We start from the raw sequence: 57,671 nt of genomic DNA on the forward strand, positions 1-57,671 counted from the left end.
TCCTCCAGCCTGGGTCGGAACATATCGTTTTGCGGTTCTGAAAGCTTCTTCTTCGGTTTCATAAATCAACGATTCTGCAACTATTTGGGCCGTGAAGGGCAAAAAAAGCGGGTTTTCCATAATCGAACCGCATTATAAACCACTATAAATCATACGGTTACGTATTTTTCAGGGGCGACTAATTAATCTTTGTTATCTTTCTCAAGAGGCCCACTGCGTTTTATCTGGAAGGCTCTTATCCCTCCATAGACGAACTAATTTGACAGCCGCTCTTTGAGACCATTTTCCACTACTGTCTAATGGGCATTCCTGTATTACAGAAACAGTCTCATCTTCTTTATTCAACCGTATCAGGCCTACTTCTGTATCGCGTCCAAACGTGTACTCTACGAACTCGTCTGTATCTTTAACTTTATCCATTTCAATATAAAAGGCCATTTTTTTGTCACCTACTAATTGTCTAATGGGCTTCCCTAGGCTATTGATCAAAACAAAGTTGAAATTCTTTTCATTAATTTAGATAGATCTTTAGAGGTTCCAGTACTGGATATAACGTAATATTCACCGGTCTCTTTATAATTTTCGATCGCAGAATGAATTTCACCTTTCAACACCTCAGACAATGAAGATAAAACATCCTTCACTTCTTCATCCCCATACATCTCTGAGCTATGCATAATTGAGAAAGCTACTTCGGAATCCTCAAGATCGAGTTTATTTCCTAGTTCAACATATTTTTCAGCTTTCTCTTTAAAGCTAAGATCCATAATTAAAGCCCTCTATCTTGGCGCAATTGCCAAACCGCTTGATCTCCAATATCTACAGCTTCCCAGTGCAAATTCCCCGGAGTGGAGTCGTTAATTAAGCCTCGGTATTCTCGTGCCGACATGGAAACTCTTTTTGCAAATATATCTCTTAAAGCTTCAATTTCATGAGTTTCATGATGAAGTACTGCAACAATTGCTTCATCACTATCTCTAATCGAGTTTCTTACAAAAACGTTTATGTTTCCGTCTTTATCGGTCAGTGCCCCTCTAAAAGTCAATTGTTGATCTAGGTTTTGAGTTCGGACATGACCATAGCTCGCAAAAGAATCGCCATATTGACTAAACTGAAGATCATAATCCACATCATCTATAAATCTAATATTCACGTCGTCAGCAATGTAAACACCGTAATCCTCTGCCAATTTTAAAGCATCATCAACTGATCGTGCTCCCGCCGCATTAGGTGCCCACTTTGTTCGATGCCTAAATGCAGCCCCTTTAATCAAATTACTGTCTGTAACAACCCCCGCATCTGGCATCGTATCAGCTAAATCTTTAGCCTTACCAACCTTAGGAAGCTTGGTAACCACCCCTGCGCCAACACCTGCAATCAGGTTTGCTCCAACTTCCGCCTCATTCAATTCGAATATTGGATCAATTTTGTAAGGTGCGGAGTTCCGAAACCCCTCGGTATCAGTACCTAATACAGAATCCGACAACAAAGAGTAACCATCGGCGACCGTTTTTGCACCGTCCGTGGCGAGATTGAAAGCTTCTGGCCCGAAGTTGGCTACGCCTTTAGCAATACCGCTTATGCTTTCTTCAGGGTTATGCACAAGGGCATCAACACTTTGCCCTATACCGTGACCGAGATCCGCAAGTGCCCCCATTGTTTTGCTTCCAAGATATTTCGGGAAGCCTAACACTCCACCTTCTTCAACAGCACTGTCGGCCATACCTTCCCAATAATCTTGCGCCGAGGTTTGCGCAGCTTTGAGTGCTTGGGTGTTGGGGGATTTATTAACAAAGCTTGTCGATTCCGTTATGGCTTTCGGCTTCTCCACCACCTTAGCCGTTTCTAGTGGCATCGGGTACTGATCTTCCAGCAAAGCCTTCACCTCGGCAAAATAGGCTTGCTCTTGGCGAATATTCTCTTTTCTGGGCTGGCCCAACAGATGTCGAACCTTAAATTCTAAGGCCGAAGGGAGAAAGTGACGCACAGTGCCTTTGGAGTCGGCTGCATAATGCTGAGTCACACTCAATAAAATGGTGATTCTGCCTTCTTCAATGTCGTTAGCACTTACAACAGGGAACTCTATCGAGTGCGTTCTGTACTGTTCGTGTAAATGAGAAGAAGCAAAATCGCGATGATCGGAGACACCATAGCGTTGACGCAGTGTTTGATGGGGTGCATGATGTAGGGCACATCACGCGCAACGAGCTGTGAGGTACGTTTGATTCTTAGCATCACTCTTTCCTTGAGTTAACGCTCTGAATATTATTGCTAATTGAAAACCCTGACAAGTGGATTAAAGCGCTCAATTAAAAAAGGCTCATCTGTTTGGAATGAGCCCTTTCGTATATCACGTGTTAGCCGTTGCCCCTTACCTCATCCAACGTCCACTCTTTCAATAACTCGCCGTTACGGAAAACAGGTGTTAATTGATTGGGTTGATCGCCAAGCTCATCCAGTGTGATGGTTTGGTAGCCTTGCTCGGTTTTGATCAAGGCTAAGCGGCCGCGTTTAGAGCGTTTGCCTGGGTCGGTAATGGGGTCTTTGTACACATCTTTCCATTCACCGTTGATGCAGATGGCGGAGGCTTTCATCGCAAACTTCTGCGTATCGCGGTTTACCTTTTGCAACAACTCCGCTCCCATCCCGAAGGCGATGTTATCGGCGCTGATCTTACGGGCTTTTAATGCTTCTAAGATCGCTTCGATGCTGCTGGCGCTGATGCCATCCCCTTGGATTAAGCGCACGCAGCTTGGCAACATGCGGTAGCCTTTTTGGTTGCGTGTCTCGCCAAATTTGGCCATTAAGCGCTCGATCGCTTCGCACACGACGGTGACAGGGTCTCCGGAATCAGGTCGGATCACCAAGGTGCCGCCCATGGATTCCACTTGGGCTTTCAATTGATCGCCCCATAGGTTATCGATGGCGTTCCACAAATCGTAAGAATCACTCACCACGGCGACCAAACCGCCTGGTTTACCGAACTGGGTCAACATGTTGGCGTAGGCATCCAACTCCCCTTCGCGTCCCCAGCTGGTGATGGTGCTGTGCTCGGCTGCAGGGATGGAGAAGCCCGCCATATCGGCATTGTAGTAACGTCGTGCGGCGACAATGGCCGATAACGTATCGGTGCCCATAAAGCTGACTAAGTGCGCTAAGCCACCGATGGCTGCGGACTCTTCGGAGCTTGCGCCGCGCGCGCCAAAGTCGTGCAGTTTAAACGCCAAGCCTTCGGTGTTGTCGGCGGTTTCCGCTAAGTAGCGCTCGATGATGTTGCGGCATTCGCGCGATACGGTGGCAACGGTCGTTGGATACCAGATGGCACGCAGTAAGGCGGTTTCGATGTAGCTGGTTAACCACGCGCATTGTGGGTCGGTGTTGCGAACCTGCAGCATCACATTACCGGTTGGGATGATCTGTCCCTCTTTGACCGCTTCAATCTCGATCGGTAAGTAGCCTTGGTAGGCGGTTAAGATGTAATCCCAGCCGGCTTTGTTGAACGGCACACCGTGTGCGGTGCAGATCAACTCGGCCTCGTCGATGTCGGCTTGGCTGATGGGGGTTGTTAAATACGCTTTGATGAACGCCTGCAAACCAAAGAACAGGGTTTCAGGGTAGCGACCACCGCGGGATTCGATGTAGCTAGAGATGTATTGTGTGCCCGCAGGGTACTGAGCAAAGTGAGAGGCCTTGTACGAATCGGTGTTTAATATCAGGTTTTTCATGACGGAGCTCCTCCAGTCTTAGTGAAGATGTCGGTCTATCCAACATCGGTATCAATCCTTGTAAGGGGTGAATCCCACCGCCTTGTTGGATATATAGTGGCGTAATGCCACTATATTGGTCAAGCGTTTTTTTACTTCTGTTTTAACGCTCGATACTGGGCGGCGTTACGCCGCGCCAATTAAGTCTTGGATGATGAAATAGTGGTCTTCGAACAGATCCTCGGGGCGCAACTCCCCAAGGGGTACCCAGCGGGCTTGTTTTGCATCATCGCCGCCGCGCACTTTTGGAAGCGCACTGTTGGGTTCAAGCTCTAGGTAAAACGCATGGGTGATGGTGCGGCCACGCGCGGAGCGATGTGGATCGTCATAGACTCTCTGGCGTTTGATCGAGCCTTTGAGCACGGGCGCTGGGACTTTTAGCCGCGTCTCTTCTCGCAATTCGCGAAGGCAGGCATCCACTAGGCGCTCGTTTTGATCGACAAACCCGCCAGGCAGCGCCCAGAGCCCTTTGCCCGGGTTGGCGCGGCGCTCGACCAACAAAGCATGACCGGATTGCACTACTAGGGCATCCACCGTCACAAAGGTTGGAGCATACGGGGCGGCCGACCATGCGCTTTGGTAGCGCTGCACAAAGGCGATCTCCTCCTTGATGCTCGTAAATGCGCTGTGCTCACTGGCAAACTCGGCTAACCACGCCGCACTGCCTTTCGGTAGCTCAAAGCGCTCAACCCATTCGGCTAGTACTGCTTCGGGCGACTCGCTGAAATAGCGCTCTCGAAGCGGTGTCGCGCTGATGCTTTGGTGGTTTTCTACACGGATGCTCGACCAGTGTGGGAAAAGGCTCAAATAAAAACCTGTGTGGTCTTTCTGGTGACCGATCAGGGCGATGCGCACCGGTTTGTGCGGTGTGGTGTAGTGTGCGGTCACAACGCCCGATACGGTGGTCTGGACATTACGCACCCACAGCTCATCGTTGTAGGGTACATCCATTAACGGCATGCAGATTAAGCGGGTGTTCTCTTCGTCGGTTAAACACGCGCGTACCATCGCTTCGCGCTCGGTGTGTGTCCATGGATTGCGCGGGTTACGGGCTTGATAGGCGGAACCGATCAAAAGGATCAAGCGATCCGCTTGTGCTAAGCCCTCTTTCACCACGGTTAAGTGACCTGAGTGAAACGGCTGAAAACGGCCGATAAAAACGGCAAAATCAAAGTGTGACATACAGCAAGCTCCTTGCTGGTGGATGATTTCCGCCGGTCTTTCCAGCGGTTCTCTCTTGGATGAGATTGGTTTATTATTGGCGAAACGCCACTAATGTTCAATAGCTGCTTGATGTTCAAGAGGTACCCTGTGACCAACCGTCATTCTGATCTGACCGAAGCCGAGTATTTGGCCCAGTACGACATCCACCGCTACCCTGCCCCGCTTTCCACCGTGGATGTGGCGATCTTCACCTGGAAGGAGGATCAACTGCAGGTGCTGTTGGTGGAGCGCGAGCATCACCCCTACAAAGGCCAGCTCGCACTACCGGGTGGGTTTATCGAGTTAGAACACGATGCGGATGTGACCCAGTCGGCCCTGCGCACCTTAACGCAGAAAACCGGTGTCGAAACCCCGACTCTGGAACAAGTGCAAAGCGTTGGCTCTTTGGATCGAGACCCACGCGGCTGGTCTTTAACGGTTCTGTACATGGCGCTACTGCCGTTGTCGCTTTGTGATGCCCACGTACAAGCGGATTTGGGGGCGCGATGGTTACCTGTGAGCGCGTTAGATCAGCATCGCTTGGCGTTTGATCATGCCCAGTTGATCCATGCCGCGAAAGCGCGCTTGACCTCCAAAACGGCGTATACCGCTCTGCCGATCTTTCTTCTGAATGCGCCTTTTACGCTGACGCAGCTTCAACAGGTGTTCGAAGGCTTATTAGGCCAAGCGCTTGAGAAAAAATCTTTCCGCCGCCGAATGTTCAACGCGGAGCTGCTCAAAGAGGTCGGGGAAGGCGTCCCTGAAGGTGGTCGAGGACGCCCGGCGGCCCTTTACGAGCCTTGTGAGCGGACACTGGCGCACCAGTTTGTCCGCGTGTTTGGGGATTGATGATCAATGATTAGCGCTCATCGGAGTTTTTGTAACGGTCCAGCCAGTGGGCATACGGTGCTGGCAGCACCCACGATGGGCTCTCCACATTGAGGGCTTTGGCCGCGGTGTAAGCCCAGTGTGGGTTGGCCAAGAAATTACGCCCTACCATCACTAAATCCAGCTGGCCTTTCTCAACCGTGGTGTTCGCAAGCTCAGGCGTGTCGATGTTCCATGCAGAAGCCACCGCAATATTGGCTTTATTGCGCACTCGCTCGGCAATGGGCGCAAGGAAAGCTGGCCCCCAAGGGATTTTCGCTGTTGGTGTGTTAAACCCGATGCTGACGCTGACCAGATCCACACCCATCTCTTTAAAGGTTTTGGTAACATCGATGGATTCAGACAGCATGGTTTCATCGTTGCCATCAAACTCGATCATGCCAAAGCGAATGGTCAGTGGTTTTTCAGCTGGCCATGTTTCACGCACCGCTGCCAAGGTTTCGATCATAAAGCGACTGCGGTTGGTCGCATCCCCGCCGTATTGATCAGTACGCTGATTGGCATGCGTTGAATAAAAGCTTTGTGCCAGATAACCATGAGCAAAGTGCAGCTCTAGGTAATCGTAGCCCGCTTCATCAGCGCGACGCGCCGCTTGTGCAAAGTCGTTTTTAACGCGCTCAATGTCACTCTGCTCCATCGCTTTGGGGACGCGCGGCAGGTTTTCGCCAAACGCCAAAGCCGATGGGCCAATCGGCTGCCACGCATTTGGCTCCTCTTCTGGAATATGATCATCCCCTTCCCATGGTCGGTTTGCGCTCGCTTTACGACCGGCATGCGCAATCTGAATCCCCGCAACCGCGCCGTGTGCTTTAATGCGGTTGGCGACATCACGATGGCCTTGGATATGATCATCGCTCCAAAGACCTAAACACGCCGGACTGATACGCCCTTCTGGGGAAACGCCCGTGGCTTCAACAATGATTAACCCTGCACCGCCTTGGCTAAGTGCACCGTAGTGGTCAAGGTGCCAATCGTTCACAAAGCCGTCGGTTGCGCTGTATTGGCACATCGGCGGTACCGCAATGCGGTTCTTAAAGGTGGTGTTTTTCAGGGTAAAGGGGGTAAATAAAGCAGGCATGGTGGCTTCCTTATCAAATCGAATAACGCCACTGTACGGCTTGTTTTTTCTAATGAAAAATTATTAAATTTTCTTAATTTGATAATATTTTGTTTGGTTATGATCAATCCTATTTGGCTTCGCACCTTCAAAACCTTGCTCGATACGGGGCACTTTACTCGCACCGCCGAGGTACTCAACATGACCCAGCCAGGTGTCAGTCAGCACATCAAAAAGCTGGAAGAGGCGTGCGGCTACCCGTTGATTAAGCGCTTTAAAAAGCACTTTGAGCCCACCCCGCAAGGTGAGCAGGTGTACCGCTATGCGATCAATCGACTTACCGAAGAGGAAACCCTATTGGATCAGCTTGGGCACGATGACCCTTGCCGTGGCGAAGTTCGCATGGCCTGCTCTGGTGCCTTAGCATTGACCTTATACCCTCAGCTTTTAGGCTTGCAGCAAGCGCACTCCGGGCTGTCGATCTCGCTTGAGGCCGCTCCCCATCGCAGTATTCAGCAAGCGGTGCTCAAAGGAGAGGTGGATTTGGGAATCGTGACCGAAAAACCGGTCTCGATGCAGTTCGATGTCCGAGAGATCGGCCGCGAGCCTTTGGCGTTAGTCGTGCCCGCCTCGTTTGAATCGAGCGATGATTGGTCGGGGGATTTAGTGCGCTTAGGCTTGGTGGATCACCCCGATTTTGAGCATCTGTTTAGCTTGTATCTGGCTCATTTTGAGACGGAACGCTTAGCCAGTTTTGATCTGGCCGACATCCCCGTGCGGGGTTACATTAATCAGGTACATCAAATCCTACTGCCCATCGCCGACGGGGTTGGCTTTACGGTTTTACCCAAGCGCTGCATTGACCACAGCCCAGTGAAAGATCGCCTTCGCATCTTGCCTACCTTTGAGGCGATCTGCGAGCCCATGTACCTGATCACCAAACGCCACAAGCCCCTTGCTGCGCGCTATGCGCCTGTTTTAGAGGCGCTTGAGGGCTGGTTGGAGTGTAGGTCTGAGGTTGTGTTGTGAGGTTTAGGGAGATGCTTTGCTGAAGGCAAAGCCAGCTGATTTCAATAAAGGATTTACGATCTCGAACTCTATAGACAGTGTGTACCTTCATCCGGAAAAGGCTTTAGATCAAGAAAACGCTTACACATGCTTGGTTTGGGGAATGCAGAAAGGAATATACACCGGCAAAAAACTTGAAGATTATATTTCATCAGGAAAAGCTGACTATAAAAATGCACGTCGTATTATCAATGGAACAGATCATGCAAAAACCATCGCGGATTATGCTGAGAACTTTGAAATAATGCTATTAGCTTCTGCTGCCTAGTATTTGGAAACAAAAATGAAATATTTTACCTTTCTATATTTTTTGGGTGCTGCTGTTTTTATAACGGGCTGTTCTTCAATAAACGCTGATGACAACGTAATTCATTCATCTAACCTTGAAACCTCATCTCTTGATGTTCTTACCGACTACGATCGGGATCTATGGGCTGGGCCAGAGGGTTGGAGTGATGAGCAGTGGCAGTGGAAAAAGCGTTTGAAGTGGGATAAATCGTGCGATTATGTAGGAGAGGTTGAGGTTCACCCTCTTTCGAATGGCAGTGAGCTGGTACAGGTCATGTGTACGCCGGGGGCGTATCAACCGGTCTATTATTTATTCATATACGAACCGCAATCCACTCAGTCGACCCAATTGCTTTTGGGTGATGAGCGAAACACGGATGACCCTAAGATCATCAATGGTGTTGTATCCTTCGATGACGCACCAGATCGGTTGACGATTACGTCACTGTCCAGAGGTACAGGTGATTGTGGCGTGTATCGTACCTATCACATAGAAAACAATGCTCCTATCCTTCGAGAACGACGTGTTCAAGAGTGCAGCGAAGCATCCATCCATCATCGATTGGACCCAAAAGATTGGCCTTTAAGCCCATAATAATGTGATCGATTGCTATGTTGCTCAGGGTGAAGCGTAAGGTTTCACCCTGAGTGTCTATCACCCACATACCAACACCGTGTTCTATTTAATTAATGATAATCGTTATGCAAATGATATTGATTATTATTTGGATGGGAGTAAGCTATCTCGCGCATTCGCAGTTTGAATCAACGAGGAAGCTTTACGATGCGTGCCTATACTCCCCTTTCGGTCGTCATTTCCATGGTGATCGCCACTCAGGCTCATGCAGATACCGCAACCACCGCTGAGGCGACTCTTAGCCCGTTGCGTATCGAAGCCAAAACGACCCAACCGACCGAAGCGCAGGACAGCTCGGTGACCACTCTGACGGATCAAACCATTGAACAAAACCTAAGTACGGACCTTGAGTCCTTGCTGCGCTACGAGCCGGGCGTCGGGGTGACCAAAGATGCCCGATTTGGCATTGGCAGTATTAACATTCGCGGCCTAGACGGTGACCGCGTGAAGATGTTGGTGGATGGCGTTGAACAAGCCGATGCTTATGGCCCGACCACCACCTACCTGCGCACGGGCCGTGGCAAGGTGGACCTTGAGTCCCTAGAGGCCGTGAGCATCGTTAAAGGCGGCGATGTGGTCGAAGGCAGTGGCGCACTTGGCGGTGCTGTTGTGATGCAAACAAAGCGCCCAGCGTCCTTTTTGGAACCCGAAGGCGATGACACCTATGTGGCCTTAAAAAGCGGCTATCGCGATGCGTCTGATCAGTTTAGCAATACGCTGACCGTTGCTAATCGAAGCGGCGACCTTGAATCCCTGTTGGTGTACACGCACCGCAAAGGCCAAGAGACGGACACCTACGGTGGCACCGACACCGTTGGCCCTACCCGGGGTGAAGCGGACCCTGGCGAGTTTGATGGCGATAACCTGCTCGGTAAGCTTGAGTACCAGCTGAACGATCACAACCGCATGGGGGTTGTGGGTGAGTATTACACCCGATCTTCCGCGTTTGATCTTAAGTCGGAAAGCACGGATACCGCGACACGCCGTTCCGATGATGAAGATACCCGTAAACGCTTGGGTGTATGGCAGCAGTATGATGGTCAAACGGCGATGAGCGACACGCTTCGTTGGCAACTGGATTACCAAACCAGCAAAACCCAAAACGGTACCTACATTGATACCGATGCCTCCTCCCGATTTGTGGACCGCTTTTATGATGAGAAAAGCCTACAGGCTTCCCTTGATGCTGAGAAACAAGTGGGCGCGCACCGCCTGAAATACGGTGCTGAGCTCAGCCGAGAGTCCCTTGAGAACCTCAACAAAAACACGGTAGATGGCGCCACCACGGCTTCACGTTTCTCCCCTAAAGCCGATGGCACTAAAGTGGGCCTGTATCTGCAAGATGAGTGGGCCGTCGATAACGCGCTAACCCTGCTACCGGCCGTGCGTTTTGATGCCTACCGTTATAACACGGAGTCGGATCAGTACATCGATGCGTGGGGCGGCAATAAAGATCAGGCGCTCACGGCGCAGATCGGGGCTAATTACGCGTTCACCGATGAGATCAGCGCGTTTGGTAAGTACGGCACAGGCTTTAGAGCGCCCGATATGGATGATCTCTACTTCTACTTTGAAAACTCTGGTTACGGCTATGCCTACCGTATTCGACCGAATCCGGAGCTCGACCCCGAGCGCAGCGTTTTCCTAGAAAGCGGTGTGCGTTACGAAGATGCTTATCGTTCGGTTGAGCTGGTGGCTTTTTACAACCGTTACCGCGACTTCATTGAGCAGATCAGTTTAGGGGCGAATGCGACCTACAACTACGGTGAATTCACCAACGTCAATATCGATAAAGTCACGATCAAAGGCCTTGAACTGAAAACGGCATGGGATCTAGGCGCGTTAAGCCCGTACTTTAGCCAAGGCTGGCAAGCACAGCTCTCCGCGGCGTATGCCGATGGCGAAAACACAGGGGATAACGAGCCGCTTAACAGCATTGCACCGATGACGGTGGTGGCCGGTCTAGGTTATCAACACCCATCGGAGCGCTATGGTGGCCAGCTGAACATCACTTTTGCACAAGGCAAGGATAAGTCGGATGTGACCGGCGACAAAACCTGGTTAAGCACACCGGATCATACCTTGGTGGATCTGACGACCTTCTATAAACCCACCAAGAACATCAAAGTGGCGGTTGGGGTGTTTAACCTTCTGGATGAGGAATACTGGGTTTGGAATGACATTCGAGGCCTCTCTAACACCAGTACTAACCTTGCACGATACACGCAGCCAGGCCGAAATTTTGGCTTGGATGTAACGGTCTCCTTCTGATCGGGGCGCTCGTTTGAGCGCCTTCTCTTTTTTAACTGTTTTATAGGAGTCACAGAATGTCTGAACTTCACACAGCCGATCAGAGCGTTAACCAAAGCGCCGCCTTACTGAATGCCTACCTAAGCCTTCGTGAGCAGCAACCTAATGTGCGCGCCAAAGACGCCGCCGACCGTTTAGGCGTTAGCGAAGCGCACCTGTTGAGTGTCCGTCCTGATTTAGTCGCTATTCGTTTAATCGAGCCGTTCTCGGCCATTTTAGAGGCGCTCGAACCACTGGGATCGGTTATGGCACTGACACGCAACCCGCAGGCCGTACATGAGCGCCACGGCGTATACAGCAATGTTAGCGTTAAAGGCCCGATGGGCTTGGTTCTAAACCCGGATATCGATCTTCGTTTATTCATGCATCAGTGGCACAGCGCGTTCGCCGTCGAGGAAGCTGGGCGCTTTAGTTTGCAGTTCTTTAATGCGCACGGCGTGGCGGTCCATAAAATCTATGCAACGGATCAAACCGATATGGCCTTGTGGCCCGTGTTGATCGAACAGTTCCACTGGGCAGATGCGCCCGCTCTAGACATTCAACCTCTACCGGACACACCACCTGCGGTATTACCGGCTGAGTTTGATCGTGCTGCGTTTCAGGCTGAATGGGCGGATCTTCGCGATGTACACCAATACCACGGCCTTCTGAAAAAGCACGGTTTAACCCGTACCCAAGCGTTAGAGCAGATCGGCGATCAATGGGTGACAGAGCTGTGCGCAGACGCTTTAGTGCACGCTTTGACGCTTGCAAGTGAACGTACTCAGCCGGTCATGGTGTTTGTTGGCAACAGTGGTTGCATTCAGATTCACAGCGGCGAGGTGTCTCGTCTTTTGGAGCGAGGCGGCTGGTTCAATGTGCTTGATCCGACCTTTAACCTGCATCTCAAAGTGGGCGAAGTGGATCGCGTCTGGTTGATTAAGCGCCCAAGCGACGATGGCATCATTACCTCCCTTGAAGGGTTCAATGCAAAAGGCGAATCGGTCATCACGCTGTTTGGGCAGCGAAAGCCCGGAGTACCTGAGTTAGACGGATGGCGAGCAATCGCCGCCGAGGTTGCAGAACGTACAAGCGCTCAAGAGGCCGCATCATGAGCCGACACGTTTTATTAGCCGCCCTCCTGTGCGCTGCGGTTCTGCCCTTGCCCGCCTTGGCGGATCGGGTGATCAGTGTGGGTGGGACGGTCACGGAAATTGTCTACCTGTTGGGCGAAGAAGATCAGTTGGTGGCGACCGATACCAGCAGCATCTACCCCAAAGCGACAGATGATCTTCCCAAGGTGGGGTATCAACGCACGCTCTCGGCCGAAGGCGTTTTAAGCCAGCAACCGGAGCGCTTATTGATCACGCGGGCAACAGGCCCCGCCACAGTGGTGGCTCAGTTGCGTGATGCCGGCTTGCCCATTGCGATGATTGAGGCGGATGAGCAAAGCCAAGCGGGCATTGCCGATAAAATCCGTCAAGTGGCGCGTGCATTGAACGTCCCAGAAAAAGGCGATCAGGCGGTTAAAGCAATGGATGAAGCCTTTGCTGCCCTACCCGCACCGCAATGGCATCAAGTGCCGCGCATCTTGTTTGTGATGCAAGCAACGGGTTCCCCCATGGTGGCTGGCGAGGGTACCTCCGCGGATGCGTTGATCCGCATGAGTGGTGCCACCAATGCGGCAGCCGGCATGAAGGGCTACAAAATCTTAACGTCGGAAGCACTGGTGGCGGCCGCCCCCGATGCGATAATGATCACAACCCAAGGCGCTGAGCGAAGCGGCGGTGCTGAGGCGATCTGGACCGTGCCCGGCATGAGCAACACACCTGCCGGTGAGGCGAAACGGGTGATCTCGCTTGATGCATTACTCGCATTAGGCCTTGGGCCGCGCACGCCAGAGGCGATCGCATTGATTCATCAACAGCTTAATCAGTGGGATCAATGACTCGAACGCTCAGACTGACCCGCTCAAGCTTGATCATGACCGCTTTGCTGGTCGTGGCGTGCGTATTGGCGTTAACCCAAGGGGCGTATGTCATCTCGTGGAGTGCCTGCCTTAACGACAGCCTCAGCCGTATCGATCACAACGTGCTGATCAACATACGCTTACCGAGGTTGATTCTGGCGTTGGCGGTGGGCGCGGCGCTCGCCGCAAGCGGCACGGTGCTGCAAGCGCTGTTCCGAAACCCGCTGGCTGACCCGGGGCTGCTTGGGATCTCCGCCGGAGCTTCCGTTGCGGTCGGGGGGATGATCGTCGTGGGTGATCAACTGGTCACCACACTGCCTGCACTGCCAGATTGGGTACTCACCTATGCGAACAGTGTGGCCGCCTTTGTAGGGGCGGTGCTGACCTGTGCGTTTATCTTCCGCTTGGCCAAGCATCAGGGGCAAGTGTCGGTAGTGCATCTGTTGCTGGCGGGCATTGCGATCAATGCGCTGGCGGGGGCGGCGACCGGTTTATTAACCTACGTCAGCACCGACGAGCAGCTGCGCTCACTGACCTTCTGGGCGATGGGCAGTCTAGGTGGTGCGCGTTGGGAACAGGTCGCGGTACTGCTGACCTTGTTGATCCCTGCCCTGATCTACCTATGGCGGCAGGCGCAGATTCTTAACCTCGTGCTCTTGGGCGATGAGGAGATGCGCTATCTGGGCGTGGACGCTGAGCGCGTAAAACGCCGTTTAGTCGCGGCCAGTGCCCTTGCTGTGGGGATCTGCGTGGCCTTTTCCGGGTTGATCGGCTTTATTGGCTTGATGGTGCCCCACCTTGTGCGCTTGATGGTTGGCGCCGACAACCGCTTAGTCTTTCCGCTGTCGATGTTGCTCGGGGCTGCGCTTCTAACCTTTGCGGATACTCTGGCGCGCGTGGTGGTCATCCCCGCGGAGATGCCGGTGGGTTTAATGACCAGTTTATTGGGCGGGCCTTTCTTCCTATGGCTGTTGCTGCGCTCGATGAAAGGAGGTGATGCATGATTGATGTGGATAACGTAACGGTATTAAGCCCGCGTAAAAAAGCGCTTCTCAATGATGTATCCCTCTCGATCAAAGCCGGTGAGCTGGTGATGATTCTAGGCCCTAATGGGGCGGGTAAATCCACCTTGCTAAAGGTCTTGGCGGGGCAGCATCGCCCGCATCATGGCTCTGTCACCTTACATGGGCGTGACCTCTCAGAATGGCCGTTGGTGGAGTTAGCCAAACAGCGCGCGGTCATGACGCAATCCTTGAACATCCCGTTTGCGCTTCGCGTGGCCGAAGTGGTGGAGATGGGGCTCACGCCTTGGGCGTTAGGGCTTCGTCAAAAGGCCTTCATCGTTGATGAGCAGCTTCGGACTGTGGGCATGAGCAGCGATGTGGAGCGCAGCTATCAGACTCTGTCTGGGGGGGAACAACAGCGGGTTCAACTGGCCCGAACCTTGGCCCAGCTGCATGGGGGGGAGTGCGTAAAACGGCAGCTTCTATTGCTTGATGAGCCGATCTCGGCGCTGGACTTGAATCACCAACAGCGCACACTTCGACTCATGCGTCACTGTGCCGAACAAGGGATGGCCGTGGCCTGTGTACTGCACGATGTGAATCAAGCGTGCCTGTATGCGGATCGAATCATCATGATCGAATCCGGATGGGTACGCTTTGATGGAACGCCCGAAGCGCTTAGGCAAACCACGACCCTTGAGTCGATCTACAAAGCCGATTTGATCAGCTCGGCGCACCCTGAAACTCAGCTCCCACAGTGGCAGTTTCGCCGTTAAACGAACAGCCTCCCGAGCGGCCTGTGGTGATTTTTGCAACACGCCGTTCGAGCCTTTTGCTTTGAAGAATCGAACTCTCACCCCATTGTTGGTACTAACCCACTAACGAATCCTTTTTAATGAATTGGGCGGCTACAAAGCGATTGTGCTTTGCTGGCCTTGCAGGATAAGGAGCAACGATGAGCGATTTACACTCTCCCCTTCAGGTGGGCGCACTCACCTTACAAAACCGAATCTTGATGGCACCGTTAACGCGTTGTCGTGCGGATGAGCATCATGTCCCAACGGATTTGATGGTGGAGTATTACGCGCAGCGGGCCTCTTCGGGCTTGATCATCGCCGAGGCGACCATGGCGATGGAGGGCTGCTCAGCCTTCTGGCGTGAACCTGGCATCCACAGTGAAGCGCAGGTGGCGGGCTGGAAGAAGGTAACCGAGGCCGTGCATAAAAAAGGCGGTAAGATTTTCCTGCAAGTCTGGCACGGTGGCCGGGCGTGTCATCCGGCGCTGAACGGAGGTCGTGTACCAGTCGCGCCGAGCGAAATTGCGATCACCAGTGACGATGTACACACCCCAGAGGGTAAGCAGGCCTACACAACCCCACGCGCGCTGAGCGATGCTGAGATTCCAGAGATCATCTCAGGCTTCAAAAAAGCGGCTGAAAACGCCAAACGTGCGGGTTTTGATGGCATCGAAGTGCACGGAGCCAACGGCTATCTGTTGGATGAGTTCCTACGCGATGGTGCGAACAAACGCACAGGGCCCTACGGGGGGCCGATTGAAAACCGCGCTCGACTGCTCCTAGAGGTGATTGAAGCCGTGATCCCTGTCTGGGGGGCTGACCGCGTGGGCGTTCGTCTGTCACCGCTCAACAGCTTTAACAGCATGAAAGACTCGGACCCTGTAGGGCTAATGACCTACGTTTCCAAAGCGCTGGATGCGTATGGACTGGCGTATTTGCACTTGATGCGCAGCGATTTTAAAGGGGAGCAACACGCCGATGTGATCACCCCTGCCCGCACCCACTTTAAAGGCCCATTGATTGTGAACATGGGCTACGATCAAGCGGAAGCGGATCAAGCAATTGTGCACGGTAAGGTGGATGCGGTGGCCTTTGGCGTACCGTTTATTGCTAACCCAGATTTGCCACGTCGCTTTAAAGAGGGGGCACCACTGAATGAAGCGAACCCAGAGACCTTTTATAGCCAAGGGGCTGCAGGGTATGTGGATTATCCGTTCTTAGCGGATTAAGCCCCCTGCTGGCTGACGCGTTGTGTTTGTCGTGTGCAATGAACAAAGCTTGCGATGAACACGGCGGTAAACAGCAGCACAATGGTCGGCGCTGGGGCGCTGTCGATAAAAAAAGACAGATAGACCCCGGCCACCGAACAGACCACAGCAACGGCTGTAGCAATCAGCAGCATGCGCTCTAGCCGGTCGGTCAGCAAAAACGCGATGGCACCAGGGGCGATTAACAACGAGATCGCCAGCACAAGGCCGGTGGCTTTTAGCGCCGTCACCACCGTTAATGTGATCATGCACAGCAATAAGTAATGAAGTAGCTTAGGTCGAAGCCCTACAATGCGGGCATGGGCCGGATCAAAAATAAACACGCGAAAATCCCGCCACTTTAACGCCAAAATCACCACCAAAAGCGCACTGATTACAGCCGTTGAGATCAAATCCGATCGGCCAATCCCCAGCATATCGCCAAACAGAATGTGATCCAGATGCACCTCAGGCTGGATTTTCAGGTACAGCACTAAGCCAAGCGCAAACATCCCGGAAAACACGATGCCCATTAAGGTATCGCGCTTCACCCGCGAGTGTTCTTTGAGAAAACCGATCAAGAGCGCGCAGATTAACCCCGAGGCAAACGCCCCCACCGATAACGGAGCGCCCACGCTGTAAGCGATCACGATGCCGGGAAAGACCGCATGGCTCATGGCATCGCCCATCAGAGCCCAGCCTTTAAGCACCAAAAAGCAGGACAGTAAGGCGGTGGGCAGCGCAATCATGATGGCAATCAGCAGCGCGTACACCATAAACCGAAACTCTAACGGCGCCGTTAGCCACTCCAAGCTCATGAGGCGGCTCCTGTGTGCTTAGGACGTTTGCTGGCCAGCCAGCCATGCTTGGGCGCAAAGAAGAAGGCCAGTAAGAACAACAGGGTTTGTAAGATCACCACAACGCCGCCGGTCGCACCGTCCAAAAAGTAGCTGGCGTACGCCCCAATAAAGCTTGTCAGTGTGCCAATGGCGATGGCGATGATCAGTAATTTGGGGAAGTGGTCGGTCAGCAGGTAGGCGGTGGCCCCAGGGGTGACGACCAAGCAGATCACCAAGAGCGCTCCTACGGTTTGCAACGCTGCGACGGTTGAGGCCGCCAGTAAGGTGAAGAACACCAGTTTGAGTACGGTAGGACGGATGCCGATGGATTGAGCGTGGTTTTCATCAAAAAACAGCACCAGCAAGTCTTTCCATTTAACGGTTAACACCAGCAAGGTGATGACCGAGATGATCACAATTTGGATTCGGTCAGAGGGCGTAACGGCCAAAATATTGCCCAAGACAATGGTTTTGATGCTGATCGAGGTTGGGTTAAGCGAGGCCAAAAACAGCCCTAATGCAAAGAAGCTTGAGAAGATCAGGCCAATAATCACATCCTCTTTGAGTTTGCTGCGTTGATTTAAAAACAACATGCTCGCGGCCGCGAGCCCTCCGGCAAAAAAGGCCCCCAACGAGAACGGTAACCCTAGCCAATACGCGCCGGCCACACCGGGTACGATTGAGTGCGACAGCGCATCGCCCACTAAAGACCAGCCCTTGAGCATCAAATAGCAGGATAAAAACGCACAGACGGCCCCAACTAGGCTTGCGACCCACATGGCGTTGATCATGTATTGGTAGTGAAATGGCTCCAGAAAACTCATCAGCCGTGGGACTCCGAACGCGCTTGGGCTTTGCGGCTGTGTACTTGGCCGTCCTTGATGATCAGTGGTCGTTCATCGTCACTAATCACGCCGATGCCGTTGTGTTGATCATCCCCCAAAATAAAGTGACGCAGCACCCCATCGAAGGCGCGCTCAAGATTGGTTTGGGTAAAGGTATCGCGAGTCGTCCCATACGCCAGTACGGTCCCTTTGATGATCACGGTGCGATCGCAAAACTCAGGGACTGAGCCTAAGTTGTGGGTCGAGACCAACATCAAGTGACCTTCTTGGCGCAGCTCTTTTAATAAGGCGATGATTTGATCTTCGGTTTTGACATCGACACCGGTAAACGGCTCATCCAGCAGAATCACCTTGGCTTCTTGCGCCAGCGCCCGTGCTAAAAACACGCGCTTTTTCTGACCGCCGGACAACTCGCCGATTTGGCGTTTACGAAGGCCATCCATGTTAACTCGCTCAAGGGCGCGAGCGACGGCGTTGTGATCAGAGGCTTTGGGGCGGCGTAAAAAGCCCATGTGGCCGTAGCGGCCCATCATGACGACATCTTCCACCAACACGGGGAAGTCCCAGTCGACCTCTTCGGCTTGCGGTACATAGGCCACCGCGTTGCTTCGAAGGGCTTGGTTAACCGGCATGCCCAAGATACGGATGGAGCCTTCGCTGATCGGTACAAAGCCCATAATCGATTTAAACAATGTGGATTTACCGGAGCCATTTACCCCCACCAAGGCGGCGATGGTACCGGTTGGGAGTTCGAACTTAGCATGACTTAATGCGGTGTGGCCGTTACGGTAGGTCACCGAAATATCGTTCACCGATAAACCGGCCGGTAAAGTTGCACTATTCATTGAGAGCCTCGGAAGACGCTTGGGTTAAGCCTTGCACCACTGTTTCGGTTGTTACACGTAACAGATCCAAATAGGTTGGCACAGGGCCATCGGCCGCGCTTAACGAATCGACATACAACACACCGCCATAAGCGATGCCGGTTTCCCGAGCGACTTGTTGGGCCGGTTTATCGGAGATGGTGCTCTCGCTAAAGATCACCGGAATGCGGTGCTTACGTACCGCGTCTATCACTTTACGCACCTGTTGAGGGGTGCCTTGTTGATCGGCATTCACCGGCCAAAGGTAGAGTTCGGTAAGATTAAAATCCCGAGCCAGATAACTGAACGCACCTTCACTGGAGACTAGGTAGCGTTGATCTTCTGGGACGCTTGTCAGCGCCTCTCGCAGCGGCGCAATCGCAGCCTGTATCTTGGTTTTGTAGGCGTTGGCGTTGGCGGTGTAACCCTCGGCATTAGTGGGGTCGTATTGGATAAACGCCGCCAGGATGTTATCCACATAGATCAGCGCATTATCAGGCGACATCCACGCGTGCGGGTTGGGTTTGCCGTTGTACGGCCCCTCCGAGATGCTGATGGGCGTAATGCCCTTCGTTAAGATCACTTCGGGCACCTGATCCAAGTTTTGGTAAAACTTCTTAAACCACAGTTCAAGATTAAGCCCATTCGCGAGGATCAGGTCCGCATTGTGCGCCCGTAAAATATCGCCAGGGGTCGGTTGGTACTCATGGATTTCGGCGCCAGGCTTGGTGATCGACTCCACATCAGCCAGATCACCGGCCACATTACGAGCCATATCGGCAATAACCGTAAAGGTGGTCACCGCTTTAAAGCGCTCGTCGCTGAACGCCATGCTCGGGGCGAAGGTCATCAACACCCATGCCATGGCACAGGTCAATCGGCGTATTGTAGGAAGCGTGAACATGACCATCGAAGACCCCTTAGCTTTCGTATAAATGAATAAACCAAGGAAAATGATAATCATTATTGATTGGAAAATAAACGGTTTATTACTAAGAACCGTTTACGGGAGCTGCCTTACTTCCCGATGCAGAAGCTTGAGAAAATCCGCCCTAGCAGATCATCCGAGCTGAATTGACCTGTGATTTCGCCCAGGGCTTGCTGCGCTTGGCGAAGGTCTTCGGCTAGGAGCTCTCCTGCGCCGTTGTAGATCAATTGCTGGTGTCCTGTGGTCAACAGGGTGCTGGCTTGCTCAAGCGCCTCTAGGTGGCGTCTGCGGGCCAAGAAACCGCCTTCGGTGGTGGCTTGATAACCCATGCATTGCTTTAAGTGATCGCGCAGCGCATCGATGCCCAAGTCGGCTTTGGCCGATAGGTGCAGTAAAGGGTAACCGTGTGCGTCGGTCATGCCGATGGTTTCGCCGCTCAAGTCCGCCTTGTTACGAATGACCGTGATTTTGGAATCATCATTAAGCTGATCGACAAACTCAGGCCAGATCTGATGCGGGTCATCGGCAGAGGTTTTGGTGCTATCAACCATCAAAAGGACGCGATCCGCTTTTTGGATCTCATCCCATGCGCGTTGAATCCCGATGCGCTCTACTTCGTCCGGCGCATCGCGAAGGCCTGCGGTGTCGATGATGTGCAGTGGCATGCCATCAATATGGATATGCTCGCGCAGAACGTCTCGCGTGGTGCCTTCGATGTCGGTGACAATGGCGGTTTCACGCCCAGCCAGTGCGTTCAGTAGGCTGGATTTACCTGCATTAGGTCGCCCTGCAATTACTACGCTCATCCCTTCGCGGATTAAGCTGCCCTGCTTCGCTTCGCGCTGAACCGCCTTAAGTTGAGCGATGATCACTTCAAGGTCGGATTGCACCTTACCGTCGGCAAGGAAGTCGATCTCCTCCTCGGGGAAGTCGATCGCCGCTTCAACGTAGATGCGAAGCTGAATCAGGGATTCGACAAGCTCGGTGATGCGGCGGGAAAACTCACCTTGCAGTGAGCGCAGCGCACAGCGTGCCGCATGTTGAGAGGAGCTGTCGATCAAATCAGCGATCGCCTCGGCTTGAGCCAGATCGAGCTTGTCATTCAAGAACGCCCGCTCCGAGAACTCACCAGGACGCGCCAAGCGAGCACCTAAGTGCTGCACGCGCTGCAACAGAAAATCCATCACCACCGGGCCACCGTGACCTTGCAACTCTAGCACATCCTCGCCGGTGAAGGAGTTGGGACCCGGGAAGTACAGCGCAATCCCCTCGTCCAACTCGTTGCCGTCGGCGTCCTTAAACGGGCTGTAATGCGCGTAGCGTGCCTTGGGCGTGTAGCCTAAAACGGCTTCGGCAATCAACGCGGCTTTCGGGCCAGAGACGCGAACAATCCCCACGCCACCACGACCTGGGGCGGTGGCTTGAGCTGCGATGGTGTCTTGTGTGTAGCTTGTCATGGTGATCGTTTTCGTTGCGGTTAAACACAAAAGGCTCCCGAAGGAGCCTTTGTTATGGTCGGGAGGTCATCTTAGGATGACTTATCCCCTGCTTCAATCTGTTTGTTGATCACGTATTGCTGTGCGATCGACAAGATGTTGTTCACAACCCAGTACAGGGTCAGACCTGCAGGGAACCACAGGAAGAAGAAGGTGAACAGGATTGGCAGCATCTTCATCACCTTCGCCTGCATTGGGTCTGGCGGTGTTGGGTTCAGCATCTGCTGAATGAACATGCTCGTCCCCATCAGGATTGGCAGGATGAAGTATGGGTCTTTAGCGGACAGGTCACTTAGGTATAAGAACTCAGCGTGACGCAGTTCGACAGACTCGGCCAGTACCCAGTAGAGCGCGATGAAGATTGGCATCTGAACCAAGATTGGCAGACAACCACCCAGTGGGTTGATCTTCTCTTTTTGGTACAGCTGCATCATCGCCTGAGACATCTTCTGACGGTCATCACCGTACAGCTCTTTCAGACGCTGAAGTTCTGGGCCAAATTTACGCATCTTCGCCATGGATTTGAACGCTTTAGCGTTCAGCGGGAACAGTACCGCTTTCACCAGCAGCGTAATACCGATGATCGCAAGACCCCAGTTACCCAAGAAGCTGTGCAAGAATTTCAGGATTTCGTACAGCGGAGAGGCAATCCACCACAACCAGCCAAAGTCGATGGCAAGGTCTAGGTTTGGTGCCACTTGCTCCATCTCTTCGATGTCTTTCGGGCCAGCGAAGAAGCGCGCACCAACGGTTGAGCTCTCGCCCGCAGGTACCGTCAGCTTAGGAGACATAAAGCCGATGATGTAGTTACCGTTCGCTTTACGTGAGCTGTAGGTGTATTCAGCACCCGGCGCTGGGATCCAAGCACTGGCAAAATAGTGCTGGTTCATCGCTACCCAACCGTCTTGTGACGTCTCTTTGAAGTTGCCATCTTCGTCGATGTCATCAAAGGTGTACTTGCGGTAGTTGTTCTCAGTGGTTGAGAACACAGGGCCTAAGTAAGACTGCATACCCATGTCAGGCGAGCCGTTTGGATCGGCGCTGCGGTCACGCTTGATCTGACCAAACAGGTTAGCGGTGTAGTCTGCATCTGTCGGGTTGTTGATCACGTAGTCTACGGCGATGGTGTGAGAACCTTCGCTGAACGTGAAGCGTTTCGTGACTTCAATGCCGGATTCCAGAGTGGTTGTCAGGTTAACCACTAACGAGTCGTCGCCTTCTTTCAGCGTGTACGTATCCGCATCGGCGCTGTAAGTCGCACGGCCTTGCGCATTGTCTGGGCCTTGTGGGCCAGTCAGACCGCTTTGCGCAACGTAGGTGCGATTTTGCGTTTGCTCCATCAGGACAAACGGCTGCTCGCTGTTGAGGCTTGCTTTGTGCTCAGGCAGGGCAACTTCAATGATGTCGCCGCCACGTGTGTCGATCACAACGTCCTGAGTTGGGGTGATGACTTTGATCAGCTTGGCGCTGGCAGGAGCATCGGCCACCGCTTGTGGCTCGTCGGTGCTCGGTACGTCAGCGGTTTCGCTGACCGTAGCTGCGTTAGGCAGATCACCACCGGTGGATTGTTCTTCATAGGCGGAAACCGATGCTACCGGTGCCTGATTTTCAGGTTGGCCGTATTCTTGGTTCCACTTGATGATCAAGACATAGGAGATCAGGGCCAAGGCGCCAATGAGGGTAATTCGCTTAAAATCCATGGTTAAGACCGTCTATCTTGGTTCTTGGATGTTTGAGTTGTTTTGCGAATCAGGCGTTGCCAGCACTTCTTCGACAGTTGTTGAAGCTCTTCATGGCTCAGGTCGCCCAAACCGGGACGCGCCAATACAACCATGTCGATGGCCGGTAAGTTATTCTGATTCAGGCGAAAAGACTCGCGAATGATACGCCGAACTTTGTTTCGTTTCACGGCTCTGCGTACATTTTTTTTGGAGATGACAAACCCGATGCGTGGATGATCGAGATTGTTTGGGCGGGCGAGGATTAAAATCCTCTGGTCGGGTACTTTGACCTGAACGTTATCAAAGACGGATTTGAAATCCCCGGCCGCGAGCAGACGCAGCTGCCGGGGATAGCCGTATTCGGTCATTCAACGATGAACCAGACCTAACGACTGCAAGCCAAATTAGGCAGACAGACGCTTGCGGCCTTTCGCACGACGACGGTTGATCACAGCGCGACCGTTTTTAGTAGCCATGCGAGCACGGAAACCGTGAGTACGTGCACGTTTTAAAACGCTTGGTTGAAATGTTCTTTTCATCAGTCAGTCCTGTAAATGCTTTATTGCTCGATTTTGGCTGGCTGAAGCCCAGTGAGCAGAAAATTTAAGGCACGAGATTGTAGTGAATCCTCTTTATGAGATCAAACCTTTTTAGGCGTAAAACTGCAGTTTTCTGGGGTTTTTACAGCCTTTTCTTTTTACATACCCGACGTTCGGAACAAAGTTGTTTAAAAGCCAAAAAAATCTTAAATCTGTGAGTTAAATTCTAAAAACCTAATTATTTCAATAATATAAATTGTTAATAATGCTGTGGTTAAATTGTAATCAATCTGTTCAAAAGCGGTTTTTGGGTTGGTTTTGGTGGATTTTTGTGCGGATGTCTCTGTGTCTTGTTTTTTAAGCTGTGAACAACCAAAAAAAGTTTTCACATTTGTGGATAAGTGGTTGATCTCACGTTAGAATAGCGGCCATTCATATGGATTGACTGTTCGCGGAGCGTCTTCGGCTTATGTCGTCACAATTATGGGAACAATGTCTGCCTAATTTGCAGAGCGAGTTTCCCACCCAACAATACAACACTTGGATTCGTCCTTTGCGTGCAGAGGAGAGTCAGGGTTCTGTATTGGTGTTGGTGGCGCCGAACCGTTTTGTTCGCGATTGGGTGAACGATAAGTTTTTGTCTCGTATCCGTCAGGTGGTGTGTGATGTGTCAGGTGACATCAGTGCGGACGTTCGCATCGAGGTCAATCAGCAAGGCGCAGCGCATTTAATGTCGCGACGCATGCCCCCTGCTCCGCCCCGTCCTCGTCCGGCAGCGCCACCTTCGGCGCCGGTTCCTCAGCCTGCAGCGCAGCCAACCCCAGCGCCAGCCGCCAGTGTTATAGCTTCGGAATTGGCAGGTACGCAAGACAGCTATTCGTCGCCAGCCAGTGCTTCAAGTCATGAGTTTGAAGATGTGGTGATGCACAAGAATGAGCATCCTGTAGCCGAAGTAAGTACTTACTTACATCCTCAAGGTCAGCTTCAACCCCAGTTGGAGTTGGATGTGGGTGTGGTTGAGCCAGAGCGCAAAGTGGATGTTGAAGGCGGTCTTCGTCACCAATCCAACCTGAACGAATCTTTCACGTTTGAATCCTTCGTTCAGGGTAAATCGAACCAGTTAGCTTTAGCGGCCGCTCAGCAAGTAGCGGATAACCCAGGCGGTGCTTACAACCCACTCTTTATCTATGGTGGTGTTGGTTTGGGTAAAACCCACTTAATGCACGCGGTGGGTATGGAGATGCTGCGCCAAAACCCGAACGCTAAGATTGTGTATTTGCACTCCGAGCGATTCGTGGCGGACATGGTTAAAGCCTTGCAGCTGAATGCGATCAACGACTTTAAGCGTTTTTACCGCTCGGTCGATGCTTTGCTGATTGATGATATTCAGTTCTTCGCCGGTAAAGAGCGCTCCCAGGAAGAGTTCTTCCACACCTTCAACGCCCTGTTGGAGGGTGGTCAGCAGATGATTCTGACCTCCGACCGCTACCCAAAAGAGATCCACGGTGTTGAAGAGCGTTTGAAATCCCGCTTTGGTTGGGGGTTGACCGTCGCCATCGAGCCGCCTGAGCTTGAGACGCGTGTCGCCATCGTGATGAAAAAAGCCGAAGAAGCGCGTATCTCCCTGCCGGATGATGCGGCGTTTTTCTTGGCGCAAAAGATTCGATCCAATGTGCGTGAGCTTGAGGGTGCGTTAAAACGCGTCATCGCCAATGCGCATTTCACCGGTAATGCCATTACCACACCTTTTATAAAGGAATCCCTTAAGGACCTGCTGGCATTACAGGACAAACAAGTTAGTATTGACAATATTCAGCGTGTGGTCGCCGAGTATTACAAAATTAAGATATCCGATCTGCTCTCTAAGCGTCGGAGTCGCTCGGTAGCACGGCCTCGTCAGGTGGCGATGAGTCTTGCTAAAGAACTCACCAATCACAGCTTGCCGGAAATCGGTGAGGCGTTTGGTGGTCGCGATCATACGACGGTGTTGCACGCGTGTCGTAAGATTAAACAACTGCGCGAGACCGATACGGATATCCGCGAAGATTATCAAAACCTGTTGCGTCATCTGACCGCGTAACAGTGGAGCGAACTAAGGTAGGTAGCCATGAGATTCGTCATTTCACGTGAAGCACTGATTAAGCCATTACAACTGGTGGCGGGCGTTGTCGAACGTCGTCAGACCCTTCCAGTCTTATCCAACATTCTGCTGGTTGCAGAAGGTGATCAACTGTCCATGACCGGTACGGACTTGGAGGTTGAGCTGGTTGGTCGTGTGGTGCTTGAAGAGCCCGCCGAAGCAGGCTCTGTCACTGTACCGGCGCGTAAGTTGATGGATATCTGTAAATCCCTACCGGATGATTCGCGCATTGAATTAAAGCTGGATGGTCAGAAGATGATCATCAAGTCTGGTCGCAGTCGTTTTACGCTGTCCACGCTGCCGGCGGCTGAGTTCCCGAATGTGGAAGACAGCCCGCAAACGTTTGATTTGACGTTGTCGCAAGGTCAGTTGCGTAACTTGATCGATCAAACCGGCTTCTCAATGGCGCAACAGGATGTTCGTTACTACCTGAACGGCATGTTGTTGGAAATCATGGACAACTCGCTGCGCACAGTAGCAACCGATGGTCACCGTTTGGCGACCTGTGTTGCCGGCGTAGAGACCTCGCAGACTCAGCCGCAACAGATCATCGTGCCGCGTAAAGGTATTTTGGAGCTGGCTCGCTTGCTGCAAAGCGGTGAAGAGCCGCTTAAGTTGGTAATCGGCGCAAGCCACATCCGTGCGCACGTGGGTGATTTTACCTTCACCTCTAAGCTGGTTGATGGCAAGTTCCCCGATTATCAGCGCGTTATCCCGCGCAACGGTAACAAGACGGTACTGGGTGACCGTCAGGAGCTGCGTAAAGTGTTCAGCCGTATTGCGATCCTCTCCAACGAGAAGTACCGCGGTGTACGTCTGTCGCTGACCAACGGTTTCTTGCAGGTTATGGCTAATAACCCGGAGCAGGAAGAAGCGGAAGAGACCATCGCGATCGATTACCAAGGCGAGCCGCTCGAAATTGGCTTCAATGTGAACTACCTGTTGGATGTCTTGTCGATTTTGAACACCGACATCGTCCGCTTTACGCTGTCTGATTCAAACAGCAGCGCGCTGGTACAGGGCTTCGATGAAGACGATAGCCTGTACGTTGTTATGCCAATGCGTATGTAATCCGTCAGGATCTGTACAGCGTCTTAAAGGCGCTGTACGCCCTCTATGCCGATCACCTCACTTCGCATCCAAAACATCCGTAACCTCTCTGAGATCGCTTTTGAGCCCGCCTCGCGAATCAATATCGTCCATGGCGCTAACGGCAGCGGTAAAACCTCTTTGCTTGAGGCCATCCACTTTTTAGGCCTGACCCGCTCGTTTCGCACCCATCAGTTTCGCTATTTGGTCAGCTCTGAGCATAAGTCGTCTCTGGTCTTTGCCGAGGTGCAAAGCCGTGTCGATACCAAGCCACAGCCCTTAGGGGTGACCCGAGCGGTCGATGGCGCGGTGAATATTCGCTACGCGGGCCAAACCATGGAGCTGCCGGATTTGGCAAGCTTGTTGCCCCTTCAGGTCATCAATACCGATACGTTTGATCTGTTAGAGGGCAGCCCGTCGATTCGACGACAATTCATCGATTGGGGCGCGTTTCACGCGGATGCTCGGTTTATTCATGTCTGGCGTGGGTTTAAACGTGCATTACAGCAGAGAAATTCCCTACTGAAATGTGGTAAAATCGACCGCACTTTACGGCAGATTTGGGATAAAGAGCTGGTTCAGTACGCTGAGCCGCTTACGAATCTTCGTCAGCAGTATATTGAGCAGTTAATACCGGATTTTGAAGCGATTTTATCGCGCCTGAATGCCGATCTTGATGTGCGTCTTAAGTTTTCTCCGGGCTGGGATCAATCCATCCCGCTGGATGAGTTACTTGAGGCCAACTTTGAGCGAGATTTAAAACAAGGCTTTACTGGATCAGGCCCACAGCGTGCCGATCTTCGCGTTAAAGCCGATGGGGTCAGCGCCGCTGAGCGTCTGTCCCGTGGGCAAAAGAAACTGGTCGTCAGCGCGCTTAAATTGGCACAGGGTAATGTGTTTCACCGAATGAGTGAGCGCCCTTGCATCTACTTAATTGACGATTTGCCATCAGAGCTCGATGAAGCCCATTGCCGGTTTTTCTGCGAGTTTTTGGAAAACACACATAACCAATGTTTTATCACCTGTGTTGATCCGGCTGCCTTGCTGCCGTATTGGAAGGAAGACACAGAGCTGGCCTGCTTTGAGTTAAGCCAAGGCCAACTGATCGAGACAGATTGAGTCAGGAGACAGCCATGAGTGGCGAAGAGACTAATTACGATTCAAGTAGTATTAAAGTCCTGAAAGGCTTGGACGCTGTTCGTAAGCGCCCGGGGATGTACATCGGTGACACCGACGACGGCACCGGCCTTCACCACATGGTTTTCGAGGTTGTTGATAACTCCATCGATGAAGCATTGGCAGGTCACTGTAGTGAGATCAATGTCACGATCCACACTGACGAGAGCATCTCGGTATCGGATAACGGTCGTGGTATCCCGACCGACATCCACGAAGAAGAAGGTGTGTCGGCGGCCGAAGTTATCATGACGGTCCTTCACGCCGGCGGTAAGTTCGACGATAACAGCTACAAGGTATCGGGCGGTCTTCACGGTGTGGGTGTATCGGTGGTAAACGCCCTGTCCTCTGAGCTGATCTTGACGGTCCGTCGCAAAGGTCAAGTGCACCAGCAAAAATACGTTCATGGCGTTCCACAAGCCCCTCTGGCGGTGATTGGCGAAACGGATGAGTCAGGTACTGAGATTCGTTTTAAAGCCTCTGAAGAGACGTTTGCGTTTGTTGAGTTCCAGTTTGATATCCTTGCTAAGCGTTTGCGTGAGCTGTCCTTCTTGAACTCCGGTGTGCGTATTGTCCTGACGGATGAGCGCGCTGGCCGCCAAGAGATCTTCGAATACGCCGGTGGTTTGGGGGCGTTCGTGGACTTCTTGAACAAGAACAAGACAGCGGTTAACAAGATTTTCCACTGCACGGGTATGCACGAAAACGGTGTGGGCGTTGAAGTCTCTTTGCAATGGAACGACACCTATCAAGAATCGATTCACTGTTTTACCAACAACATACCTCAGCGCGATGGCGGTACTCACTTATCAGGCTTCCGTGCAGCATTAACCCGTACGCTGAACAACTACATTGAGTCTGAGAATCTTAACAAGGGTAATAAGACCGCAACCTCGGGCGATGACTGCCGCGAAGGTCTGTGTGCGATTATCTCGGTTAAAGTGCCGGACCCTAAGTTCTCATCCCAGACCAAAGACAAACTGGTTTCGAGCGAAGTAAAAACCGCGGTCGAGCAGATCTTTGCTCAGTACTTTGTGGATTACCTGCAAGAGAACCCGCAAGAATCCAAAGCGGTCGTCAACAAAATGATCGATGCGGCGCGTGCTCGTGAGGCGGCGCGTAAAGCACGTGAAATGACCCGTCGTAAAGGTGCTTTGGATATCGCAGGTCTGCCAGGTAAGCTTGCAGACTGCCAAGAGAAAGACCCTGCGCTTTCCGAACTCTACCTTGTGGAGGGTGACTCCGCGGGTGGTTCGGCTAAGCAAGGTCGTGACCGTCGTACCCAGGCGATTTTGCCGTTGAAAGGTAAGATCCTGAACGTCGAAAAAGCGCGTTTTGATAAGATGCTGACCTCGGCTGAGGTAGGTACTTTGATCACGGCACTGGGTTGCGGTATCGGTCGTGAAGAGTTTAACCCAGATAAATTGCGCTACCACAGCATCATCATCATGACCGATGCGGACGTCGATGGATCGCATATCCGTACCCTGCTTCTGACCTTCTTCTTCCGTCAAATGCCGGAATTGATCGAGCGCGGTCATGTGTACATTGCGCAGCCACCACTGTTTAAGATCAAGAAAGGCAAGCAAGAGCAGTATCTGAAAGATGAAGATGCGCTTGAAAACTACCTTCTGCAAGGCGCGTTGGATGGTGCAAGCTTCCACGTAAATGAAGATGCTCCTGCGGTATCGGGTGCAGCGCTTGAAGCTTTAATCAATCAGTACCGTAACGTTGAGTATGTCATTGAGCGTTTGAGCAAGCTTTACTCTGCACAGGCGATGACCCAGATGATCTATCTGCCGGTATTAACGCCTGAGATGCTTTCTCAGCGCGAAACGGTTGATGGCTGGACGGCAAACCTTCTTAAAGCGTTGGAAGCTCAGGCGAGCGCGAGTGAGCGCTGGAGCTATGAGGTTGTTGAAGATAAAGAACATCGTGTCTTCTTGCCGCGTCTGGTGTACGTAAACCACGGTGTAGATACGACGTACACCTTCCGTAATGACTTCTTTAACTCTCGCGATTATGCAGCCATTGCGAAGATGTCTGAAGCCCTCTCTGGCCTTCTGGAAGACGGTGCTTACGTACAGCGTGGTGAGCGTAAAGAGCCAGTTGCTAATTTCCGTAACGCCATCGCCTGGTTGTTGAACCAGTCTAAGCGCGGTACGGTGATTCAGCGATACAAAGGACTGGGTGAGATGAACCCAGACCAGTTGTGGGAAACCACGATGGACCCTGATGCGCGTCGTATGCTGCAAGTTACGATTGAAGATGCCATTACCGCTGATCAGCTGTTCACTACCTTGATGGGTGACGATGTTGAACCGCGTCGCGCGTTTATCGAGACCAACGCCCTGCACGCATCGAATGTTGATGTATAAGTAGCGGGTCTCTCGGTTAAAAAAAGCAGCCAATCGGCTGCTTTTTTATTGCTTGTCATATTTTTTTAGTGAGATAACTTGTTTCACAGGAATTAGATAGTATTCACTTATGTTGTTAGTGTAACTATCACTTCAGCATTACGGCATAGCTTTAGTGATACCTCGGTTAAGCTTATGAATCACTTACTAATCCTCTTTTAGCTAGATCGATTACAACTATGTCGATTTGTGCAACACCTGGGTATTCATCCGCAATGTTCTGCCAATAATCTTTGAGGGCTTGAGAAAGAGCGTTTAAATTGGGTCTTTTTCTATCAATCTTCCACCGTCTATTAGAAGCTATATTTTGAGAAACTAATAGAAAAACTCCACAGCCTGCTGTTTCCTCTCGTAGGTAGTCTCCGGCGAGCTGGTTACGTAGCCGCTCGCAAAGTTCGGGACCGGACCAGCCTTTATCAAGCAATTTGAGCTCGATTGGCACTGGAGACTGCACATGGGTGTTTTGAAGCCAGATATCCATCCGTTGGCTGTTCGCAAGTTCTGGTTCTTGAGCGGTGGTATATTGGTCGCGACATCGTTGATTGAGCCAGCCAGCAATTAATGTACGGGTTTCTGTTTCGCCTTCTGCTCTCTGCCATGTCTGCCAGGGGCTATCGTTCCCTCGTTCTAGCCAGTTCTTTAAGTCTTTTAGTCGGCATACGGTAAGATCAAATAACTGGCGATGAGTGGCAGGAATAATAGTTTGTACCCTGCTGAATTGGTTTACTTGCTCGGCTGACCAAGGCTCTAAATCTCCATCCTCTTCTGCTCGTTTGTATGCCTGCTTGGCCATCCAAGGACGATAGCCATGGTCAGGATGTTCTGCTGCGAGCGCTTTTAGCGAGAAATAGCAGTCCTTTCCTGGGCATTCCGATAGGAGGTTAAATAGTCGGTTACGTGCCTCTTGAGCATCATCTCTAAGATCTGGAGAGTAAACACCAGAACCGGCGCGATTCACATCGTCTTCAACTCGTATATAACGATGCATAAGAATGTAAAGTGACTTCAGTTGATTAGCCGTTCGGAATTTTCCTATCTGGGGTCTAAGGTTATCGGAGTGCCTATTGCCGATGAGAGCGGTGATAAAAATTTGTGAGGCTTGAACCGCATCTTCTGGCACAAGCTTAGAAAGCCAGTGTTCGATTTCAGGTATATATCTATCTGGATCGCAATCTACGAGTAGAGAGTACCAGTAAGCAATGTTTCGGTGATCTTGAGAAAGTCCTATTTGTTGCAAGGCTAATTCGATAAGCCGAGCGTTGTTAGTTCCACCTTCAATTAATATTCGCAAACACTCACCGCGATTTACGTGTAGGTATGCGTTATTACTAAACAGCCACTCTAGTATTACCCGCGCCATAGGGATATGAAGCCAAGGTGCATGATAGGCTAAATTATAGATAATATAATGACGAGGCTGTTCGCTGTTCGATATAGAATTGTCCAGTTCCCATGTTAGCTCCTGGATAACAGCACTTTCTGTTAAAGCCGGGAAAGCTTTATGTACTTTCTCAAGCCAGTTTGGAAAACCATTCAATTCCCAAGTGATGTATCGCAGTGCGTGGTTTACCAGAGATTCATTTAGATGATTTGGAAAATTAGCTACTTCCGATGATTCTATCTCAAGGCCAGCCAGTGCAAAGATTAGAGCATAGGGAATTGAGTTGTCTCTTATGTCTCCCTCAGATTGAAGCGTCGGAGTATAGTGTCGCCAATAACTTATAGCGGCATCACGGTAAGCGTGCGCAACCTCTTCTCCGAATTTAGGTATGAGCTGCTGCCAGTTTTTGCCACTAGAACTACTCGTTGATATGCCGCTTTCCAAGAGCTCATGCAGTAGCCAACATTGATCACTACTCAGCTCGCTCGGCTCCAAGTTCGGCGGATTTTTAATCCTGTTAGGGTTGTCACATACACTTGCTATCCATGCATCAATAGACAGTTTGCGCTGCTCATCTTCTTCTGCTCTGGTTCGCTCGAACTCTGCCTGCCTTTCTTCATATCGGCGCGTTGCTTCTGTGATGGGAGGATTAAGCAAGATGTCTAAACGAGCTCGTAACTCGGTATACCCAGTAGCGGCTTCCTCTAAACATCTGAGAGTGTTTTCTGGGCTGTCTGCTTGTAAGTAAACACGAAAGGCGGTGCTCAAGGCTACCAACTTGTCCTCAAGAGAGGGACGTGATCTGATAGAATCAAGAAGTCGCGGTAAGCTTGACTCATCGAAACGCCAGAAATGGCCTAACCATGAAACTAGACAGTCATCGATTAATGGCTCAGCTGACTCTGAGGTATAGCGCCGTCTCGCTTGATCGATACTAGCCCAATAGAGAGCATCGTTGAGTTCTGGCCATGCTGGAACCATTTGGCTCAAATTGTCTTTATAGTCATTGAAATCAGAGCCATTCCAGAATCTTAAGGCAGGCACCATTAGTAATATAGATAAGGTGTTAGTCTCTAGGGACGCAGGATTGCGTTGCTCTATTAGTCTTTCCGCAGCATGTACGGCTGGGCCTAGTAACCAAGCATACTCTTCAGAAACTTGGCACTCACCTCTCTCTATATACGGATCCGTCTCGAGATAGCCTAGGAGTCCGTCAATTAGTTGAGTTATTTTTTGTGGGTCTGGGTCAATTGATAAACGCCCTATAAAATTATGGATAGAGCTTCTAAGTCCAGTTGAGGTAAAGCGTTCAAATGGTGGTAATTTCCTCAAGGAGGAAAGAAACTGCTCAACACTTTCAAGTTCGGGTTCCGCACCGTCCAGTATTTCTGCAAGCAGTTGACGTGGAATGAGAGAGTCAGATTCATTTATTTGACGCCAAACGAATCGTTTATCTTCTACTAATCCACACGCTAATACCGCCCGGACAGATGCTATCCTAGCGTAGATACCACGCGTAGGATCAACAGCAATCTCTGCCAAAGGATGTATACAGGCCGACATGTTACCCTGCCAGGCAAGTCTACCAAGGAAGAATATAGCATCATCGTTATTACGATATGCATTGATTAGTTGCAGGGTATCAGGAGAAAGCTCAGGATTTGCAATTCGGGCGATAGCGCTGTGATCTCGGGCAGTGCGGCCATCTTCATTAGTAGCAATGCGACGAACTATATTTGCTAAGATTTCCTGTCTCTCGCGCAATGGAAGTCTAGACGGATCCCCTCCTTCAACGGCTAGCTCTGGAAGAATTTGAAGCGCACTTAGTCGTATAGTGTCATCAAATAGAATCAGCCAAGGTAAAACAGAGCGGAGACGAGGAGTAACAATCTTTTCGCCATATTGCTCACGAAAAAAGAGAGCTTCGATTGTGGTACAGCTGCCCCCTCTTCGTAGGAGGCCGTCAAACCACTCAGCAGCAAGTAGCTCTAGAACTTCTCTGTGTCGAAATCTGACGGCCCCATAAATGATGTCGTTAAAAATACCGCGCTCTAACAGGGCCCTAACTTCTTGTGGTCGCCAATCGACTAGGACGGCTTCCGCGTCAATACCTGGTTTTACCTGTATTGAATCAGGCACATTTAAGCCAGGCTTACCGCTAAGTACGACGGCTGCTGCTAAACAACGAGCTCCGTCCTTTGCCAATTCAAGGTTCAAGGGCTGAAGTTGGGCGCGGTCGATACTATGATCATCCCTTAGTCGCGTATCGATGTTATGTCTGAGGAGATCCAATCGGCTCCCCAAAACATGGTCTTCGTTCCACTTGATTAGAATTCCTTCAAGATCAAAGGGGCGTTCAGCAAGGCTCCAAAGGTTTGTCCTGTCTATTTCCGTCAAAAGACCTTCAATATCACGTGCTCCTTGGGCAGCAGAAAATAGGCGAATCCTATCGGTGTCCAGCGGAAGCATTGTATAAACTTTTAGTGCGCTAACGACTTCGTTTGGTTGTTCTGAATCGTCGTTCTTGTCGCTTGCAGCACGCAAGAACAAACTTTCGTCAAACAGCTTTCGGTCTGCTTTAGGATGCCAGGCATATGGGCGGCTAGAGAGGTAAATGTGAGCGCGGTGTTCACTACCTCTGATGCCCATTGCAAACCGTCGTAGCGCCTTTCGAAGGGCTCTTGGGCTTTCAAGCCTTGCTTCGTCGATAGAATCGAGAAAAAACCAAGCTTCTTCTGTAGACTGGCGCCATGCGTGAAACTGGTCTTCATCACCTACTTCAAAGGCCTCATAGAAATCATTTTCGATGTCCTCGATACGGATGAAGAAGGAAGGTTTGCCTTGATCCTCCAGGTGACATGCGCGGAGCTTTAGCTCTTCCGTTTTCCCGGCACCAGCCTCCGCTAGAATAACGCATCGAAACTCACGCTCTAGTTCATCCCAGCTACTAGGTGAAGTAAGCCCCCACGCTGATTGATCTTCCTTAATGCTATCACTCTCGCCACGGATAGGTGAAAACAGCCTGTTGAGTGGTACGTGCCTGCTATCCATCTCTATTCTCTATTCTCTATTGGTTTAAATTATGGCGTTTTGGGGCAAGGGTAATAGGCTGACGTCAGTACAGTGTATTTCAAAGAATTTATTTTTGAGTAAGGCACGCGTACTGTTGAAAACTAACTTCCTTCTCATCTGGTTATCTTGCCATCTTTTAGGGATAGGTGGTTAGCAAGTGCTGCACTCATTTGCCACCACCCCCCCGCTTCTATACCTGCATATTGGAGTTCGTCTGGATTATGTTGATATCTGTATAGATGTCACTTCACGAATAAGCTCTTGAAATGATTAGATTTGATTAACCTCTTCCTTACTTGAATCTTTCAGCCTTGGCTGCTCGCTTAGCTTTTTCTTCAAGTAAATCTTAGCTTGATGTGCTGAGATCATTTGACGTGCTGAGTTTGAGGGGTACAGCGCAAGTATTAAGAAAGCCAGCGCAGGCCAGAAGAAAAATTCCTGGCGGTTTATTATTTCATCGACGAGTTTGATATCTTTTTCATTGATGAATGATTCACATATATTTAGGATGTTTTCTGGTTTCAGTTTTGTCTTCTCTGCAAGCGAATTACTATCCAATGGCGTTTTTGAGCAGGTTTCTGTTGTTAACCGCCAATTTTGGCCTTGATTATATGTAGGGTTGAGTGTCGCGCTATATGCTGCATCATGGCTTAACCACATCCATTGTGTTTCATCGTTAAATTTCACTAAAGCAGCATTGCTAGTCGCAAGCCCTATTAAATACATAGAAAATATAACAAGGAAAAGTGCGCTGACTACTAAGAAGGTGGCGGCTAGGCCGTATCTGCCTTTCTTAACTTCCTTTTTTTCCATATCAAATAGGCTGTTCAGGTTAGCAAGTCTCCTAAGGTCTAGATTGTTTTCTTTAATCCATTCAATGAAAAATTTTATTTCTTGAATTGATTTTGCTCTTGTATTGAAAAGCGTGTTAAAACGCTCAATATCTTTTCTATCGTTCCAGAAATCTGTAACAGATTTGTCATGAAAGTCTTTCCCGCCAATAACTATTGCGTAGAGTCTGTTTAATAATCCATACGATGATCCTGCTCTAATCCGGAACCATACTACTGCGAACACAATTAAAAGAATGGATGTTAATGTTGGTAAGTAGTCAGATATTATTCCTAATGTTGCTGCGTCCATTGCTATATCCTTTGCCCTGCTGGGCTTCTATATTTGTTAGCACAACTATTGTGCTCTTTTGTGGAATGTCATTTTTTTCGAGAAATTAATGTTAAATATAACAATTTCTTGATGATCCCTAGAATGAGATGTTTTGTTCATTTTTTATTCTGTTTTTGCTGAACACTCATTAAGTGTTTATGAAATTATATTTTGATCATGTTCCACGTGGAACATTCTGGAGTGAGTCTCTGATTGAAGCCTAATGTGCATGCACTTCTTGTCGGAGCTGGATTAAGTCGACGGTTTGGAAGCGATAAGCGGACTTATCGTTTAGGCGATAGTGATCAAACTCTATTATCAGTTAGCTACCAGAATGCGTTAGAGGGTGGTTATTCATCCCTATCTTTGGTTCTACGAACTGGTGAATACCCTTCCGATGTGGGTTTACCGAATTCTGTAAATTGGGTGTGTGTTCCTGAGTCTGAACAAGTAGGTTTAGGCATCAGTATTCGCGAAGGGGTTAAAGCGATTTTGGCTCAAGCAAGCGATAAGGTCGATGCGATAGCCATTATACTTGTCGATATGCCCTATATATCGCCAGAGACTCACAGAGCGCTTCTAAGGGCGTTTTATACAACCCCTGATAAGATTGCTAGACCTGTCTTTGAAGGTCGTCCTGGGCATCCTGTGATCTTTCCGAGGCGCTGCTTTGGACGGTTGATGAGTTTGTCTGGCGATGCTGGGGTTGTGTCAGTTTTATTAGGTGAAGAACTTAACTGGGTACCTGTTTCAGGTTTGGGGGTGGTTAAAGATATCGATACCCTTGGCGATCTTTCGTAGTTCTTGTAGCTATCAAATACTTTTAAATCTAGATGAAATTGTTCCACGTGGAACACGGCAGGTTCTGAAAAAACGAGCCGTGTTTGGAAGCATGTAATGGATGCTTATGAGTTGTAATTGACCCATTGATCATCAAGGTCGGCTGACTCAATGCACTTCTCGACAAATTTAACGCCCTCTACTCCCGCGTCGATTCCAGGGTAATTCACTTCGCTAAGACGTTGCTGATCGTTCTGGTCGGTTGCTTGCATTGCTATAGCAAATCGTCGATAGAGATTAGACCAAGCTTCAAAGAGCCCTTCGGGATGGCCGCCGCCTATTCGGTCTTCGCTAAATGCGATGTCATGTAGATATCCCATTCCGCGTTCAAGTGGCTGCTGAGGTTTGCTTTGTACTTCATAGGTCATTTGATTAGGTCGCTCCGCTCATCCCACCACTCAAGGCTGGCTTTAGAGCCTACAATTCGAATTTTCTGACCGTGCATGGAGCCTGCGTTAACGGCGCTGGTTCAAACAAAACCGGTAGCACCGCCTTCATACTCCAAGAGTGTATAAGCGTTATCTTCAAGTGGAGCTCGGCTTTTGATAAAGCTTTGTCGGGTACACAGTAGCCGCTTAATGTTGAGGTCTGGCAGCATAACTTCGCATAGATACAAAGGGTGTGTGGCAAGATCACCAAGGACATAACTTGGGCCAGCAAATTTTGGATCTACACGCCAGCGTGTGCTTGGATTGGCCTCCTCTACGGCCTAGTTATGGAATCCGTGGGCAAACTGCATATGCATCATGCGAATCTCCCCAAGCTCGCCATTGGCGGTCATATTGCGTGCTTGAAGGATAAGTTAATGCCCTGCATAACCGTAGGTCACACCCAGTACCCGATTGTGGTGTTTAGCAATGCACTTTAGGTGCTCTGCCTCTTCGGTGGTAAAGCATAATGGCTTTTAACAGATCACATGTATGCCTGATTCAAGAGCGGCTTTGGTGATGGCATAGTGGGTGTTATTGGGTGTGGCTATGGAAACGGCTTGTATGCCATCGAGGCGCTTGGTTTTCTCTTTGAACAGGGTTTGATAATCCACATAACATCGGTCGGCATCGAGCCCAAGTGATACACCAAAACGTTTTCCTCGTTCTGGGTCTAAATCAAATGCACCGGCAACCAGTTCGAAGCTTCGATCCCTAAGTGCCGCCGAGTGGTGAATGTAACCAATTTGACTGCCTTCGCCGCCACCAACCATCGCCCAGCGAATGGGTTTTGAAATGGGTGTGTAGCCAAAAAACATTGTTCTATCCTCTTGTGAATTATTCTTCTTGTAATGGCGTTCTTGTTAAAAACCGATGCTGTCTTTGTGATCGATGAGAGCATTAACCGGGTCCATCTTTGAGTAGTACAAGTGTCCTTTATCCAAGCAGAGTCCTGCTGTCTCGTAAGGTATGCAGGTGCTGAGCTTGGCAAACTCATCTTCAAACTCGATATAGCCACCTGCATGTGGGTTAATCAAAGGTCGCACGCCGTACTCTTTCAAGCGATCTCCGAAATGGTTTTGATGTGCTCCATCATCTGGTGCCAATCTGAATCAGAAAGCCGTGCGGCCTCATCGGGTCGCCCTGCCGCTTTGTCTCGCTATGGGTGCCCCCAGTCGATGATCACTAAGTAAGGCCCGTTAAACGACTTTCCTAGATAGGTAGGAAGGCTTGGTAGCTATTGAGTCAAGCCGTTAATATCATGGGTCTGTTGAACTAGATTTGGCAGGTTATCAGGGTAGACTAAATCATCAAAAATAGTGCCGGCTACGATGCTTAGCTCGCGTTGCTTTAAAGCGTCGTCAATATCGGTTAGGCCCAAAGGAAGGCACCCATAAGGGCCAAGTTCGATGCCTTTGTATCCAGCTTGTTGGGCTTCGTCGAGTACGCGCTCCCAAGGGGGAGGTACGGGTTTTTAGGGTCGTCGACGCCCCAGCAACAAGGTGCGCTGCTTATCTGAATGCTCATGGTAGGTATGCTCCAGAACGTGCCCTTTTGGATCCGTTATGCGGTTAAGGATGGTTGGGTTAGCCCCTGTATTTATCGATGTATTTTTGAATCGATTCTCGTATGTAGATTGATGACTGGTCGGCGCGCTCTTCCCATGCAAAGACACAGCTTAAGATTACCCCGTCAAAGTTGATTTCTTTGAGGGTTTTAAAGAACGTATCTCAGTCAATCTCCCCTTCACCGATGTCTTGGTGTTGATGCGCACGGGTATTGGAGCCAGGTGGGTTTACGATGTAACGAAGCCAGATGAGGATTTGTGGTTGAAGGTATCCGCAACGCGAGCATGTACCAATTGGCCTTCAGTTGCCTTAATGCTTTTTGCTAAATGATCGCCGTAATAGAACGTGTGTGGTGCTATGTAGGAACGCTTAATCGAGGGTGAGTTAATCGTCTTAATGATGTCGACGGCTGGCTCCATATCCTCCATGCAATCCTCTGGGTGAGGTTCGATGCTCAGCACGAGCCCCTCTCTTTCAAGAATCGGTACCAGCATATCCATGGATCGCCAAAAAGCGTTTTCACACGCTTCAGCTGAATGGCGTCCTGAGGCGCCTACGTTGGAACGCTCTGGTGAGCCATCACGGCCAAACTCAGAAATCAGTAATGGGTTGTCGAGCTCAACTGCAATCTCAATAAGGCGCTTCCAGTTATCCATGGCCATCTCCCATTCATCCTGATAAGGACTCGACCATCGTACCCGGGTTGGATAGTAGCTAATGTGACATCGTAAGTTTTCATCCCTTTTTTAAAAGCGCTGAGTCGATTGGATTTAAACGCACAGGGCTGATTAAACGCAGGCTTGAAGAGCAGTCTGATGGTGTTCGCTTAGCGATTGTCTTGCAACGGACATCCGCCTTTTACGATGTTCTAGCTGAGTATCTTGAAGACAGCTCTAGTGGGTTGTCTGAGCGTTACCGAACGCCCTTCTCTATAACGATTGAGTTTATGGATGACCTTCGGCTAGCTTCGGTTGTTCATCGTTTATCTGGACTTTCTGAGCAGCATTTGCCATGACCTGACACCGATTTCTCAAGACGCTCTTAAAGAGGGTTGGATTGATCTTGTGCTGTCACACCCGTACGAGGCGTTAGCGAGCTCGATTATCGATACTCAGTTAGAGCTGGCTTTGCTTAAACAGAGCTGCCTTCAAAGCGTGTTATTCACCGCCCTTTTGTCACCTATACGGTCGTCAATATAGATTGAGGGGTACAGGAATGTTTTGTGTTCCACGTGGAACATGGAACAGTAATTGGCAAATTTGAGGCACAAAAAAGCCGACACAAGGTCGGCTTTTCGAAGAGGAAATCCCTTAGCTGTTCAGCAAAGAGATGTCCGCCGTTTGTAAGAACAAACCACGCAGTTGTGTAAGCAGTGCGATGCGGTTGTTACGTACGGCTTCATCATCCGCCATAACCATCACATCGTTGAAGAAGGTATCAACGGTATCGCGAAGGCTCGCTAGCGCGTTCAGAGCATCGCTGTATTGGCCTGCTTTGAACATTGGTGTGACTTTACCTTCCAGAGTCGTGATCGCCTCGTACAGGGCTTTCTCGGCAGGCTCAGACAGCAGGCTGGCGTTAACTTCGCTTGCACTGCTCTCTTGCTTAGCAATGATGTTCGATACGCGCTTGTTCGCAGCCGCCAGTGCATCGGCCTCGGGCAAGGTGCGGAAGGCATTTACCGCATTTACACGATGATCGAAGTCTAACGGGTTGGTTGGTTTCAACGCATGAACCGCTAAGTAGCTGTCGATCGAAACGCCTTTGTCGTCGTACCAAGCGCGCAGGCGTTCCAGCATGAAGTCCGTTACCGTATCAACAACCGTTGCTGCCGCTGGCAGGTTCGGGTGCAGTGAAGCGGCTTTCTCGATCAAAACGCGAAGGTCTAAGTTAAGTTCACGCTCGATCAAAATACGCAACACACCCAAAGATGCACGGCGCAGCGCGAATGGGTCTTTAGAACCGGTTGGCGGCTGATTGATGCCGAAAAGGCCGGTTAAAGTATCGAGTCGATCAGCGATGGAAACGGCGATACCCGCTTTGGTTTCAGGTAGATCATCACCTGCAAACTTCGGCATGTACTGCTCATAAATCGCTTTGGCCACCTCTTCTGGCTCGCCATCGTGCAGTGCATAGTGATAGCCCATCAAGCCTTGCAGGTCGGTAAACTCGTACACCATGTCACTTAATAGATCGCCTTTGGCTAAGTAGCCCGCACGTTCTGCTTCTTGTACGTTATTGCCAAGTTGCTCGGCGATAAAACCTGCGAGCTTCGAGATACGCTGAGTCTTGTCGTACACAGTGCCCAAATCTTTCTGGAAGACAACGCTGGATAGACGCTCGGTACGGTTCGCCAGAGTCTCTTTTTTGTCGGTTTCAAAGAAGAACGCAGCATCGGCCAAACGAGGACGAATCACCTTCTCGTTACCTTCGATCACCTGTTGTGGGTCTTTCGATTCGATGTTCGCAACCGTGATGAAGTAAGGCATCAGCTGCCCTTTGTCGTCCACAGCGTGGAAGTACTTCTGGTTCTCTTTCATGGAAAGGATCAAGGCTTCCGGTGGGACATCCAAGAAGCGCTCTTCAAAGCGGCCTGTTAGAGCAACCGGCCACTCGTTGAGTGCAGTGACTTCATCTAAAAGGTCCGGATCGATCTCGGTGGTGCCGCCAATCTTCTCGCCCGCTGCAATGATCTGCTCGCGAATGCTCTCACGACGCTTGGCAAAATCAGCAACCACGTAACCTGGGTTTTCCAGTTTGCTTGCGTATTCGGACGCGCTGAACAGCTCGATCGCTTCGTTGTAGTGGAAGCGGTGACCTTGCGTGTGACGACCGGAAGTTAAGCCAAGGATGCTCGCAGGGACGACTTCGTCACCAAAGAGCATGACCAGCCACTTAGCTGGGCGCACAAACTCAACGCGGCTTGAGCCCCAACGCATGCGCTTAGGGATCGGCAAATTGTCCAAAGAGGACTGTACTAGCTCGGGTAACAGATCCAGTGTTTTACCGCCCTTCTCGACGGTTTTGAAAACATAGTAATCGCCTTTGTCTGTGTTCAGCACTTCAAGGTCTGACACCGAAACACCGCAGGATTTGGCAAAGCCTTCGATGGCTTTTTCCGGCGCTTTGCAGCTTGGGCCACGACGCTCAAGGTTGGCATCCGGTTGCTGCTCTGCAAGGGACGTAATGGTAACCGCCAAGCGACGAGGCGCTGCATATGAGGTAACTTCGCCAAAGGCGATGTTGGCTTTGGTTAAACCGTCGGTAATCCCTTTGGTAAACGCCTCTGACAGCGACAGGAGGGCTTTTGGTGGTAGCTCTTCAGTACCGAGCTCTACCAGAAAATCACGAGTAGCCATTATTTTTCCTCCTGTTGGCAAGCGGCCAGAACTTCGTCACGGATGGCAAGGTCCGCCAATGGGAAGCCCAGCGCTTTACGCGCATCGAAATAGCAGTGAGCAACGTCGCGGGCCAAGGTGCGAACACGCAAGATATAGCGTTGGCGCTCGGTCACAGAGATCGCCTTACGCGCATCCAACAAGTTAAAGGTGTGAGACGCTTTCAGAACCATCTCGTAAGCGGGCAATGGCAGCTTGTCGGCAACCAGCTTATTGCACTCAGACTCGTAGTGATCAAAGTTTGAGAACAGCTTAGGCACATCGGCCTTTTCGAAGTTGTAGGTGGATTGCTCAACTTCGTTTTGGTGGAACACATCACCGTAGGTCACAACTGAACCGTCTGGGTTACGTGTCCAGATCAGGTCATAAACGCTCTCGACGTTTTGTAGGTACATCGCAATACGCTCAAGGCCGTAAGTGATTTCGCCGGTCACTGGGTAACACTCAAGGCCACCGGCTTGTTGGAAGTAAGTAAACTGAGTGACTTCCATGCCGTTTAGCCAAACTTCCCAACCTAAACCCCAAGCGCCGAGTGTTGGCGATTCCCAGTTGTCTTCAACAAAACGCACATCGTGTACGGCCAAATCCACACCGATACGCTCAAGCGATTTGAGATACAGCTCTTGGATGTTGTCAGGCGATGGCTTCATCACTACCTGAAACTGGTAGTAATGCTGCAGGCGGTTTGGGTTTTCGCCGTAGCGGCCATCCGTTGGGCGGCGGCTCGGTTGAACATACGCAGAACGCCATTTCTCAGGACCAATTGAGCGCAAAAATGTGGCCGGGTGAAATGTCCCTGCCCCTACTTCCATATCCAGTGGTTGAACCACTACGCAGCCTTGCTCGGCCCAAAACGATTGCAAAGCCAAAATCAGGCCCTGAAATGTGCTTGCATCCGGTGTCGTATGATCTGTCACGGAATCCACCTTAGTTAGACTCTATCGGGCATAAGCACGCGCGCTTGCCCAATCAGTTCGATTAGAAAATGTGTGCCAAATTATACACGAATCCACTGTTCGTGCGCGTGGCTAACACACAGGAAATGGGGGCCATTATCGATCTTTGCAACCGAGTTGGCTATGATCAGCCCTGTAATACGTGTGTGTTTGGCAAAGTGAGTAAGTATGAACTCGATAAAACCCTTTTTAGCGGTCGGTGCAATTGGCGTCTTGTCGCTGTTACCGATTCGTTGGGCGCAGGCGCTTGGGCGCTGGATGGGACGGCGGTTGGCCGCAAACCCAAAGGGTAAGAGTTACGCGATTACCGAATGGAACGTGAAATGGGCGTACCCGGATCAATCCGATCAAGATCGTAAACGCCTCATCAAAGCCAGCCTAGAGCACACCGGCATGGCGGTTACCGAAATGGGCATGTCTTGGTTGTGGAAACCTGAGCGAACACTCAAGCAGATTCGAACCGTTAAGGGTGAGTCGATCTTAGATGCGGCGATCGCCGAAGGCCGCGGTGTGATCATCCTTGGCCCTCACCTAGGTAACTGGGAATTACTGAATCTTTACATATCACAAAAACATGAGATCACCGTGCTGTACCGCCCACCCAAAATGAAACTCTTAGATGATCTGATCAAAAAGATGCGTGCCCGCTTAGGTACGGATTTGGCTCCGGCGGATCTCTCTGGGGTGCGTAAGGTGATCAAAAGCCTAAAGCGCGGTGGTACGGTGGGCATCTTACCCGATCAAGAGCCTGATAAAGGATCAGGTGAATTCGCCCCGTTTTTTGGTCATCAGGCCTATACGATGAAGCTGTTCCCACAGTTAGTCCGTCAAACCGGCGCGCATGTCGTGTGCGGTTTTGCCCTGCGTACAGATGAGCCAGGGATGTTTGATATTCACTTTATCGAAGCTGACGCCGGCATTTACGAACCGGAACTGATCGACTCGTTAACGGGCTTAAACCGCTCTGTTGAGCAGTGCGTGGCTTTTGCCCCTGAACAGTACCAGTGGGAATACAAGCGCTTTAACACCCCGCCCGAGGGTGAGAAAAAGCGCTATCGGCCTTGATGGGTTAAGTCCGCCTCGTTAAAACAGCGTCTTCGGCGATGCCTGAATAGGTAAAATTCCTATTTTGCGGACGGTCATAGCGCGTGCGGCTTCCTTTGATTAGAATGAGCAGCTATTTATCAGTTTAGAGAGCAGGATGCTCGCAGGTTCTATATGGCAAATGACAGTACAAAGGGAATTGAAGCGGTAAATCAATGTATTTTTCAATCGGATGCAATCAAAAAAGCGCAAAGTATTTGTGTTCCTGAACCAAAAAGTATTACTCCGCCTAATATGGCAGGAACAGGGTGTACCATCTACGGTACGGAGCAAAAGACTGAGTGCTCTCCGATAGATGAAAACGTGATACCTATCTTCCCTGTCCGGTTTGGGTTCAGCGGTGACACGCTTTTAGGCCTTCGTGATGGAAAGGACATTCCACCTATTCCCACAAGTATTCATAACATGCCCGGTTATGAGTTATTACGAATTCGTCGTGGTTATATTTTTATCATTGACGATCAAAATCGATGGCATATTTTTTGGTATGAGACAAATTGGAAAGATAATAATGGTGTAACGCGAGTATCTCGACGAGCTACTTCTGATGAAAAAAAAGCAAAAAGACTACAAGGGCGTGCCCCTTATTCTTTTAATAAAATCAAATGGCAAGAAGAAGTGTTTTCTAGAGGACCTTGGGATCTTGATCTTGAGGATCGCATTTATCCGTTTGCTTTTGTCAGAAATGATGTATCTACTTGCTGGATTGCCTACAGCGAAGAGCGCTGGCCATCGTTCATATTTGAGCGCTTAGAAGTTGATACCTCGCTTCGTGAAAAACTAATGATAAAACTCGATACTAAAGCACGTTCGGGTGATCATTGTGCTCCGTTAGAAGAGTTAGGTCAGTTTGCGCATAACTTTAAAGACAAGAATATAGATTATGTGAACTACGATAACTATCGCCTGGAAAATGTTTTTCGTTATACCAGTGTTGCCGATGAATCAATTAAGTTTGTAACTCAATACGCTGCTGCAGGAAAGGGGGTGTTTGCTGGTGTTTATGACCCTGCTGCAAACCATTTAGATGTAAATAAATTAATCTCTAGCCAAGAATATATCGCGGCAAAGTTTGCGGAAGAATATCAATACCCAATTACCATCGGAACCTTTATCAGGGATCTACAAGAAGATAACGATAAATATAAGTATTTAGAAGATCCTAGATATAACTTGCCGAATGATACGATTGGGTCTATGCCTGGTTCTGACTACTACAAACAGAAAAAGATTGAAGAATATAATAAGAAATACCCCGATGGACGTAGGAGAGAGCAAAATCGTTTAGAAAAGTGGATTAAAGAAGACGCATTGCATTTAGATTTTGACAAAGAGTTTGGAAAATTTGAGGCGATATTTAAACAGCATGATGAAATTTCAAAAAATTTAGAAAAAGCGTTAGTCACTATTACCGAGCGAGATGGTTTTGGAAGTCTGCATTATACAGCAAATGCAATAAAAGATATCAAAAAGCTTGGTGTAAAAAGTTTTGATTCTTCTGAAATTGTAAAATACCTATCTACGTATTACCTAGGTAGTTTGAAACAGTTAAAAAGATACCTTGGTCGGGTCTGAATTTATTAAAAACTTACTTTCAAAGCTCTTTGATAATGAAGAGGATCAAAAAAAAGAAAGCAGTAAAATAGCCATCGATTATAAAAAAATAAGAGATCAGTTAGAATATTTTAAAATAGCAATGGGTTATTTAAAAGAACAGTCATATCTTATTGGTCTTGAAGATAATAACCAAGCATCGACCGGTGAACGTTTCTCTATTGCCATCGGTGGTAACTTTAAAGTCGCATTAAATGCAGTTTATACTGAAATCGGTCATATTTTGAGCTATCGCTTCTTTAGGCATAATAGCGGGCAAGAGCGTTACGATGTGTTTGATGTAATGATTCAAAATACAACAAGATCCGTCACGGTGGGTAGTGAAAATGTACTAAATACCTTGACTAAATACTTTCAAGATACGGCCCTTGAAGGTGGAAGTCAGTCGCATAAAGCCAGAATTAGCAGTAGTGGTAGCTTGATTATTGAAAGTGGCATGGTTGGGGAGAGAAGAACCCAGCTACCTAATAAAATTGCAGAAGTGGAAAATTACTACGCAGACGTAGAGCTATCTTTAGACACCGAAAGTATCGATAATTTTACGACCAATACCAATTACTCGATTGCACAAAACGGCGTGGGTTTATTTTTATGTTCCCTTACTCTGATGGCCAACATGCAGAATTATAATGCAGCGAACCGTTCTAAAACGACGGCTGGTCGACTTAGTAGCGACCCTAGAGTGGTTATGACCCACGCTTTTGCCGAAGGGATTGGTACTGCATATAGCTTAAAATTGGATCTCGCTGCAAAAGCTGCAACAACCGCTGAGATGACTTCCAGCGCCGCACAGCAGTTATTAAACAGTCCGGGGGCCAGAAACCAGCTTGGCTCGCACTTAGATGAGCTTGCAGCGGCAGCAGCTGATGATATTGCTCGTTACTCTGGACAACTGAATCGTGGTGTTGGCTATGTAGTTGGCCAAAATATGATTCGCGGCTTGTCAGTAGCTGGTGTATTACTCTCGCTTGGTCAAGCATGGGAGTCTTTTAAAAATGATGATAACTCAGCTTTAGTGGGTCATAGCTTAATAGCCATTGCCAACGTAGCTTTGATGTTCACTAGTGTGTTAGGCCCTGTGGGCTTTGCGGTTGCTATAGGTGTACTGGTTATTGGTACCGTAATGAGTTTTATGGGTTATGACGACACTGAGAAATGGATTAAAGATTCATTTTGGGGAATATCTGATCAGTATTGGTTGGAAAAAAGGCAGGAAGTTCCAGATTTAATAACGCTGTCGACTCGAGGGTTACTAAATGAGGTTGACGTTCATAGTGATCTCGAAGAACAGTTACTTTATAACAAGAAAGTTCAAAGTGCTTTCGAAAGAGAGGTAAGATGGTATTATGACTTGTCTGTAGTATTGAATCTTAGAAATATAGGGAGTGATGAAATTGAAGTTAGTTGTGGTTCAATTCTGAAAGAAGAAGATGCTAATAATATAAGTTATAAAGTTAATGGATTCGTTACTCAAGAAATACCAGATGCTACTATATTTAATGGTACACTTTATGGAGTGAAATTGAGAGAAGTAAATTCAGTTATTGTCGATGCTAAAATTGATTTTATTAAAAAAGGTTTTGCTAAAATCAGCTTTATTGTAAAAGAAGATTTAGCTAGGAAGCTTAAAAGTGAAGGAGAGCTCCTTGAATATGAAGTTGAAGTAAAGGTACGACAACTTCATGGTAATCAACTAAGAGAGAAAATAAGGTTTAAGTTAGAAGTATGATTAAATTACCTGAATATCATTCCCGATATGCAAAATCTATGTGCCTTTTTATGGCAGTTGCTATTACTATTATGTTTTCGATGAAAGATGATGTAAAAGGGAAAAGCTATTTTGAAGGTATAGTTGATGATTTTAATTCTATCTTCTTTTTTGAAGAAGAGTTGAAAGGTTATTGGGAATCTAGTAAGTCAGTAAAAATAGCTACTTATGGAGATTTTGATAATTATAAAAAGAAGATGTACAAGTTGCATCACTCAACTGGTGATGTTGTTGATATGGTGATCGGTTTCTTACTGGTCAATATGGTCATCCCCTATTTTATTATGGGCTATCTGTTCACAGCCGTTTTTCATCCAATAGTTATTGATCCTAAAAGGAAAATTATCTATACCGTGAAACGGGGTAAGGTGTATCTGTTCCAGCGTACAGATTTCTCAGGTAAAGAGTATCCGTTTGCTGATGCTAAAGGTTCGATTATCAGTTGTGATCACGGCAAAGGGGTGTCTGTTCGATTAAAGTCAATCGATCGAGATAAATATCGAATCTTTAAAATCGGTGAATTCCCTCCGTTTAAAGATATGCAAGTTTATTATTTGGATAAAATCTATCATGCACTCGATTATACAAATGAGGCAAGCCGTTTAACTTTTGTCCGTAATGACTATTTTCAATACTTCCGCTGGATAACCACCTTCAGCCTCTACCCTTCTTTCCTGTGCAAAAAAGTCGATGACCCTTACTACCTTGCACAAATCGATGAATATCTTGCGAAACAAGAAAAAAGCTCTGCCTAGGCAGAGCTTTTTCGTTAAGGATCAGCGTTTCCAGAACGCCGGTGTGAAGAGTACCAGCAAGGTGAATACTTCCAAGCGGCCCATCAGCATCGCCAAGCAGAGAATCCATTTGGCGGTGTCGTTGATGTCGCCGTAGTGGCTGGCAACCTCGCCAAGGCCTGGGCCTAGGTTATTGAGGGTGGCACCTACCGCCGACCAGGCTGTAACTTGATCTAAGCCGGTTCCTAGCAGTGCAATCAGCATGACGACAAACACCAGCAAGTATACCGAGAAAAAGCCCCAGACGGCTTCCAGAACCTTATCAGAGATGGGTTTGTTACCCACTTTAACGGGAATCACCGCGTTCGGGTGGACAAGGCGCTGAATCTCACGATAGCCCTGCTTCAGGATCAAGAGCACCCGAATCACTTTCATACCGCCACCTGTGGAGGCTGCACAGCCGCCAGCAAACGCGGCGATGAACAGCATAAACGGCAGCATCGATGGCCAGTGGGCAAAGTCCGCTGTGGCGTAGCCTGTGGTTGTGGCGATGGAGACCACCATAAAGATCGATTTACGCAGCGCTTCAAAGGCGGGGTACGTCGAGGTGCTGATCAGCGAGAGCATGGTGATCAGGGTGATGGTCGAGAGGATCGCAATAAAAAACTTAAACTCCGGGTCTTGCCAGTAATGCAGCAAGCTGCGCTGGCGCCATGCAAAGAAGTGAAGACCAAAGTTGACCGACGAGACGATCATAAAGAAGATCGCGATCATCTCAATCGTTGGGCTATCGAAGTAGCCAATGCTGGCGTCGTGGGTTGAGAACCCGCCGATCGCAACGGTCGAAAAACTGTGCGCAATCGCATCAAAGGGGGTCATCCCCGCAAGCCAAAACCCTAAAGCACAGGCCACGGTGAGGGACAGGTAGATGTACCAAAGCGCTTTGGCGGTCTCTGTGATGCGCGGGGTCAGTTTACTGTCTTTAACAGGCCCCGGGGTTTCGGCACGGTACAACTGCATCCCCCCGATGCCGAGCATCGGTAGAATGGCGACCGCTAAAACGATGATACCCATGCCCCCCAGCCATTGAAGCTGCTGACGGTAAAAGAGAATCGATTTGGGCAGCTCGTCGATGCCGGTCATCACGGTGGCACCGGTTGTGGTCAGGGCGGACATTGACTCAAACACCGCATCCACCACTGTTAAATGGGGGCTGTGGGAGATCATCAAAGGGATCGAACCGAACACACCCAGTACCAACCAGAACAGGACGGTCACTAAGAAACCGTCGCGGGTGCGAAGATCCTCCCGCACCCGGTAAACGGGCAGCCAGATCATAAACCCGGTCGCAAGGGTGATCACAAAGGCACCCGCAAATGCGTAATCGTGGGCATCTTGGTAGATGTAGGACACGGCAATCGGCGGCAGCATGGTAAAGCTGAACACCATGAGGAGGATGCCTAAAATCCGCAGTATGACTCGATAACGCATAAATCTGTGTGCCCTAACCGTTTAGAAAAACGCCAATCCTACTTGGAACAAGCGCTCAACTTCGCCAATACGGCGTTTATCGACCAAGAAAAGGATCACGTGGTCGCCGTTTTCGACGATCACATCATCGTGCGCAATCAGTACTTCATCGTTACGCACAATTGCGCCGATGGTTGTACCTGGCGGTAGATTGATCTCTTCGAGTGCGCGTCCGACCACCTTAGAGCTGCGCTTATCGCCGTGAGCGACGGCCTCCAGCGCTTCGGCCGCACCGCGGCGCAGTGCGTGTACGGCCACCACATCACCCCGTCGAACGTGGGTCAGCAGCGCGCCGATGGTGGTTTGCTGAGGCGAGATCGCTATATCGATGACCCCACCTTGTACCAGGTCCACATAGGCTGGGTTGTTGATCAAGGTCATCACGGTGCGTGCGCCAAGGCGCTTGGCCAGCATCGACGCCATGATGTTGGCTTCATCGTCATTGGTCAGTGCACAGAACACATCGGTGTCTTCGATGTTCTCTTCAAGCAGCAAGTCGCGGTCCGATGCACTGCCGTGCAGCACAATGGTGTTGTTCAGCGAGCGCGCCAAGTGGTTACAGCGATCGATGTTGCGCTCGATGATCTTGACTTGATATTTGCTCTCTAAGCTTTCGGCCAAGCGAGCACCGATGTTACCGCCACCGGCGATGATGATGCGCTTGTAAGGCTTATCGAGCTTACGCATCTCGCTCATTACGGCGCGAATGTCTTTGCTGTCGGCGATGAAGAATACCTCATCGTCCGCTTCAATCACGGTGTTACCTTGCGGGATGATCGGTTTGCCTTGACGGAAGATCGCCGCAACGCGGGTATCCACATTTGGGATGTGTGTTTTCAGGTAAGCGATCTCTCGACCAACCAAGGGGCCGCCATAGTAGGCTTTCACGCCCACCAGTTGCGCTTTGCCATCGGCAAAGTTCAGTACTTGCAGCGCCCCCGGCTGTTTGATCAAGCCGTGGATGTGCTCGGTCACCAGTTGCTCGGGGCTGATCAAGACATCGATGGGCAGGCTTTCACGCTTAAACAGGGCTTCTTGCTGTTGCAAGTAATCGTGTTCGCGCACCCGTGCAATCTTGGTCGGGACGTTAAACAGGGTTTGGCCAATCTGACAGGCGATCATGTTCACCTCGTCGGAGTTGGTCACCGCAATCAGCATGTCGGCATCTTGCGCACCGGATTGCTCCAGAACGCTGGGGTGCGAGGCTTTTCCCTCGACCGTGCGAATATCGAGTCGATCTTGCAGCTCGCGAAGGCGACTGATGTCGGTATCAATGATGGTAATGTCATTGGCTTCGCTGGCTAAGTTTTCTGCCAGCGAGGCACCGACCTGTCCTGCGCCTAGAATGATGATCTTCATATCTCTGATCCGGTCGTCTGTTTGGTCAGAACCGCATAATAAAAGCCATCATGCCCACCCGTGGTCGGGAACAGCTGACGGCCGTACGTTTGTGCTTCGCCCCACGCCGCGTCAATCGGTACCGAGGTGGCGTCTGGGTGCGCTTTGATAAAACGGGCGATCTGTTTGTCGTTCTCTTGCGAGAATACCGAGCAGGTCGCGTACACCAGTTGGCCGCCGGGTTTGAGCAGCCCCCACAGTGTTGTCAAAATCGAATATTGAAGCGTCGCAAGGGTGTGGATCGCCTCGCCTTGGCGGACAATCTTGATGTCTGGATTACGGCGAATCACGCCCGTGGCACTGCACGGCGCATCCACCAAAATGCGATCATACCGCTCGCCTTGGTGCCAGTCGGCTTGGCTGGCATCGCCAATGATGACGTTGGCGTTAAGGCCCAAACGAGACAGGTTTTCATCAATGCGTGTTGCGCGACGCGGATCCACTTCTAAGGCGTCCACGGTGCAATCTGGACGCATCTCTAACAGGTGGCAAAGCTTACCGCCAGGGGCGGCGCAGGCATCGAGAATGCGATCGCCCGCTTGCGGGTTCACAAGTTCGGCGGCCAGTTGGGCAGCTTCATCCTGAACACTGACAACGCCTTCATCAAAGCCTGGCAAGATGTGCACATCACAAGGTGTCGCAAGCGTGATCCCATCTTCACTGAACGGTGTAGCGAAAGCGTCGATACCTTCATCCGATAGCTGAGTTAAGTAGGCATCGCGCGTTACTTTTAAGCGATTAACACGAAGCGTCATCGGTGGATGTTGATTGTTCGCGGTTAGAATCGCTTCCCACTGGGTTGGCCAGTTCGCGCGCAGCTTTTGGACAAACCAGTCGGGGTGGTTAAAGCGGAAGGCTTCATCGCTCTGCAAGGATTCCAGAAGGGTGTCCTTTTCGCGCTCAAAACGGCGCAAGATCGCATTCACAAGGCCCGCATGCTTGGGTTTGTCGAGCGATTTGACCGCATCGACCGATTCGCTGATCGCCGCATGGGCTGGAATGCGCATCGCCATCAGCTGATACAAACCCACCAATAACACGCACAGCACATCGTCATCGCGTGAGCGCATCGGTCTGTCTAGCAATTGATGGGCGATGGTCATCAGTTGAGGGAAATGACGAGCGGTGCCGTAGCAAAGCTCTTGAAGCAGAGCACGATCATTGGCCGCAACCAAGGCTTGAGCCGAGGGTAAGTGGCTGGAAAGTGAACCGGTATTGTTCAGCAGCGGTAACAAGGTGTTCGCTGCAACGAGGCGAATGTTGCTCATGAGCCGAGCGTAACGCCCCCTTCAAACAGCGCACGACGTGCGTTTAACAGTGCTTTGGTGTCCATCGCTTTACCGCCTGGCAGCTGTACGCGGATCAGATTGAGCGCTGTCCCTTCGCCACAGGCTACGGTGATCACATCGCCAGAGGCGTCCAGTACGGTTCCCGGCGCATCTGTACTGCTGCTGTCGCTTAAAGAGGAGGCGTGTACGCGAAGCGTGTCATCACCAAGCTGCGTAAACGTACCTGGCCAAGGCGAGAGGCCGCGGATTTGTCGATCAACCAAAAGTGCCGGTTGGGACCAGTCGATCTGCCCCTCTTGTTTTTCAAGCTTATGAGCGTAGTTGGCAAGCGCGTCGTCTTGCGGCTCCGGTGTCAGGGTTTCGGCGTCCATCAAGGCGAGTGTATCCACCAAAGCGCCTGCGCCCAGTAAGGCTAAGCGATCGTGCAGTTCGCCGGATGTGTCGGTGTCATTGATGGGGCAGCTCACTTTGTAGAGCATATCGCCTGTATCCAGCCCCACATCCATCTGCATGATGGTGATGCCCGTTTCGGTGTCACCGGCCAATACCGCGCGGTGAATCGGTGCCGCGCCACGCCAGCGGGGTAACAAAGAGCCGTGAACATTAATGCAGCCTTTGGCTGGCGTATCCAGTACAGCTTTAGGTAATAGCAACCCGTACGCGACAACCACCATTAGATCGGCACCAAGAGCAGCCAGTTCTGCTTGCTCGGCTTCGCCTTTAAGCGACACCGGTTGGTACACCGGGATATTGTGCTCCAGGGCGAGCGCTTTAACCGGGCTTGCGGTCAACTTTCGGCCTCGGCCTGCGGGGCGGTCTGGTTGGGTGTAAACGGCGATCACATCGTGATCGGTTTCCAGCAGTGCGCGTAAGCTGCTTGCGGCAAAGTCCGGGGTGCCTGCAAAAATGATCTTCACTGAGCTCTCTCTGTTTCAGTATGGGATGGCTGTCGGTCGACGTCCTACCCCATAGAAAAACAGGCTTGCCTTAGCAAACCTGTTGATGTGTTCTGTTGGATCGCAACGCCTTAACCGGCGGCGCGCTCTTGTTTGTGCTTTTTCTCAAGCTTGCCGCGAATTCGGTTACGCTTAAGCGGCGAGATGTAATCGACAAACAGTTTGCCGTTTAAGTGATCCAGCTCGTGCTGAACACACACCGCCAACAAACCATCGGCTTCCAGCTCGTACGCTTCGCCGTGTTCGTTTTGCGCTTTTAGGATGATGCGATTCGGGCGCTCTACGTCTTCATAGAAACCAGGAACCGACAAACAGCCCTCTTGCATGCGCTCAAGCTCTTCGTCGATCACTTCAAATGTTGGGTTGATCAGCACCAGTGGCTCGTTCTGATCTTCGGAAACGTCGATCACCACGATGCGCCGGTGAACATTCACCTGGGTCGCTGCAAGGCCGATACCTGGGGCATCGTACATGGTTTCGAACATGTCTTTAACGGTTTCACGCAGGGCGTCGTCAAAGGTTTCTACCGGTTTTGCAACGGTGCGCAAACGCGGATCCGGGAATTCTAGAATGGGTAACAGGGCCATAATTCAACTAATGCTTTGTTCATGAACGGTTTGCGACACTGGCATCCTTTTACGGGATCGATCTTTAAAATTGTAAAAAGATCGGTCAAGTCACTCTACTAATCAGTGGACAGGTCGACATATCTATTATACTGATATGGCGTGACGATGCATTTGTCGTTTACCATACAAGGTTAAATAACAGGTTTTAGTATACGCTCACAACCCAAGATCCACTAATGCATTTTTTGGCCAGCCCAGATAACAAAACGGGCCAAGGTGCGGGTTAAGGTTGTGCTCTATCGGAACTCGGGTCGGGTTGTGCAGTACAACAAGGCCCTGCAGCAAGGAAACTGGAGAATGAAAAAACTGGCAGGTCTGTGTTTGGCTTCGTGGTTGGCGATCAGTACGCCCATCCAGACACATGCCAGAGCGGATGTCCTCGCTCTGCAGGAAGGCTACCCACAGGAATACGTTGTCGTGAAAGGAGATACTCTTTGGGATATTTCCGGTCGCTTTCTCAAAGAGCCATGGCGCTGGCCAGAGCTTTGGGATGTGAACCCGCAGATCGATGATCCGCATTGGATCTATCCTGGCGATATCCTGTATCTCACGTGGGTGGATGGCAAACCGAAGCTGCGTAAAGGGAATAACAAGCTGACGCCGCGCGCGCGCGTGACCCCTTTGGAAAACCCAATCCCCGCGATTCCGTTAAAAGACATGCACGCATTTATGCATGAAAACGTGATTCTGGACGAAGAGCTGATGTCCGACACCCCTTACATCCTTGGGGGTAAAAACCGTCGCATCATCGCAGGTGCCGGAGACCGTGTGTATGCCCGCGGATTCATCGACGATCAGCACTTGAATCAGAGCATCTACCGCCCTGAAAAAGAGTTTCGTGACCCGGTCACCCAAGAGCTGCTCGGTTACGAGCTGTTCAAAGTGGCCGATACGCGCATCAGCGCCATCAACGATGACATCGCCACACTGGAGCTGACCAAGTCGCAGCTGGAAGTGCGAGTGATGGACCGTGTGATGCCAGCACCGGAATCACGTATCCAGTCTATGTTCTACCCATCGCCAGCCCCAGAGGAAACCGAAGGCTTTATCTTGTCGGTTCAGCGTGGCGTTGAGAAGATCGGTCGTTTTGATGCGGTCGCGATCAACAAAGGCCGTCGCGATGGCGTTGAAGAGGGTAACGTCTTCTTGGTGTACGCCAAAGGTGAAGAGATGGTCGACCCCGTTACAAAAGAGCTGGTTCAGCTGCCGGATGAGCAAGCGGGTTCTTTGATGGTGTTTAAAACCTACGACAAAGTCAGCTACGCGCTGGTGATGACGGCGTTGAACGTCCTGTCGGTAGGCGACCCGATCAAATCTCCGGATCTGTAAGATCCACACCACGCCCCATGGATGGGGCGTTTTTGTATCTCCTCTTAAGCCCAATAAGGATATGACGTGGCTGACGACGCTTTTCTTGACACCGCTCCCTTCCCCTCGTTTTCGATCCATGAGCCTGCGCCCGATAACTGGACATTGCAGCCGCGCCTTTGGGATACCGAAGGGCCGCATCAACCGATCCCGGTCAGTGATTGGTATCTACTGAGTACGCTGTCAGGCATTGGCCCAGCTAAGCTGCAAACCCTGTTTTACGAGCGCTGGTCGCTGGAACGTCTGTTAAACGAGGCAAAGCGCCCCAAGATGATTAAGTCGGATCATCTAAATGTGATGGAGCAGTTCTTAAACGAGCAAGGCGATGCTTACGGCGCATGGCAAGCGATAGAGCAGCAATGCCAACAAGCGGGGTTTCATGTGCTCACCCCGGATCATGCGGATTACCCGCCGTTACTCAAAAACGCCCATGACCACCCCGTTTTGTTGTATGTCCGCGGTGATCTAACCGCCCTTCATCTGCCTTGCATTGCCATTGTCGGCAGTCGAAACGCCTCGGCCGGTGGGCTTCGGCATGCGTACGCGTTCTCCAAAGCACTCAGCCAAGCGGGTTTTATCGTCACAAGTGGCTTAGCGCTGGGGATCGATGCCAAAGCGCACCAAGCGGCGGTGGATCTAAAACGCCCCACCATCGCGGTGATGGGCACCGGTTGGGATCGCATCTACCCAAGCGCACACCAAGGATTAGCGCGTGCGCTGCTGGATGAAGGCGGCGCATTGGTCAGTGAGTTTCCACCAGGTACACCGCCATTGGCTACGCATTTTCCAAGGCGTAATCGGATCATCAGTGGCTTATCCACAGGTGTGCTGGTGGTGGAAGCGGCGCTGAAAAGCGGCTCTTTGATCACGGCTAAGCAAGCATTGGCGCAAAACCGAGCCGTGTTCGCGATCCCAGGCTCCATCGACCATCCCGGCAGTCGCGGCTGTCATTCTCTTATTCGCCAAGGCGCCACCTTGGTGGAGTCGATCCCCGATATGGTCGATGAGCTCAGTGGCTTTGTGGCCGGGTATCGTCAAAGTTTAAACGCGCTTGAAGCCGAAGATGTACCGCCCTCACAAACGGAGGCGATGAACGCCCTAACGTCGGATCAGCAAGCCCTGTTAAAGCAGATCCCCTTTTCTACCTTGTTGATGGATGAGTTGATGCTTCAGGTCGGTACGCTCTCACTGACCGCCCCACTCCAAGTCATTTTGATGGAGCTTGAAATGCTCGATTGGATTGAATCCACCGGCGGTGGTGTTCGGCGGATTCGGTAGTGATATTGCATCACGCCCATCAAACGAGTAGCGTTTGCCCTTTCGAAGTACAGGTGATGATGATCAATGAATGCTTTGCAGATCTCGCAAGCGGTGCATGCACTGCGACAAGGGGGCGTGATTGCCTACCCAACCGAAGCGGTTTGGGGGCTCGGTTGTGATCCGTTTAATGAGGCCGCGCTGCATAAATTGTTGTCGGTTAAGCAACGACCGATCGAAAAAGGCGTAATCCTCGTAGCGGCATCAACCGACCAGATTGCCCCTTTGTTTGATCCGTTAACCGATGAAGAGAAAGCGACGTTAACGGCCACATGGCCTGGGCCTAATACTTGGTTACTGCCTGACCCTAACGACTTGATCCCTTCGTGGGTGAAAGGCGAGCACAGTGATGTGGCGGTGCGTATCAGTGATCATCCACTGGTAAAAGCCTTGTGTGAAGCGTTTGATGGGCCGATTGTGTCAACGTCGGCCAATCCGACATCGTTAGAACCTGCAAAAGATTTGTTGAAAGTGAATACTTACTTCCGACAAAAAATCGATTTTATCCTACCAGGCAGTCTTGGTGGGTTGGATCGCCCGACACAGATTCGTTCTTTACGAAGTGGCGCCACGGTTCGTGCGTAAACTGAGCCTTTTTGAGGATCGTCCCAAGGCGTGAAAACACGTACACTTAGTCCTGTTCATTAGACCACCCCAAGGAGTCATGCATGTCTGATCAGCTCGATCGCCCCGATATCGAAGCGGTTAAAGCCTACCTACTTTTGTTGCAAGATCGCATCTGTGATGCGCTGGCAAAGGTGGATGGCGAAGGCACCTTTGAAGAGGATGCTTGGGATCGCGAACAAGGCGGTGGTGGTCGTACTCGGGTGATCAGTGAAGGTGGCGTGTTTGAAAAAGGCGGCGTGAATTTTTCACATGTGTTTGGCGAATCC

General features: G+C 50.4%; 49 protein-coding genes and 1 pseudogene (1 of these 50 running past the window's edge). 23 read left to right on the forward strand and 27 right to left on the reverse strand.

The features are described from left to right. Positions 1–485: 485 nt before the first annotated feature. From ACXAF9_RS14190 to ACXAF9_RS14205, 4 genes are all read right to left on the reverse strand, one after another. Entirely contained in the window at positions 486–767 is a 282-nt protein-coding gene (locus tag ACXAF9_RS14190) for a hypothetical protein (RefSeq protein ID WP_475075344.1), read from the reverse strand. A 2-nt stretch (positions 768–769) separates the two neighbouring features. Continuing rightward, positions 770–1,939, reverse strand: a complete 1,170-nt coding sequence (locus ACXAF9_RS14195) for a hypothetical protein (RefSeq protein WP_475075345.1) — start codon at positions 1,937–1,939, stop codon at positions 770–772. 418 nt (positions 1,940–2,357) lie between these two features. Then, positions 2,358–3,725: a nicotinate phosphoribosyltransferase gene (locus ACXAF9_RS14200; RefSeq protein ID WP_475075346.1), complete on the reverse strand. Its 1,368-nt coding sequence runs from the start codon at positions 3,723–3,725 to the stop codon at positions 2,358–2,360. A 165-nt stretch (positions 3,726–3,890) separates the two neighbouring features. After that, positions 3,891–4,946 (reverse strand): bifunctional nicotinamide-nucleotide adenylyltransferase/Nudix hydroxylase, encoded by a 1,056-nt coding sequence (locus ACXAF9_RS14205; protein WP_475075347.1) that lies wholly within the window; start codon positions 4,944–4,946, stop codon positions 3,891–3,893. A gap of 129 nt (positions 4,947–5,075) precedes the next feature. Between ACXAF9_RS14205 and ACXAF9_RS14210 the strand changes: the two genes are divergently transcribed. Continuing rightward, positions 5,076–5,816: an NUDIX hydrolase gene (locus ACXAF9_RS14210; protein WP_475075348.1), complete on the forward strand. Its 741-nt coding sequence runs from the start codon at positions 5,076–5,078 to the stop codon at positions 5,814–5,816. A gap of 10 nt (positions 5,817–5,826) precedes the next feature. Here ACXAF9_RS14210 and ACXAF9_RS14215 read toward each other — a convergent pair whose 3' ends face one another. Continuing rightward, positions 5,827–6,933 carry an NADH:flavin oxidoreductase/NADH oxidase gene (locus ACXAF9_RS14215; protein ID WP_475075349.1) on the reverse strand — a complete coding sequence of 369 codons (1,107 nt, stop codon included), beginning with the start codon at positions 6,931–6,933 and terminating at the stop codon, positions 5,827–5,829. 99 nt (positions 6,934–7,032) lie between these two features. On the opposite strand from ACXAF9_RS14215, the gene ACXAF9_RS14220 reads away from it, so the two are divergent. From ACXAF9_RS14220 to ACXAF9_RS14260, 9 genes are all read left to right on the forward strand, one after another. Beyond that, on the forward strand, positions 7,033–7,941 hold the full coding sequence (locus ACXAF9_RS14220) for a LysR family transcriptional regulator (RefSeq protein WP_475075350.1): 909 nt from the start codon (positions 7,033–7,035) through the stop codon (positions 7,939–7,941). 16 nt (positions 7,942–7,957) lie between these two features. Next, positions 7,958–8,248 (forward strand): hypothetical protein, encoded by a 291-nt coding sequence (locus tag ACXAF9_RS14225; RefSeq protein WP_475075351.1) that lies wholly within the window; start codon positions 7,958–7,960, stop codon positions 8,246–8,248. A 15-nt stretch (positions 8,249–8,263) separates the two neighbouring features. Then, entirely contained in the window at positions 8,264–8,863 is a 600-nt protein-coding gene (locus ACXAF9_RS14230; protein WP_475075352.1) for a DUF1176 domain-containing protein, read from the forward strand. Between the two features lie 189 nt (positions 8,864–9,052). After that, a complete protein-coding gene (locus ACXAF9_RS14235) occupies positions 9,053–11,176 on the forward strand; it encodes a TonB-dependent hemoglobin/transferrin/lactoferrin family receptor (RefSeq protein WP_475075353.1) in 2,124 nt (707 codons plus the stop codon). A 56-nt stretch (positions 11,177–11,232) separates the two neighbouring features. Further along, entirely contained in the window at positions 11,233–12,309 is a 1,077-nt protein-coding gene (locus ACXAF9_RS14240) for a hemin-degrading factor (RefSeq protein WP_475075354.1), read from the forward strand. Beyond that, positions 12,306–13,142 carry a heme/hemin ABC transporter substrate-binding protein gene (locus ACXAF9_RS14245; RefSeq protein ID WP_475075355.1) on the forward strand — a complete coding sequence of 279 codons (837 nt, stop codon included), beginning with the start codon at positions 12,306–12,308 and terminating at the stop codon, positions 13,140–13,142. Before ACXAF9_RS14240 ends, ACXAF9_RS14245 begins: the two co-directional genes overlap by 4 nt. Next, positions 13,139–14,167 (forward strand): FecCD family ABC transporter permease, encoded by a 1,029-nt coding sequence (locus ACXAF9_RS14250; protein ID WP_475075356.1) that lies wholly within the window; start codon positions 13,139–13,141, stop codon positions 14,165–14,167. The genes ACXAF9_RS14245 and ACXAF9_RS14250 overlap by 4 nt, the downstream gene beginning before the upstream one ends. Next, the gene (locus ACXAF9_RS14255) at positions 14,164–14,943 is read left to right on the forward strand and encodes a heme ABC transporter ATP-binding protein (RefSeq protein WP_475075357.1); all 780 of its coding nucleotides are present in this window, start codon (positions 14,164–14,166) and stop codon (positions 14,941–14,943) included. The genes ACXAF9_RS14250 and ACXAF9_RS14255 overlap by 4 nt, the downstream gene beginning before the upstream one ends. 179 nt (positions 14,944–15,122) lie before the next feature. Then, a complete protein-coding gene (locus ACXAF9_RS14260; RefSeq protein ID WP_475075358.1) occupies positions 15,123–16,193 on the forward strand; it encodes an alkene reductase in 1,071 nt (356 codons plus the stop codon). Here ACXAF9_RS14260 and ACXAF9_RS14265 read toward each other — a convergent pair. The 8 genes from ACXAF9_RS14265 to rpmH all read right to left on the reverse strand — a co-directional run bounded on the left by ACXAF9_RS14265 (position 16,190) and on the right by rpmH (position 23,442). Further along, complete coding sequence (locus tag ACXAF9_RS14265; protein WP_475075359.1) at positions 16,190–17,029, reverse strand: metal ABC transporter permease; 840 nt, start codon at positions 17,027–17,029, stop codon at positions 16,190–16,192. The two genes, ACXAF9_RS14260 and ACXAF9_RS14265, sit on opposite strands and share 4 nt — an antisense overlap. Further along, complete coding sequence (locus tag ACXAF9_RS14270) at positions 17,026–17,874, reverse strand: metal ABC transporter permease (protein WP_475075360.1); 849 nt, start codon at positions 17,872–17,874, stop codon at positions 17,026–17,028. The genes ACXAF9_RS14265 and ACXAF9_RS14270 overlap by 4 nt, the downstream gene beginning before the upstream one ends. After that, a complete protein-coding gene (locus ACXAF9_RS14275; protein ID WP_475075361.1) occupies positions 17,874–18,740 on the reverse strand; it encodes a manganese/iron ABC transporter ATP-binding protein in 867 nt (288 codons plus the stop codon). The genes ACXAF9_RS14270 and ACXAF9_RS14275 overlap by 1 nt, the downstream gene beginning before the upstream one ends. Next, positions 18,733–19,668, reverse strand: a complete 936-nt coding sequence (locus tag ACXAF9_RS14280; RefSeq protein WP_475075362.1) for a metal ABC transporter substrate-binding protein — start codon at positions 19,666–19,668, stop codon at positions 18,733–18,735. Before ACXAF9_RS14280 ends, ACXAF9_RS14275 begins: the two co-directional genes overlap by 8 nt. 107 nt (positions 19,669–19,775) lie before the next feature. After that, positions 19,776–21,143, reverse strand: coding sequence for a tRNA uridine-5-carboxymethylaminomethyl(34) synthesis GTPase MnmE (gene mnmE, locus ACXAF9_RS14285; RefSeq protein ID WP_475075363.1), 1,368 nt, complete (start codon positions 21,141–21,143; stop codon positions 19,776–19,778). A gap of 71 nt (positions 21,144–21,214) precedes the next feature. Continuing rightward, positions 21,215–22,882 (reverse strand): membrane protein insertase YidC, encoded by a 1,668-nt coding sequence (yidC, locus tag ACXAF9_RS14290; RefSeq protein ID WP_475075364.1) that lies wholly within the window; start codon positions 22,880–22,882, stop codon positions 21,215–21,217. Between the two features lie 2 nt (positions 22,883–22,884). Next, positions 22,885–23,271: a ribonuclease P protein component gene (gene rnpA / locus ACXAF9_RS14295; RefSeq protein WP_475075365.1), complete on the reverse strand. Its 387-nt coding sequence runs from the start codon at positions 23,269–23,271 to the stop codon at positions 22,885–22,887. 36 nt (positions 23,272–23,307) lie between these two features. Further along, the gene (rpmH, locus tag ACXAF9_RS14300) at positions 23,308–23,442 is read right to left on the reverse strand and encodes a 50S ribosomal protein L34 (RefSeq protein WP_475075366.1); all 135 of its coding nucleotides are present in this window, start codon (positions 23,440–23,442) and stop codon (positions 23,308–23,310) included. 469 nt (positions 23,443–23,911) lie between these two features. On the opposite strand from rpmH, the gene dnaA reads away from it, so the two are divergent. From dnaA to gyrB, 4 genes are read left to right on the forward strand one after another with little or no spacing between them, the layout of a single operon-like run. After that, positions 23,912–25,522, forward strand: coding sequence for a chromosomal replication initiator protein DnaA (gene dnaA, locus ACXAF9_RS14305; protein WP_475075367.1), 1,611 nt, complete (start codon positions 23,912–23,914; stop codon positions 25,520–25,522). A gap of 27 nt (positions 25,523–25,549) precedes the next feature. Beyond that, a complete protein-coding gene (gene dnaN, locus ACXAF9_RS14310; protein ID WP_475075368.1) occupies positions 25,550–26,653 on the forward strand; it encodes a DNA polymerase III subunit beta in 1,104 nt (367 codons plus the stop codon). Between the two features lie 45 nt (positions 26,654–26,698). After that, positions 26,699–27,790 carry a DNA replication/repair protein RecF gene (recF, locus tag ACXAF9_RS14315; RefSeq protein ID WP_475075369.1) on the forward strand — a complete coding sequence of 364 codons (1,092 nt, stop codon included), beginning with the start codon at positions 26,699–26,701 and terminating at the stop codon, positions 27,788–27,790. 14 nt (positions 27,791–27,804) lie between these two features. Further along, positions 27,805–30,225, forward strand: coding sequence for a DNA topoisomerase (ATP-hydrolyzing) subunit B (gyrB, locus tag ACXAF9_RS14320; protein ID WP_475075370.1), 2,421 nt, complete (start codon positions 27,805–27,807; stop codon positions 30,223–30,225). A 172-nt stretch (positions 30,226–30,397) separates the two neighbouring features. On the opposite strand, the gene ACXAF9_RS14325 is transcribed toward gyrB, so the two are convergent. Together ACXAF9_RS14325 and ACXAF9_RS14330 are read right to left on the reverse strand one after the other, a co-directional pair. Continuing rightward, entirely contained in the window at positions 30,398–34,696 is a 4,299-nt protein-coding gene (locus tag ACXAF9_RS14325; protein WP_475075371.1) for an NACHT domain-containing protein, read from the reverse strand. Between the two features lie 291 nt (positions 34,697–34,987). Next, positions 34,988–35,860 (reverse strand): DUF6216 family protein, encoded by an 873-nt coding sequence (locus ACXAF9_RS14330; protein WP_475075372.1) that lies wholly within the window; start codon positions 35,858–35,860, stop codon positions 34,988–34,990. 246 nt (positions 35,861–36,106) lie between these two features. On the opposite strand from ACXAF9_RS14330, the gene ACXAF9_RS14335 reads away from it, so the two are divergent. Beyond that, positions 36,107–36,682, forward strand: coding sequence for a nucleotidyltransferase family protein (locus ACXAF9_RS14335; protein WP_475075373.1), 576 nt, complete (start codon positions 36,107–36,109; stop codon positions 36,680–36,682). A 104-nt stretch (positions 36,683–36,786) separates the two neighbouring features. Here the strand turns inward: ACXAF9_RS14335 and ACXAF9_RS14340 are convergent, their stop codons facing one another. The 7 genes and pseudogenes from ACXAF9_RS14340 to glyQ all read right to left on the reverse strand — a co-directional run bounded on the left by ACXAF9_RS14340 (position 36,787) and on the right by glyQ (position 43,032). Further along, on the reverse strand, positions 36,787–37,041 hold the full coding sequence (locus ACXAF9_RS14340; RefSeq protein WP_475075374.1) for a hypothetical protein: 255 nt from the start codon (positions 37,039–37,041) through the stop codon (positions 36,787–36,789). A 149-nt stretch (positions 37,042–37,190) separates the two neighbouring features. After that, positions 37,191–37,358: pseudogene (locus ACXAF9_RS14345) on the reverse strand (gfo/Idh/MocA family oxidoreductase); the annotation flags it as partial. A gap of 267 nt (positions 37,359–37,625) precedes the next feature. Then, on the reverse strand, positions 37,626–37,967 hold the full coding sequence (locus ACXAF9_RS14350) for a Gfo/Idh/MocA family protein (RefSeq protein ID WP_475075375.1): 342 nt from the start codon (positions 37,965–37,967) through the stop codon (positions 37,626–37,628). Positions 37,968–38,012: 45 nt separating this feature from the next. Next, positions 38,013–38,195, reverse strand: coding sequence for a hypothetical protein (locus ACXAF9_RS14355; RefSeq protein WP_475075376.1), 183 nt, complete (start codon positions 38,193–38,195; stop codon positions 38,013–38,015). A gap of 749 nt (positions 38,196–38,944) precedes the next feature. Then, positions 38,945–39,436 carry a TIM barrel protein gene (locus tag ACXAF9_RS14360; protein WP_475075430.1) on the reverse strand — a complete coding sequence of 164 codons (492 nt, stop codon included), beginning with the start codon at positions 39,434–39,436 and terminating at the stop codon, positions 38,945–38,947. Between the two features lie 591 nt (positions 39,437–40,027). Next, the gene (glyS, locus tag ACXAF9_RS14365) at positions 40,028–42,076 is read right to left on the reverse strand and encodes a glycine--tRNA ligase subunit beta (protein WP_475075377.1); all 2,049 of its coding nucleotides are present in this window, start codon (positions 42,074–42,076) and stop codon (positions 40,028–40,030) included. Further along, a complete protein-coding gene (gene glyQ, locus ACXAF9_RS14370) occupies positions 42,076–43,032 on the reverse strand; it encodes a glycine--tRNA ligase subunit alpha (protein ID WP_475075378.1) in 957 nt (318 codons plus the stop codon). Before glyQ ends, glyS begins: the two co-directional genes overlap by 1 nt. Before the next feature lie 207 nt (positions 43,033–43,239). Here glyQ and ACXAF9_RS14375 point away from each other — a divergent pair, with 207 nt between their 5' ends. From ACXAF9_RS14375 to ACXAF9_RS14390, 4 genes are all read left to right on the forward strand, one after another. Continuing rightward, the gene (locus ACXAF9_RS14375; protein ID WP_475075379.1) at positions 43,240–44,136 is read left to right on the forward strand and encodes a lysophospholipid acyltransferase family protein; all 897 of its coding nucleotides are present in this window, start codon (positions 43,240–43,242) and stop codon (positions 44,134–44,136) included. 153 nt (positions 44,137–44,289) lie between these two features. After that, positions 44,290–45,750 (forward strand): toxin VasX, encoded by a 1,461-nt coding sequence (locus tag ACXAF9_RS14380; RefSeq protein WP_475075380.1) that lies wholly within the window; start codon positions 44,290–44,292, stop codon positions 45,748–45,750. Beyond that, a complete protein-coding gene (locus ACXAF9_RS14385; RefSeq protein WP_475075381.1) occupies positions 45,737–47,518 on the forward strand; it encodes a hypothetical protein in 1,782 nt (593 codons plus the stop codon). The genes ACXAF9_RS14380 and ACXAF9_RS14385 overlap by 14 nt, the downstream gene beginning before the upstream one ends. Further along, positions 47,515–48,312: a hypothetical protein gene (locus ACXAF9_RS14390; protein WP_475075382.1), complete on the forward strand. Its 798-nt coding sequence runs from the start codon at positions 47,515–47,517 to the stop codon at positions 48,310–48,312. The genes ACXAF9_RS14385 and ACXAF9_RS14390 overlap by 4 nt, the downstream gene beginning before the upstream one ends. Positions 48,313–48,333: 21 nt before the next feature. Here ACXAF9_RS14390 and ACXAF9_RS14395 read toward each other — a convergent pair whose 3' ends face one another. The 5 genes from ACXAF9_RS14395 to def form a co-directional block, all read right to left on the reverse strand. After that, positions 48,334–49,782 (reverse strand): TrkH family potassium uptake protein, encoded by a 1,449-nt coding sequence (locus ACXAF9_RS14395; RefSeq protein ID WP_475075383.1) that lies wholly within the window; start codon positions 49,780–49,782, stop codon positions 48,334–48,336. Between the two features lie 21 nt (positions 49,783–49,803). Beyond that, positions 49,804–51,180, reverse strand: a complete 1,377-nt coding sequence (gene trkA / locus ACXAF9_RS14400; protein ID WP_475075384.1) for a Trk system potassium transporter TrkA — start codon at positions 51,178–51,180, stop codon at positions 49,804–49,806. After that, positions 51,177–52,487 (reverse strand): 16S rRNA (cytosine(967)-C(5))-methyltransferase RsmB, encoded by a 1,311-nt coding sequence (rsmB, locus tag ACXAF9_RS14405; RefSeq protein WP_475075385.1) that lies wholly within the window; start codon positions 52,485–52,487, stop codon positions 51,177–51,179. Before rsmB ends, trkA begins: the two co-directional genes overlap by 4 nt. Further along, on the reverse strand, positions 52,484–53,425 hold the full coding sequence (fmt, locus tag ACXAF9_RS14410) for a methionyl-tRNA formyltransferase (RefSeq protein WP_475075386.1): 942 nt from the start codon (positions 53,423–53,425) through the stop codon (positions 52,484–52,486). The genes rsmB and fmt overlap by 4 nt, the downstream gene beginning before the upstream one ends. A 110-nt stretch (positions 53,426–53,535) precedes the next feature. Continuing rightward, a complete protein-coding gene (gene def, locus ACXAF9_RS14415) occupies positions 53,536–54,051 on the reverse strand; it encodes a peptide deformylase (protein WP_475075387.1) in 516 nt (171 codons plus the stop codon). Between the two features lie 339 nt (positions 54,052–54,390). Here def and ACXAF9_RS14420 point away from each other — a divergent pair, with 339 nt between their 5' ends. From ACXAF9_RS14420 to hemF, 4 genes are all read left to right on the forward strand, one after another. Then, positions 54,391–55,422, forward strand: coding sequence for a LysM peptidoglycan-binding domain-containing protein (locus ACXAF9_RS14420; RefSeq protein ID WP_475075388.1), 1,032 nt, complete (start codon positions 54,391–54,393; stop codon positions 55,420–55,422). A gap of 66 nt (positions 55,423–55,488) precedes the next feature. After that, complete coding sequence (gene dprA / locus ACXAF9_RS14425; protein ID WP_475075389.1) at positions 55,489–56,739, forward strand: DNA-processing protein DprA; 1,251 nt, start codon at positions 55,489–55,491, stop codon at positions 56,737–56,739. Between the two features lie 66 nt (positions 56,740–56,805). Next, on the forward strand, positions 56,806–57,363 hold the full coding sequence (tsaC, locus tag ACXAF9_RS14430; RefSeq protein WP_475075390.1) for an L-threonylcarbamoyladenylate synthase type 1 TsaC: 558 nt from the start codon (positions 56,806–56,808) through the stop codon (positions 57,361–57,363). Positions 57,364–57,446: 83 nt separating this feature from the next. After that, positions 57,447–57,671 carry the 5' end (the start) of an oxygen-dependent coproporphyrinogen oxidase gene (gene hemF, locus ACXAF9_RS14435; RefSeq protein WP_475075391.1) on the forward strand. The gene runs 702 nt beyond the window's last position, so the window shows 225 of its 927 coding nt (coding positions 1–225); its start codon is at positions 57,447–57,449; its stop codon lies off the right edge, out of view.

It is taken from the genome of Neptunomonas sp. ABH4_499 (genome assembly GCF_056160565.1).

Coding starts and splice junctions, on each gene's coding strand:
- ACXAF9_RS14190 (WP_475075344.1), bottom strand. CDS start 767: ATGGATCTTAGCTTTAAAGAGAAAGCTGAAAAATATGTTGAACTAGGA.
- ACXAF9_RS14200 (WP_475075346.1), bottom strand. CDS start 3,725: ATGAAAAACCTGATATTAAACACCGATTCGTACAAGGCCTCTCACTTT.
- ACXAF9_RS14205 (WP_475075347.1), bottom strand. CDS start 4,946: ATGTCACACTTTGATTTTGCCGTTTTTATCGGCCGTTTTCAGCCGTTT.
- ACXAF9_RS14215 (WP_475075349.1), bottom strand. CDS start 6,933: ATGCCTGCTTTATTTACCCCCTTTACCCTGAAAAACACCACCTTTAAG.
- ACXAF9_RS14220 (WP_475075350.1), top strand. CDS start 7,033: ATGATCAATCCTATTTGGCTTCGCACCTTCAAAACCTTGCTCGATACG.
- ACXAF9_RS14230 (WP_475075352.1), top strand. CDS start 8,264: ATGAAATATTTTACCTTTCTATATTTTTTGGGTGCTGCTGTTTTTATA.
- ACXAF9_RS14235 (WP_475075353.1), top strand. CDS start 9,053: ATGCGTGCCTATACTCCCCTTTCGGTCGTCATTTCCATGGTGATCGCC.
- ACXAF9_RS14240 (WP_475075354.1), top strand. CDS start 11,233: ATGTCTGAACTTCACACAGCCGATCAGAGCGTTAACCAAAGCGCCGCC.
- ACXAF9_RS14245 (WP_475075355.1), top strand. CDS start 12,306: ATGAGCCGACACGTTTTATTAGCCGCCCTCCTGTGCGCTGCGGTTCTG.
- ACXAF9_RS14250 (WP_475075356.1), top strand. CDS start 13,139: ATGACTCGAACGCTCAGACTGACCCGCTCAAGCTTGATCATGACCGCT.
- ACXAF9_RS14255 (WP_475075357.1), top strand. CDS start 14,164: ATGATTGATGTGGATAACGTAACGGTATTAAGCCCGCGTAAAAAAGCG.
- ACXAF9_RS14260 (WP_475075358.1), top strand. CDS start 15,123: ATGAGCGATTTACACTCTCCCCTTCAGGTGGGCGCACTCACCTTACAA.
- ACXAF9_RS14265 (WP_475075359.1), bottom strand. CDS start 17,029: ATGAGCTTGGAGTGGCTAACGGCGCCGTTAGAGTTTCGGTTTATGGTG.
- ACXAF9_RS14270 (WP_475075360.1), bottom strand. CDS start 17,874: ATGAGTTTTCTGGAGCCATTTCACTACCAATACATGATCAACGCCATG.
- ACXAF9_RS14275 (WP_475075361.1), bottom strand. CDS start 18,740: ATGAATAGTGCAACTTTACCGGCCGGTTTATCGGTGAACGATATTTCG.
- ACXAF9_RS14280 (WP_475075362.1), bottom strand. CDS start 19,668: ATGGTCATGTTCACGCTTCCTACAATACGCCGATTGACCTGTGCCATG.
- mnmE (WP_475075363.1), bottom strand. CDS start 21,143: ATGACAAGCTACACACAAGACACCATCGCAGCTCAAGCCACCGCCCCA.
- yidC (WP_475075364.1), bottom strand. CDS start 22,882: ATGGATTTTAAGCGAATTACCCTCATTGGCGCCTTGGCCCTGATCTCC.
- rnpA (WP_475075365.1), bottom strand. CDS start 23,271: ATGACCGAATACGGCTATCCCCGGCAGCTGCGTCTGCTCGCGGCCGGG.
- rpmH (WP_475075366.1), bottom strand. CDS start 23,442: ATGAAAAGAACATTTCAACCAAGCGTTTTAAAACGTGCACGTACTCAC.
- dnaA (WP_475075367.1), top strand. CDS start 23,912: ATGTCGTCACAATTATGGGAACAATGTCTGCCTAATTTGCAGAGCGAG.
- dnaN (WP_475075368.1), top strand. CDS start 25,550: ATGAGATTCGTCATTTCACGTGAAGCACTGATTAAGCCATTACAACTG.
- recF (WP_475075369.1), top strand. CDS start 26,699: ATGCCGATCACCTCACTTCGCATCCAAAACATCCGTAACCTCTCTGAG.
- gyrB (WP_475075370.1), top strand. CDS start 27,805: ATGAGTGGCGAAGAGACTAATTACGATTCAAGTAGTATTAAAGTCCTG.
- ACXAF9_RS14325 (WP_475075371.1), bottom strand. CDS start 34,696: ATGGATAGCAGGCACGTACCACTCAACAGGCTGTTTTCACCTATCCGT.
- ACXAF9_RS14330 (WP_475075372.1), bottom strand. CDS start 35,860: ATGGACGCAGCAACATTAGGAATAATATCTGACTACTTACCAACATTA.
- ACXAF9_RS14340 (WP_475075374.1), bottom strand. CDS start 37,041: ATGGGATATCTACATGACATCGCATTTAGCGAAGACCGAATAGGCGGC.
- ACXAF9_RS14350 (WP_475075375.1), bottom strand. CDS start 37,967: ATGTTTTTTGGCTACACACCCATTTCAAAACCCATTCGCTGGGCGATG.
- glyS (WP_475075377.1), bottom strand. CDS start 42,076: ATGGCTACTCGTGATTTTCTGGTAGAGCTCGGTACTGAAGAGCTACCA.
- ACXAF9_RS14375 (WP_475075379.1), top strand. CDS start 43,240: ATGAACTCGATAAAACCCTTTTTAGCGGTCGGTGCAATTGGCGTCTTG.
- ACXAF9_RS14380 (WP_475075380.1), top strand. CDS start 44,290: ATGGCAAATGACAGTACAAAGGGAATTGAAGCGGTAAATCAATGTATT.
- ACXAF9_RS14390 (WP_475075382.1), top strand. CDS start 47,515: ATGATTAAATTACCTGAATATCATTCCCGATATGCAAAATCTATGTGC.
- ACXAF9_RS14395 (WP_475075383.1), bottom strand. CDS start 49,782: ATGCGTTATCGAGTCATACTGCGGATTTTAGGCATCCTCCTCATGGTG.
- trkA (WP_475075384.1), bottom strand. CDS start 51,180: ATGAAGATCATCATTCTAGGCGCAGGACAGGTCGGTGCCTCGCTGGCA.
- rsmB (WP_475075385.1), bottom strand. CDS start 52,487: ATGAGCAACATTCGCCTCGTTGCAGCGAACACCTTGTTACCGCTGCTG.
- def (WP_475075387.1), bottom strand. CDS start 54,051: ATGGCCCTGTTACCCATTCTAGAATTCCCGGATCCGCGTTTGCGCACC.
- ACXAF9_RS14420 (WP_475075388.1), top strand. CDS start 54,391: ATGAAAAAACTGGCAGGTCTGTGTTTGGCTTCGTGGTTGGCGATCAGT.
- tsaC (WP_475075390.1), top strand. CDS start 56,806: ATGAATGCTTTGCAGATCTCGCAAGCGGTGCATGCACTGCGACAAGGG.